The sequence below is a fragment of the Algibacter ulvanivorans genome, from assembly GCF_048381495.1.
GTDB classification, from domain to species: Bacteria; Bacteroidota; Bacteroidia; order Flavobacteriales; family Flavobacteriaceae; genus Algibacter_B; species Algibacter_B ulvanivorans.
On the sequence record NZ_JBLWGD010000006.1, the window covers coordinates 173,015 to 230,685 of the forward strand.

The following is a 57,671-nucleotide window of genomic DNA, read 5'->3' on the forward strand; positions in this document are numbered from 1 at the left end:
TTGATATTCCCTTGTGGGCAGATAGAAGCATGCTAGAAAAAATTATTTTTAATTTACTTTCAAATGCTATTAAAATTACACCAAACGGCGGTACAATAAATGTTGAAATACAATTAAAGGAGGACAAAGTAATTATGCCATTAGTAAGTGATTTTAAAACCATAAAGGTTGTTGAAATTATTATTTCAGATTCTGGACCCGGTATAGATGAAGAACAGGTAAATAAAATATTCGAAAGATTTTATCAAGTAGAAAACTTAAATAATACGTATTATGGAGGTACCGGTATAGGGCTAGAGGTAGTAAAAAGTTTCGTTCATTTACACAAAGGAGCTATAGAAGTGAATAGCGAATTAGGAAAAGGAACCAGCTTTAAAATATATCTGCCATTAGGTAATGATCATTTTAATAAAAATGAGTTAGCTATCGGGATTGAGGAGATAAAAGAAATCGAAGAAACTTTGGTTAAAAAAACTAATATTGAAGAAAACATACAAAAAACAACCCCAAATCAAAACAAAAAAACTACGCCAGCCCATACATTACTTATTGTAGAAGATAATTTAGAACTTCAAACATACCTAAAGCAAGAACTTAAAAATGACTATAATATTTATACAGCTACAAACGGATTTGATGGGTTTGATATAGCTACTAAAATTTTACCAGATGTTATTTTAACCGATGTTATTATGCCTAAAATGGATGGCTTCGAATTTTGTAAAAAAGTAAAAAGCGATTTAAAAACAAGCCATATCCCTTTACTTATGCTAACAGCCAAAACAAGAATAGATAACCGAATGGAAGGCATAGAATTGGGTGCAGATGCTTACATGGTAAAACCCTTTAACCTAAGACTTTTAAAATTAAGACTAGCCCAACTAATTACTAGCAGAAAACTCATTTTCGACAAATATTTTAGTGTAATTAGCGAACTTCCAGAAAACACTAAAACGACATCAATAGACAAAGAATTTATTGAAAAAGTTTTAAACTATATTAATGATAATATTAGCGACCCAAAACTTAATGTCGAGATGTTAGCAGCAAAAATGAATTTAAGTAAAAGTCAGTTTTATCGTAAAATAAAAGCATTAACAAATCAAACAGCCAATGAATTTTTAAGAAATATAAGGCTTCAAAAAGCAAAACAAATACTTGAACTTGGAAGCGCAACCGTTGGCGAGGTTTCCTATAAAGTTGGCTTTTCTTCACACTCCTATTTTACAAAATGCTTTAAAAACTATTATGGCATTTTACCCACTAGTATAGAAATTAACAATTAAATTGTGTTTAAAGCACCTTTTAATTTCACTATTAAAACCTATGTTTTGTAGTTACATTAACATTTATAATTCTCTAAACAAAACCGCATTTTCACTGGTAATTCTCATCATTTTGCTTTAAATCTACCAACGAATGCTTAACATTTACCAATAAACAAACACATCCTTATATAAATTTGTTTACATAAAACTTAAGTATTAAAAAAAGGAAGTTGCTTATACCATTTATGTTATAGCAAAACAATATAACATTCGGTTTGTTCTACTTCATTTTTTAGTTCAATCTTTCATTTAAAACCAACTTAAAAATTAAAAAACTAAAATGACCAAACTTAAAATTAGCAAAAAACATCTCTACCTTGTAATTGGTTTGCTATTTATTTTCTCATGTAAAAATCAAGAGGATAAATACGATTACCAATTTCAAAACCCCAAACTAGCAATAAAAGATAGAGTGTCTAATTTAATTGAACAGATGTCTCTAAAAGAAAAAGTCTCTCAAATGCGTTATGATGCTCCAGCTATAGAGCGTTTAGGCATCCCAGAATATAATTGGTGGAATGAGTGCTTACATGGTGTAGCCAGAGCAGGTGAAGCCACAGTATTTCCCCAAGGTATAGGAATGGGAGCAACTTGGAACCCCGATTTAATTTTTGAAATGGGAGAAGTAGTTTCTGACGAAGCTAGAGCTAAACACCATAAATTTAAATCAGAAGGTAAAAGAGGTATATATCAAGGATTAAATTTTTGGACACCTAATATTAATATTTTTAGAGATCCACGTTGGGGAAGAGGACAGGAAACCTATGGCGAAGACCCATATTTAACCAGTAGAATTGGCGTAAACTATATTAAAGGTCTTCAAGGTGATGATGATAAGTATTTTAAAGTTATAGCTACCGCAAAACACTTTGCAGTACACAGCGGCCCCGAAAAATCTAGACACCAAGATAATTATCAAACATCAAATAAAGATTTATACGAAACCTATTTACCAGCATTTGAAGCTGCTGTAAAAGAAGCAAAAGTACACTCTGTAATGTGTGCCTATAACAGATATAGAGATGAAGCATGCTGCGGAAGTAACTTATTATTAAACAAAATTTTAAGAGACGATTGGAACTTTGGAGGTTATATTGTGTCAGATTGTTGGGCGATAAACGATTTTTGGGAACCAGACAAACATAACATTGTAAATACACCAGAAGAAGCTGCAGCCTTAGCTGTTGATAGAGGCACCGATTTAAACTGTGGTAGTGTTTACGACCCTAGTTTAACCGAAGCTGTATTAAAGGAATTAATTGATGAAGAAAAAATTGATTTAGCCTTAACTCGACTATTCACAGCAAGATTTAAATTAGGCATGTTTAACCCAGACAACCAAGTTAAGTGGTCTAAAATACCATATAGCGTAGTTGCTAGTAAGCAGCACCATGAGTTATCCGAAAAGATATCTAAACAATCTATGGTTTTATTAAAAAACGAAAACCATACTTTACCTCTAGATAAAAATATTAAATCTATTGCAGTAATAGGGCCAAATGCCAACTCCAAACAATCACTATTAGGTAATTACCATGGCACCCCAAAAAACCATATTACCCCTTTATTAGCAATTAAAAATAAATTACCAAATGCTACTGTAAACTACGCTTTAGGAAGTGATATTGCAGTAGGTTGGCCTATGCTAAACACCATTCCTTCTAGTGTACTTAAAAATGGAAATGAAGAAGGGCTAAAAGGCGAATATTACAAAAACATGAATTGGGAAGGTGAACCTCAACTTACCAGAAACGATGCTGTTGTAGATTTTACATGGATAGGTAAGCGCCCAGTAGATGATATAGAAAAAGATGTTTTCTCTGTAAAATGGACAGGAGAGTTAATTCCAAATGAAAGTGGAACATATAGAATAGGATTGCGAGCAAGTAGTGGCGGAAAGCTGTATTTTAACGATACTTTGCAGTTTGAGTTTAGTGATGATCACGAACCCAAAACTAAATACTTTGATGTAAAATTAACCAAAGGCAAAACAAATAAAATAAAGATAGAATACTATAACTATCATGCAGACCCTCAAGCACAATTAGTTTGGGCAAAAACAGATCAAGACTTAATAACACCAGCACTAGAAGCAGCAAAAAAATCTGAGGTTGTGGTATTATGCTTAGGGCTTTCTCCATCCATTGAAGGCGAAGAAATGCCTGTTTTACTAGAAGGTTTTGATAAAGGAGATAGATCGGAAATTACACTACCAAAAACTCAAATTGAGTTAATGAAAAAAATACAAGCACTTGGCAAACCAACCATTTTAGTTTTAATGAATGGTAGTGCATTAGCTGTAAACTGGGCAGCAGATCATATTCCAGCTATTTTAGAAGCCTGGTATCCTGGAGAATTTGGCGGTAAAGCCATAGCAGATATTCTATTTGGAGACTACAATCCTGCAGGAAGATTACCTGTAACATTTTATAAATCTGTAAATGATTTACCAGACTTTAAAGATTATAATATGGAAAACAGAACCTATAAATATTTTAAAGGAGAACCACTATTCCCTTTTGGTCACGGATTAAGCTATACCAATTTCACATATTCCAATCTAGCTGTTTCAAGCAATGTTAATATAGGTGAAGATATTAAAGTAAAAGTAGAAGTAAAAAACACAGGAGCACTTAAAGGTGAAGAAGTTGTTCAGTTCTATCTGTCTCACGATAATAAAGATAAAACCACCCCAAACCGATCGTTAGTTGGTTTCGAACGCATCACATTAAGTCCTAATGAAACTAAAACAGTAACACTAAATATAAAACCTAAACAATATGCTTTAACATCACCAGAAGGAAAAGCAGTATTTAACCCAGGCTCTATAAATATATGCGTAGGAGGAAAACAACCAGGTTTTAAAGGAGTAGCAGATACTAATACAACTACAGTTGTAGAAACGAAAATATTATTAACTAAAAACTAAGTAATAACTAAACTAATTTAATATGATGATGAAATTCAAATTGGCAGTCATCACTTTTGTGATGATTTGCATACAAAATGTCTTTTCCCAAAACAACTCGGTAACGGGTGTAGTCTCGGATGAATCTGGGATGCCTTTACCAGGTGTTAATATTATAGTAAAAGGCACAAAATCAGGTAACATAACCGATTTTGATGGTAAGTATTCTTTAACTAAGCTAACTAAAAATAATATTCTGGTTTTTAGTTATCTAGGTTACGCGACAAAAGAGATTACTTACAATGGAGAGCGTAATTTAAACATAACTTTATTTGAAGACACCTCTAAATTAGAGGAAGTCGTAGTAATTGGCTACGGTACTTCCAAAAGAAAAGACTTAACAGGAGCAATATCTTCTGTTTCAGCTGAAGAATTAAAAGATCAGCCTTTTTCTTCTGTTGACCAAGCTTTAACAGGTAAAGCTGCTGGTGTAACGGTTTCTCAAAACTCAGGCGCACCTGGTGGAGGTGTATCCATTAAAATTAGAGGAATAACATCGCTTTATGGCAATGAGCCCCTTTATGTTATAGATGGCACGCCAGTATTTGCAGACAGAAACAACACCTCTTTAGATTTAGGAACAGCTACAGGTGGAGGTTCTGGGCAAAATGTAAATTCAGCCCTATCTGGTTTAAACATGGCAGATATTGAATCTATCGATATATTAAAGGATGCCTCGGCTACAGCTATCTATGGAGCCAACGGTTCCAATGGTGTTGTTTTAATAACAACAAAAAAAGGTAAAAAAGGTAAAACAACCATTTCTTTTGATAATTATACAGGTATTCAAAGCGTTGCTAAATACTACGATATGATGAATCTTAAGGAATATGCGCAATATACTAGCGATTTGTTAAAATCTGATAATAGAGACGTACCTTTCATATTTCAAAACCCAAGTCTACTAGGTGAAGGTACAGATTGGCAAAAGGAAATTTTTAGAAGTGCGATAGTTACAAATAACCAGCTTGCAGTATCAGGAGAAAAAGACGGAACACGTTATTATACATCTCTAGGTTATTTCAAGCAAGAAGGTGTTATAGTAAACACCAATTTCGAAAGAATTTCAATGCGTTTAAATATCGATACCAAAGTTAATGACTGGTTTAAAGTAGGAAACAATATATCCTTAAGTAGTGTTAAACAACGCATTGTTAAAAATGATGACAGGGGTGGTATTGTGTCTTCAGCCTTACGTTTAAGCCCACTAATTCCTGTAAGATTTCCAGATGGTAGCTTTGGAGCTCCTGGAGGCGGAGTTAATGGAGCATCGAATAATTATGAAGCTGTTAACCCAGTAGCATATTCAGAATATGTTAACAATCTAGATAAAAAATTCAAAATAAACGGTAATTTATTTGCAGAAATTTCGTTCTTAAAAAACTTAACTTTTAGAAGTGAATTAGGATACGATTTAAACGCTGGTGACGGAAGAGTATTTATCCCAACATATGAAAACATTGGTACCGCTGCAAATGAAGTAAACTCTTCACTTAAACAACAAGACCAAGGTTATTACTGGACAGTTAAGAACTTTCTAACCTATAACAAGTATACAGATAAACATAGCATAAACTTAGTTTTAGGCCAAGAAAGACAAAAAAGTAATTTTGAATATTTAAGAGGTTCTAGAAGAGATTTAGAAGGAAACAACGAATTTGACAATTTGGTATTAGGATTAAAATCGACCTCTGAAGTCGATAATCAAAGTTATGCTTGGGCTATGCAGTCGTACATTGCAAGAGCAAATTACAACTATGATAGTAAATATTATTTAACAGCCTCTATAAGAGCAGATGCATCGTCAAATTTTGGACCAAATAATAAATGGGGATATTTCCCTTCAGTATCTGGTGCTTGGACCATTTCAAATGAAGATTTTATGAAATCTTCAGGTACCATAAATTATTTAAAGTTACGCGCAGGTTACGGTGAAGTAGGAAACCAAAATATACCTAGCTTTTTATATCAAACACAATTTTCTGCCGTTCCATCATCTAGCGGGCTTTCATACGTTTATACAGTAGATGGTAACCCAGATATTAAATGGGAAACTTTAAAATCTACTAACCTTGGTTTAGAAATAGGCTTGTTAAATGATGCCATAAAACTAGATCTTGATTTGTATCAAAAGAAATCCTCAGACCTTTTAATACAAAGACCAGCTGATGATAGAACAGCAGGAAGAGTTCTACCTTATGAGAATGTAGGTGAAATGGTTAATAAAGGTTTGGATATAAAATTGAACACAAGAAATATCCTAACAGACAACTTTTCATGGAACTCTACATTTATATTTTCAACATACACCAACGAGTTAACCAAATTTTATGGAGGTACAAAACCATTAACGGCAAACATACCGCAATCGGACGGAGAATTATTATATAGTTATGTTGAAGAAGGACAATCTTTAGGTCAAATATATGGTTATGTTACAGACGGTATTTTCAGAACTCAACAAGAGGTAGATGATAGTGCTGTACAAGTTCCAGGTAAAACCAGCGTAGGAGATATTAAATTCAAAGATTTAAATAACGATGGTGAAATTACACTTGCCGACAGAACGTATATTGGGTCTGCACTTCCTAAATTCACCTTTAGTGTAAATAATAACATTTCGTATAAAGATTTTGATTTTAGCATTGTTCTAAATGGATCTTATGGTAATAAAATATACAATCAAAATAGGTTTTACACAGAAGCACTACGTTTCTTAGGTGAAAATCAATCAAAAGATGCTCTAAATCACTTTGTTGTAAACTATTTACCAGATGGTGTTACTCTAGATGATGCTGCAAATCTTGCTCAAAACACAAACATTCCAAGAATTGATTTAGCAAACGGTAATTCTAATACGCGAGTTTCAGATCGCTTTGTCGAAGATGGATCTTACTTAAGAATCCAAAACATTACCATGGGATATAATATTAACTCAGATGTTTTAAGTAAAACAAACTTCTTTACTAAAGCTAGAGTATATCTTTCAGGGCAAAATTTATTCACATTTACCAAATATTCTGGTTTAGACCCAGAAATTGGAAGCAGAAATTCAGACATAAGATATGCTGGTTTAGATGTGGGTAGATACCCTTTAGCAAAAACTATAACCCTAGGTGTTAATCTAACATTTTAAAAAAATTAAAATTGATTATTATGAAAAAACAAATAAAAAAGGTATTGATACTATTGACTGTCATACTTTCCATAGTATCATGTTCAGAAGATTTCACCGAGTTAAGATCGGAGAATTCATTGTGTGTAGACTGTTTACCTCCTGGAGCATCCCCATATGAAGGCATTCAAAATGGATTGTATACAAAAGGTTGGTTTGATTATAACTTTAAGGGTATGATAACCCAAGGAGATACTTATGCAGGTAATGTATGGGCTAACGATGGCGAATTTAGACCATTTGCAGAAGCATCTGTATTAAATGACAATGCGGTACTAAATAGTAATTGGACAGCCTTGTTTTCTGTAGTGAACCAATCTAACTCCTTAATGCAAGATTTAATTAGAGACAAAGATAATATTCCAGAGGACGCATTTAACCAAGGTATTGGCGTCTCAAAGTTTATGAGAGCAACTGCCTACTATTATTTAGTTAGAATATGGGGGCCTGTTCCTATTTTTGACGAAAATGCCGATGGAATAAACGCTTTTAGAAATTTAGAATCTGATGTTTATAAATTCATCGAAATGGATTTAACAGATGCCGCAGAAAAATTAACAACAGAACCAAAAACAGGGAGAATTGGTAAATACTCTGCCATGGGTATGTTGGCTAAAGTAAAATTAAATTTAAAAAAATATAATGAGGCCGCAGATTTGTGTAGAGAAGTCATAAATAGTGGTAAGTTCGATTTACTAGAAGAATATGGCAACTTATTTAACAATCCAAACTTTAACAATAGTATAGAAAGTTTATTCGCTTTACAATGGACAGTTAATTGTAATGAATGGGGCACTCAAAACACAGAACAAGCCTTTATCGTGCCATCTGGTTCAGGTATAACAGGAGGCGGAGACGGCTGGGGTTCTTATATGCCAACCATCGATTTGCCAGGGTTATACGAAGATGGTGACAAAAGAAGAAAACCATCCATTATGATTGATGGAGATTTTTACCCAGAGTTATTAAGCAAAAAAGATGGTTACACCTTTAATAAACTTCCTTCTCAAACTGCATTAAACTTCAGAAAATATATTGTTGGTTCGCCAGATGATGGATATAATGTTTGCTTCATGCGTACAGACCAAAACACAAATATGCTAAGATATGCAGATGTTTTATTAATGATGGCCGAAGCTAAATTAGCAGACAATGCTTCCACCTCTGATGGTGAAGCACTAACAGCCTTTAACAGAGTACGTTCTCGTGCAGGATTAAACTCTGTTAGTAGTATTACGCAATCCAGTTTATTTAAAGAAAGAAGAATAGAATTTTTATTAGAAGGGCAATATTATTTCGACCTTCAACGTAGAAATCGAGCTGATGCATTAGCAGAAATCGCTGCTCAAGAACGAGGTTTTTATGGTGATGATGCCAGAACAGAATTGAATTCCATTAAAGTAACGCCAACAGACGATTTCTTTTCTATGCCACTACCATCTGGTGCTATAAGCATTAATGAAAATTTAACAGCCGCTCCTGTTCCTTTTAATTTTTAAACTACAATTATGAAAAATTTAATAAAAATATATTTAGTTACGGCAATTTTTGCCATTACATTATTTTCATGCTCTGAAGATGAAGTAGAATTACCAACAATAACCTCTTTTTCATCACAAGCTAGCCCTAATGCCTCAGGCACACCTGGCGAGTTGCTAAAAATTGAAGGAACAAATTTGTCTGGTTTAGAAAAAATTATTCTAAATAATCAATTAGAAGTTAGCTTTAACCCTAATTTAAACTCTAATAATGCTATCTTTTTCAATATCCCTAATTATGATTTTGAAAACCCATATGATTTTGGGGTTCAGCCTATAAAATTCATAACAGAAAATGGAGAAATTGATTCTCAAATTAACATTATACAACCTGCTCCTGTATTTGATAAACTTAGTGTTCTTAATCCAAAACTAGGAGATAAAGTAACCATTAAAGGGAGCTGGTTTATAGGCATACAATCTGTCTACTTTGGTGAAGAACCACTAGAATACACTCTAGTTTCAGATCAAGAAATGTACTTTATAGTACCAACTGATGCTACCGAAGGACAGCATGTTATTATTACTACCGAAGCTGGAAGCACCGCAATTGTAGAGCCTGGCCCTGGTATTACAAACACAACATTTGTTAATATCAATTTTGGATTTGTTGATTATTTGTTTGAAGATTTTGATGGAAATGGTCTATATACTAGTACTTGGGGGTTTTATGGAGATGCAGGCGATTTATCTGTAACTGCTACTGGCGAAACAGGTAATTGTGCTCAATACGATTATAACGGAGGAACTGCATTTGGGTATAATGGATGCCAGAATAATGAAGCAGGTGCGTTTTTACCAAGTTCGGCCACAGAAGCCTCTAAGGTAACGTTTAAAATGATGGTAAATGCCAATGCAGGTTCATCTTTTGATGTTATTCTAGACACTTGGGCTTATAATTTTACAGTTACATCTAGTGGTTGGCAAGAAGTTTCTACTACTTTAGATCAATTTGGATCTAATTACAACCCAGGGAACGCAGCAACCGATACTGAAAAAGTTGATCCCTCTGGTGTATTACAAGTAAAAGTTTCTTTACCTAATAATGGTACTTCTTCAAGTGTACAATTTGATGACATTATATTTAGGGTAAAGGAGTAACGCTAAATATTTAAAGTAATATAATAAGGTTACTAGATTAAAAATAGTAACCTTTTTAAACATATAACAAATGAAAATAATGAAAATAAAAATGGGAATATTCTGTTTTTTAGTACTTACAATGCTAAGTTGTAGTACAGATAATGACAGTGGAAATTCCCCAGAACCCTCTGCTAAATTAAACATACCATTTGCGTCAATGGCTAGTAATATTACAGATAATTCCTTTCAAGCCAACTGGGTTTTGGTTTCCGAAGCAGAGAGTTATTTATTAGATGTTTCAACAAATAGTGATTTTTCTGTTATGCTTACTGGATATAATGCTCTTATTGTTCAAGATAATACGGTTACTGTAACAGGGCTTTCTACTGCAAGCAACTATTATTACAGGGTAAGAGCAAAAAAAGGCACAGAAATTACCAATAACTCAAATGTTATCACGGTTACAACAACAGGAGTTGCTGTTGAAGAACCCGAAGACCCAACTTTTCTTAAGGTTAAAGCCAATGCTTTAGCCAACCCTTTTTATGTAGGTGTTGCTGTTAAAGCTCATCAGCTAACAGAAGGAAGTGCTTATGATGTCGTGTTAAAAAATGAATTTAGCAGCATTACAGCTGAGTACGAAATGAAAATGAACCCAATTTCTACAGGAAGCGGTTCTTACAATTGGGAAGCTTCAGATAAAATAGTTAATTACGGAAATGATAATGGAATAAATGTTCATGGTCATGCCTTAGTTTGGCATAATGCCGTGCCAGATTGGCTATCGAATTATTCGGGAACGGACGCTGAGTTTGCATTAGAAGTAAAAAAATATATTACCGATGTAGTTACTCGTTATGCTGGAAAAATCAAATCGTGGGATGTTGTAAATGAAGCCGTTGATGATAATGGTAATATGAGAAACACCATTTTTCTTCAAAAAATGGGAGATAATTATATTAAAGATTGCTACCAATGGGCAAGAGATGCCGCTAATGCTGCAGGCGATACAAACTTATTATTATTTTATAATGATTACGCCACATCAACTAACATACCTAAGCAAAATAAAATGTTTACAATTGTTAATGATTTGAACGCAAGTAACCTTATTGATGGTGTTGGTTTTCAAATGCATAACACCTATTTAAGTCCTACTAAAGAACAAATAGAAACCGATATAAATAGAGCTGTTGCGTTAGGCTTGAAAATTCATGTTTCTGAGCTAGATATTCAAGTAAACCAAAATAACGACATTACTTACTTAACAGAAGAAAGAGCTTTAGCTCAAAAAGAAAAGTATAAGGAAATAGTTAAAATATATAACGCACTTCCTACAGCAAATAAATATGCTTTAACGGTATGGGGGTTTAAAGATAATGAATCTTGGATACCTTATAGTACAGATTTAAACCATCCTGGTAACGACTGGCCATTATTATATAATGATAAATTTGAATTAAAAAAGGCTCATACAGGATTTTTAGAAGGCTTAGATTAATTAATAGTGAAGTTGAAGTTGTTGTTTAAGATCGTCTAACAGTTTGGTTAGACGATTTTTTTTTGCTTAAGGTACCCGCTTTTTTTAGTATTTACTCATACTTTTCTCTAATCACTATTATTTAATAACATAGTAAACTTTTAATGTTTGAAATAAAAAGAAAAACTATTGTTCAATTTTACTCAAAATTAACCCTAATAAATTAAAATTATTTTCTTAACAAAAAGTCTATAGTTTAGTTTTAAGTTACCTAAATGTATATAAAAAACACCTATGTTATATAACATAGGTGTTAACTAATCGACTAACTAAATAATTATTTAATATTAATAGGGAGTGTTTTTGTTATGTTGTTAGACGCATTACCAACATAGATAATATAATCACCTTTTTCAATTTCCCAATCAGATTTATCCTCATCATAGTAAGCCAAAGTACTTACAGGAATATCAATACTAATTGTTTTACTTGAGCCAGACTGAATATTAGTTTTATTAAAACCTTTTAATTCTTTTAATGCTCTTTTTACTTTAGATTTTTTCTTGCCTACATATACTTGTACAACTTCTAATCCTTCTTCATTACCAATATTATTTACTTTACAAGAAACTGTAATGATATCTTCTTCGTTATACTTCTTTTTATTAGTTACGACATCTGAAATACTAAAATTTGTATAAGACAAACCATATCCAAAAGCAAATTGAGGCTCTACTTTTTTGGTATCGTGCCACCTATACCCTACTAAAATATCTTCTTTGTAGTGCTGATTAGTACCATCTCCAGGATAAGATAACTCGCCGTAAAAATGCGCACCATTATCTTTTAATTGTTTAGGGAATGAAAATGGAAGCTTTCCAGATGGGTTTACATCGCCACTAACCACATCTGCAATAGCATGGCCTGCCATACTACCTAAATACCAAGTTTGAATTAAACCATCAACTTTATCTAACCATGGTGTTTCAACAGCATTTCCAGTTACTAATAACATGCCTAAATTAGAATTAACAGTCTTTAATTGAGTAATAAATTCTTCTTGATTATACGGAAGTTCATAAGACTGCCTATCGTCACCTTCGCAATCCTGCAAGTGGCTTTTATTTAGTCCTCCAACATATAAAACTACATCGGCTTTTTTAGCTGTTTCAATAGCCTGAACTCTAAGAGAGTCTTGATTTAGTTTAGATGGAATAATGTTATCATAAATAGAAGGCCCAGTATGGTAACCCATAGCATGAATAATTTTTGCATTTTTATATCGTTGTTTCAAACCTTCAAGAGGCGAAATTTCAAATTGAGGTTTTAACTCAGATGATCCTCCACCAGCAGTCATAGAACGCGTAGCATTCTCACCAATAACTGCAATAGTTATACCTTTTTTATCTTCAATAGGGAAAAAGTTATTTTCGTTTTTTAATAATACTATACCTTCTTGCGCTACTTTTCTAGCTACCTCATGGTGCTCTTTATTATTTACTTTTCCAAAACCTCTATTAGGTTTTAAAGTAGTACGATACATTAATCTTAAGATACGTCTTACCTTATCATCAACCACAGATTCTTCAATTTCACCCTGCTTTATAGCTTTTAAAAATGGTGAAGCCAAATAATAATAATCATAATGGTTAGAGGTTGTGGTGCCTAAGCCATCGGTTCCTGTTCCCATTTCCATATCTAATCCATTTAACGCAGCTTCCATAGTATCATGAGTAGAGCTCCAATCACTAATTACTACACCATCAAAACCCCAATCATTTTTTAATATTTTATTAGTTAAAAGCTCATGGTGTGTGGTATGCTGTCCTCTAAATTTATTGTAGGCTCCCATAATAGACCAAACACCTGCTTCTTTTACCGCGGCTTTAAAGGCTGGCAGATAAATTTCATGTAATGCTCTATCGCTAGCTTCAACATTTATGGTACTTCTCCAATGTTCTTGATTGTTTAGTGCAAAATGTTTAACACATGCAGCCACATTATTCTTTTGAACACCTTTAATATATGGTACAACCAATTTGGAAGCCAAATAAGGATCTTCTCCTAAGTATTCAAAATTTCTACCATTTAGGGGTGTTCTATAAATATTAACACCTGGCCCTAGTAGAACATCTTTTTCTCTGTAAAGTGCTTCTTCTCCAATACTTTTACCAAATTGAGCAGATAACTCTGGATTGAATGATGCTGCCAAACATGTTAATGCAGGAAAAGCTGTAATGGAATCGTTTGTCCATCCTGCATAGTCCCAAGAATCCCAACTAATTTCTGCTCTCACTCCATGAGGTCCATCAGACATCCAAATCTCAGGGATACCTAACCGCTCAACACCCTTAGTACTAAATTTTGATTGTGCATGACACATCGCTACCTTTTCTTCTAATGTTAATAATGATAAAATACTGTCAATCTTTACAGTAATAATATCTTCTTTGCTTTTTTTTGTAGCTGTATTTTGAGAATAGGTTAAGCTAAAAGTTAAAAATGTAAAGAGGAATGAAATATAATACTTATTCATATTAAGTTTTTTAAAAAATTAAAGTGTTTATTACAATTGTAAAATTAACGCATCGACCTAAAGCTGTTTAAAACTAATCAAGCATTTATTAGAATAATTACACGATTATACTTGTTAGGAGGTACAATTAGGGTTTACTTAGGTAATTATTCTAAAATATTCAATTTATTTCTTACAATTCGGCAGAAAAAAATGTAAGTGTTATGCTTCAAGGTGCCTGTAGTGGTTGCCCATCATCTACTTACACATTAAAAAGTGGAATTGAAAACATGCTTAAAGAAATGCTACCCGGAAAAGTTGAAACTGTTGAAGCTATTAATGGTTAATTAACTGTGACTTTTTTAGTGTTATTAGGTCTAAAACACACAAAGTCTTCAATTTAGAAGACTAAACATCTAATTTAAACCTAAAAATTATGGCAGTATTAAAAGTTATTGAAGTATTAGCAAACTCAGAAAAAAGTTGGGAAGACGCCACTAAAAAAGCAGTAAAACACGCATCAAAAAGTGTTAAAAACATTCGTTCTGTATACATTCAAGACCAGAGTGCTAGTGTTAAAAATGGTGAAGTTGCAGATTTTAGAGTAAACCTAAAAATAACCTTCGAGGTAGAGTAAACCCTATCCCAAAACAAAACTTATAGCGTTCGAGTACCGAACGCTTTTTTTATGGTATAAATTCGCTAACTTTGGTAAATGAAGCATTTAATTCCTCTAATCTTTTTCACATTAATTATTGGTTGTAAAAAACAAAACCAAAAACCTGCAAAACACCAATATACCAACGCCCTTGTAAACGAGACTAGCCCATATTTACTACAACATGCGCACAACCCAGTAAACTGGAACCCATGGAACGAAACCACTTTACAACAAGCAAAAACCAAAAACAAACTAATACTTATTAGTGTTGGTTATGCAGCTTGCCATTGGTGCCATGTTATGGAGCACGAAAGCTTTCAAGACAGCATTGTGGCTCAGGTAATGAATAAAAATTTTATTAATATAAAAGTAGATAGAGAAGAACGCCCAGACGTAGACCAAGTATACATGAATGCTGTACAACTCATGACAGGTAGCGGCGGTTGGCCATTAAACGTTATTGCATTACCCGACGGCAGACCAGTTTGGGGTGGCACATATTTTAATAAAACCCAATGGACAGATGCTTTAAACCAGATTTCAACACTATACAATGAAAGTCCAGAAAAGCTCCATGAATACGCCAATAAACTTGAAGAAGGCATTAAATCGTTAGATATTGTTAAGTTAAACGCCAATGCACCTATTTTTGAAAAAACTTTTATAGAGCAAGCTGTTAAAAATTGGTCTAAACAATTTGATAATGTTCAAGGAGGCATGAATAAGGCACCAAAATTTATGATGCCAAACAACTACCATTTTCTGTTAAGATACGCTTATCAAAGCAACAATAAAAACATATTAGACTATGTTAACTTAACGCTTAAAAAAATGGCATATGGCGGTATTTTTGATCAAATAGGCGGCGGGTTTTCAAGATATGCTGTAGATACCAAATGGCATGTTCCTCATTTTGAAAAAATGTTATACGATAATGGGCAATTAGTTAGTCTATATGCCGATGCTTATCTTATTACCAAAAACCCACTTTACAAAAACGTGGTTAACGAAACATTGGCGTACGTAAAACAAAACATGACCAAAGAAAACGGCGCTTTTTATTCATCGCTCGATGCCGATAGTAATACAGCAAAAGGCAAACTAGAAGAAGGCGCTTTTTATGTTTGGACTAAAAACGAATTAAACACACTTCTAAAAGAAGATTTTAAACTATTTTCCGATTACTATAACGTTAATAATTACGGCTTTTGGGAACATGATAATTATATACTTATTAGAAAAGATGATGACAACACCATATTAAAAACACATAACTTAACGCCAACCAATTTAATCAATAAAAAAAACAAATGGAAAAACATACTTCTAGAAGCACGTAATAAAAGAGCAAAACCTAGATTGGACGACAAAACCTTAACCTCTTGGAATGCTTTAATGCTAAAAGGATATATAGATGCTTATCGTGTTTTTAAAAATCAAGATTATCTCGCTTCCGCGGAAAAAAACGCTAATTTTATAATAAATAATCAATTACGAAAAGACGGAGGTTTAAACCATAATTATAAAAACGGAAAAAGTAGTATAAATGGATATTTAGAAGATTATGCTACTACTATTGAAGCTTTTATTACTCTATACGAAAACACATTAAATGAAAAATGGTTAATTACTGCCAAAGATTTAACAAATTACACCTTTACTCATTTTTTTGATAAAAGCAGTAACATGTTCTTTTTTACATCCAACAATGATGCTTCATTAGTATCTAGAAGCATAGAATATAGAGATAACGTAATACCTGCTAGCAATTCTATCATGGCTAAAAATCTACTTAAATTATCGCACTACTTCGATAATGAAAAATTTAGTACAACAGCAACAACCATGCTTAATAATGTAAAACCAGAAATGCAAGATTACCCTTCAGGATATTCAAATTGGTTCGACTTAATGCTAAATTACACAAACCCATATTATGAAATTGCCATTGTTGGCAAAGATGCAATAAAGAAAATAACCGAATTAAATAAAAACTATATTCCTAATAAACTTATAGCCGGAAGCACTTCAGAAAACAATATGCCCTTATTAGAAAATAGATACACACCAAATAACACTTACATTTATGTTTGTGTAAATAAAGCCTGTAAACTACCAGTTACAAAAATAAACGAAGCTTTAAAATTTATAAAAAAATGACACTCGCAACAATTTTACTTATTGCATTTGTAGCTCTTGAGCATTTGTACTTTTTAATTTTAGAAATGTTTTTTTGGACTAAGCCCAAAGGCATTAAAACCTTTGGATTAAAATCTAAACAATTTGCAGAAAACACCAAAGTATTAGCAGCAAACCAAGGCCTTTACAATGGTTTTCTTGCAGCTGGTCTTGTTTACACAATAATTAAAAACGACTTACAAACAGCAATCTTCTTTCTAATTTGTGTGACCATAGCTGACCTATATGGGTCTTACTCTACAAAGCAAATAAAACTATTTTATGTACAGGCCATACCTGCCATTATTGCATTAATTTTTTGCTTAATTTAAAAAACATTTAACCATTTTAAAACTTAAAAACTTACTATAGTTTTTATTTTTACAATTACTAAAACTTTAAAAATTATGAATTTAGAAAACATCGACACAGAAAAATGGCTACAACTAGGATTGGATTACGGACTAAAAATTCTTGGTGCCATTGTCATTTGGATAGTTGGCTCTTGGGTCATTAAAAAATTACTAAAAGCTACTACAAAAATAATGTCTAAACAAAACTACGATGAAAGTTTGCAAAAATTTTTATTAAACCTATTAAGTTGGATATTAAAAATTGTATTAATTGTTGTAGTTCTTGGAACTGTTGGTGTAGAAACCACATCGTTTGCTGCCATATTAGCCGCAGCTGGTTTAGCCGTTGGTATGGCCTTACAAGGCTCGTTAGGAAATTTTGCTGGAGGTGTTTTAATAATGATATTCAAACCTTTTAAAATTGGAGATTTAATTGAGGCTCAAGGCGAAATTGGTGTTGTAAAAGAAATTGAAATATTTACTACTAAGCTAACAGGCTTATCTAATAGAGAAATTATAATTCCAAATGGTTCACTTTCTAACGGAAATATTATAAATTACACTACCGAAGGTACACGTCGTGTAGATTTAACCTTTGGAGTTGGTTACGATTCTGATATTAAAAAAACAAAAGAGGTATTAATGAATGTTTTAACCTCGCACCCAAAAGTATTAAAAGAACCTGCACCAACAGTTAATGTATCTGAATTAGCAGACAGCTCGATTAATTTTGCAGTAAGACCTTGGAGTACCGCAGACGATTATTGGGATGTTTACTTTGGTATAACCGAAGATGTAAAAGAAGCACTTGATAAAGCAGGAATTGAAATTCCTTACCCACACCAAGTTGAAATACAAAAACAAGGGTAATTAAACTTAAAAAAAATGAAAAAGGCACTTCTCGTATTTTGTATTATATTTTCATTCAACACCATGTTGGGACAAATATTTACAAAAGGAGATGGGCAAGTTATATCAAGTTCTAACTTTGGTTTTATAAAAGGAAACCACTTACCAGATGGTTTTTTAAGTTCGGATGGAAGCAACCTTAGGTACGAAAACATACAAGGTTCGCCTTATATAAATAATAACTCTGGCGCAGAAAACAACTTACCTATTGGTAAAGCGTATACAGAAAATTCAAAATATATTGGTACGGCATTTATTAGATACAATGCCTATACAGATAACATGGAAATATCATTAATGGATGATGGTGTTGATTATTATTTATTAAAAAAAGAAATAGGTTTTTTATATATAGTATTAAAAAAGAAAACATATAGAGCTTATGAATATTTAGACAATAACAAAAAAGCTTTAGGCTTTTTTGTTATTGAATCTGAAAAAGACACAAACATGTGTACCTTACTTAAAAAAGAGAAAGTCATTTTTAAAGAAGAAACAAAGCCTAAAAACAGTTTTTTAACCTCGAGTCCTGCTCGTTTTAATAGAATTAAAGACACCTATTATTTAATGTTTGAAAACAAAGCCAAACTTGTTCCTAAAAAAAGGAAAGATTTATGGGTGTTATTTCCTGAAAAACAAAAAGAAATAAAAGCTTTTATAGAGTCTGAAAAAATTAAACCGACTAATATAAACGATTTACAAAACGTTGTTAATTATTACAACTCGTTATTTTAATAAAACTTTTATTTAGCTTTTGGTTTTAAAGCCACAAAATCTTTTAAATAATAAGGTTCAAAATAAGCAACATCTTCGGTGTTGCTTATTTTATATTTATGGTATGCTATTAAGCTCATCTCGTTAGCCGATGGCAATTTATCTTCAATAAAACACGCATTAGGATGGTTTATTAATGCTTTAGTTTTCTCTACGCCATTACCAATAAAATAAACCTTGCCTTGTTGTAAATAATGGCTAAAAGAAGTGTTGTCTAGTATTTGAGCCTTGGTATCTCTAATTTGATTGTAATTTGCATCATAAACTGCAGAATACACCTCCATACGTCTGGCATCAAGCATAGAAACTATAACGCCCTCATTAATTTTAACTTGATGCGCCAAGGCATCTAAAGTAGGTATGGAAATTAATGGAATGTTTAATGCAAAGCATAATCCTTTTGCTGCCGATACACCAATACGTAAACCCGTATAAGAACCAGGGCCTTTACTAACGGCAATAGCATCTAAATTATTCGAAGTTATTTTTGCTTCCTTTAAAACATCATTAATATAAACGTGAAGCCGTTCGGCATGCGAATAACCTTTATCGTTATCTTCTTTTAAAACAATAGTTTCTCCGTTTTTTGAAAGAGATACCGAACAATTAGTTGTTGCTGTTTCTATATTTAATATGTAAGCCAATAGTTTTTATTTAAAAAAAGTAATTCCCGCAAAAAACGGGAACTACAAATTAAAGAAATATTTTTTACTCTAAAGTTATTGGAATACCATAATAGAACTCTAAAAGTTTAGTTTTAAAAACAAAATTGAACTTAGAGTTTGCTAATGTAGATTGCGCACTTATTAGCCTGTTTCTAACTTGTTCGAACTCGAAAGCCGTCATAGTACCATAATTATAACTTTCTTGAGCTGCTCTAAAAGCTTCTTCTTGAGCATTTAATGATGCTTCTGAAGCTCTAAATTGATTTAAGGCCGCTCTTGCATCAAAATAAGCATTTTCAATAGTCGATCTTAAATCTTGCTTTGCTTGCTCTAAACCAAGTGTAATACGCTCTTTATTTATAACGGCTCTATCAACACTAGACCTTGTTCTATTTCCGTTAAAAATTGGAATATTTAAACTTACACCAATATTATAACCAAGGTTATCATTAAATTGTTTACCAAAACCATTAGGAATAGAACTAACCATACCTGTATTAGGATCTATAATTGTACGTCTATCTTTTTCGCCTAATGTATGTTGGTACGAAGTTCCTAAACCTGCGCCCAAACTTATAGTTGGGTAAAATGCTGCCTTGGCTAACTCGATATCTAATTGCGAATTTTCTATACTTAATTCTGCCGCTTTAATTTCTGGTCTGTCTGTTACAGCTTTACTAAATATTTTTTCTGTATCTGTATAGGCTAGTTCGGCAGAATCTAAATTAAAGTTTACATCTTCAATATCAAATCCGGCTTGAGGTATTTGTAATAATTGAGATAAGTTTAATAATGCTAAATCAATTCCGTTTTGGGCTGTAATTAACTGCTCGTTATTACTTGCTAATTGAGCCTGTACATTAAATAAGTCTGATTTTGGGTTTACACCTTCTTCAACTAAAGTTTTTATATTTTCAATTTGTTGTTTAGTTACTCTTACCTGCTCTTCGGCTATTTTATAATTTTCTTTGCTTAACAATGCATTTAAATAACTGTTAACTACAAATAGAGAAATATCGTCTTTTAGTTTTTGTAATTGTAACTCGCTAGACTTTAAACCTAGTTTTGCTTGCTTATATAATGTTGTATTTCTATACCCATTAAATAAAGTAACACCTGCATTTAAGCCTAAATTAGTACCAAATGTGTTACTAGAAATTCTGCTACCATCTTGCCCTAAATAAGAACCAAAATTAAAATTTCCTGATGTTGAACCGCTTACATTAGGTAAAAAATTACCTTTTGCACTTGTTATGTTTTCTTGAGCAATTTCGGTATCTAAAGACGATTGCTTTACAGATATATTATTTTCTAAAGCATAGTCTACACATTCTTGTAAGGTCCACTTTTTGTCTTGAGCAAAAGAAGATGCTACAATTAAAAGTAAACAAGAAACCAAAGTACTTTTAAAGCGTAATGTTTTCATATTAATCATTGTCTTCATCTTCGTTATCTTTTGATGCCTTATTCCAAACTTTTATTTTATCGCCTTCTTTAACGCCTTCGGTAATTTCAACATTAATACCATCAGACAGGCCAAGTTCTACATTTTGTTTTTCAAATTTATTATCGCCTTTCATGATTTCAACAAAAGGCTTTTCTGTAATTCTGTTATACTGTAAAAGCGCTTCTCTTATAACTAAAACGCTGTCTTTACTTTCTATTTCTATTTCGGCATTTGCACTATAACCAGCTCTTATATTGGTTTGAGAATCTATGGTAACATCGGCTTTTATTGTAAATTGTACTGCTCCGTTTTCTTCAATACCTTTAGGTGCTACAAATGTTAATTTAGCCGGAAATTCTTTATCTCTTATTGCGCCTAAAATAACTTTAATTTCTTTTCCTTCTTGAACTTTACCAACTTCTGCTTCGTCTAACTTACCTTCAAAAATCATTAAACTCATATCTGCAATGGTTGCTATAGTTGTACCTGCATTAAAACTGTTACTTTCTATAACTTGATCGCCCTCTCTAACAGGAATTTCAAGAATAGTACCTGCTATTTGAGCAATAATATTTGTGTTTGCAGAGCTACCTCCTGAGATAGAACCTCGTTTAATAATTTGATAATCGTTTTGAGCTTGCCTTAAAGCTTCTTTGGCTTGATTGAAGGATAGCTCGCTATTTTCGAAAACTTGAAGCGCAATTACACCTTTTTCAAATAAAGATTTATTTCTTGTATAAAGTACATTAGCATTATCATAAGATAATTTAGCGGTACTAATTCTACTTTTTGCGCTTACTAAATTTTGCTCGTTTGGTACTACCCTAATAGTGGCTATTAAGTCGCCTTTTTTTACTTTATCGCCTTCTTCAACAAGTATTTTGTCTACTATACCAGCTATTTGAGGTTTTAGTTCTATTTCTTCTTCTGGATTTAGTTTTCCTGTTGCAACAGCTTTTGTATCTATTGAGCTATAAAAAGGCTCTTCAACTTTATAGTCTACAACATCTTTCGAGTTGGCATCTTTAAAATACTTTAACACGAATACTAATGCTATAATAGCAACTAATACTAAAATAATTTTTACTGTTTTATTCATTTTATTTGATTGTTTATTCTTCTCTTAATGCTTCAATTGGTTTTATACTGGTAGCTTTAAATGCTGGTATTAATCCTATTAATGTTCCTAAAACAACTAGAATTACTAATGCTATAAATACTACGGCTATAGATACAGAGGCGTTTACAATAGCGGCATCGTCTCCTTGCCCGAAAGCTGAGTCTAGGCCTATTAAAATCCATCCTCCTGTTATTATTCCAAATAGTCCAGCTACTATGGTTAAAAAAACAGCCTCGACAACTATTTGTCTTTTTATTTCAAAAGGTGTTGCTCCTAATGCTCTTCTTACTCCTATTTCTTTAGTGCGCTCTTTAACTGTTATTAATAATATGTTTCCTATGGCAAATACTCCTGCTATTAGAGTTGCTATACCAACAAACCATGTTAAAAATTGCATACCAATTAAAAACCCTGTTATTTTAGCAAACTCATTTCCTAAGTTAAAGCTTCCAAAGGCGCGTTTATCTTTAGGGTGAATTTTGTTAAGGTTTTTAAGTAATAATTTAGCGTCTTCTTCTATTTGAGAGATATCGTAATTTGGTTTTCCAGTAATCATCATCCAACCAATTTGATCGCCTTGATTATATATTTGCTGAAATGTAGTGAATGGTATATGCATATCTGAGGTTGGCCCCATATTTACATTACCGTTTTCAAACATACCTATAACCTTGAAATTTATTTTATTTATTTCAATGTATGCTCCTATTGGCATTTCGTCTTTTTCAAAAAGTTGTTTATAGGCATCTTCAGAAATAACAACTACTTTTTTATTATCATCGATATCATTTTGATTAATAAACCTACCGTGTACTAACTTTTTCTTTTGAACTTGGTCTAACAAAGGATAATCTCCGTTTAACCCAAACGTTCCTGACAAGAAATTTCTAACAACTACAGCTTGATTTTGATTTCTAGGTACTACAAACTCTATACCTTCAACATTTTCTTCTACCTTTTTAGCATCGGTTAATGATAAATTTACGCGTCTGCCTTCTTGAAAACCTTGAAAAGGTTTGCTAGTGCTTTGCCCCCAAACAAACACACTATTTGTCGCAAAGCTTCCAAATAGGCGGTTAAAAGAGTTTTCTAATCCGCGTGCAGATCCTAATAGCCCGATAAGCAATAATATGCCCCACCAAACGCCTACCATAGTAAGAATAGACCTTAGTTTGTTTTTACTAAAGCTATCGTAAACTTCTTGCCATGTATCTCTATCGAATAAAAATTTAAACATGCTTAATCATTTCTTAGTGCTACAATAGGTTTTATTTGCGATGCCTTTTTTGCCGGCAAATACCCTGCAATGGCGCCTGCTATAATTAATGTAAGTGTAGCGCCTATTACTAAACCATTACTTACGCCAGGGTCTTTTATAAAATAATCTTTTAAGCTAGGGCCTACCAACTCTAAAACACCTACACCTAATAATAAACCAACATAACCTGCTATGGCTGTAATAAGTATAGATTCTATTAATATAATTGAAACTATAGATTTTGGTGAAGCCCCTAAGGCTTTACGAATTCCTATTTCTTTGGTACGCTCTTTAACTATAAAAATCATGATATTACTAACGCCTACAATGCCTGCTATTAGAGTACCAAAGCCTATTACTAATATTATAAACGTTAATCCTACCGTCATTTGACTTACTGCTTTTGTACCTTCGGCCATGTTTCGAACACGAATGGCACGTTGGTCGCTTCTGGCTACAGAAAACCTGTTTTTTAGTTTTTTTGTTAATAGTGTACTAAAAGCTAAGGCTTGATCGTAATTTAATTTTGGGTTGTAGGTTAAATTTATTTGATCTATATAATCGTTATTACCATAAAGATATTGGGCTGTGGTAATTGGCATATAAATTAGTCGTTCTTCGTTATCGCCACCATCATCGGTAAAAACACCTACTACTTTGTATTGAATACCACCAAGGTTAATATACTTTCCTAAAGCTTTGGTTTTTAAAAATAAATCTTCTTCTACCAGTCTTCCAATTACTACTGTTTTGGTTTTATTTTTTAAGTCGTTTTGGTTTATATAACGACCTTCTTTTATCATCGTTTTTTCTAAATATTGATGATCTGGATGAACGGCTCTAATATTATATGAGTTTTGTTCTCCTTTGTAAGATGCTTGAAAATTTTTGTAAATTCTTGCTGTGATAAACTCTACTTTATCATCAAAATCTTCCTTTACATAATCTAAGTCTTCGTTTTTAAACTGAATTTGCCTGCCTGCCTGAAGTCCTTTATTTGCTTTAGTTGTTCTTCCTGAGTTAATAAAAATGGAGTTGTTAGCATCATCAACAAAAGCTTCGGCAAAGGTATTTTGTAATCCATTTGCAATTCCAAAAAGTATAGTAAATAATAAAATAGCAAATGCAACAGTAAAACCAGAAAGTAAGCTTCTAGTTCTGTTCATATTGATACTCTGAAATATTTCGCGCCAAAGATCTATATCAAACATACTGTTCTGCTCTTACTTGAGTTACCTTTACGTCTTCCATTATAACACCATCTTTAAGACGTACAATACGTTTACACATATTAGCAATATCTTCTTCGTGTGTTACCATTAATATGGTTTTTCCTTCATCATTTAACTGTTGGATAAAGGCCATAATATCGTAAGATGTTTTTGTGTCTAGAGCGCCTGTAGGCTCGTCGGCTAATAATAATTTTGGATTTGCAGCCAAGGCTCTAGCAATAGCTACACGTTGTTTTTGTCCTCCAGAAAGTTCTTTTGGCAAGTGATCTGCCCAATTTGCTAATCCTACTTTTTCTAAATGAAATAGGGCTTTTTCTTGACGTTCTTTTCGTTTTAACCCTTGATAATATAATGGTAGTGCTACATTTTCAAGCGCATTTTTGTAATTTATTAAATTGAAAGATTGAAAAATAAATCCTAAAAACTTATTTCTGTAAACTGCGGCTTTTTTTTCTGTAAGGTTTTTTATAGGAAGTTCATCTAAAATATATTCGCCAGAATCTGCTTCGTCTAACATTCCAATAATGTTTAACAATGTAGATTTTCCAGATCCTGAAGAACCCATGATAGCTACCATTTCTCCTTCTTCTACATTAATATCTATTCCTTTTAATACATGCAAACTTGAGTCTCCTATAGGATAGGATTTATGAAGCTGATGAATCTTTAACATGGTTTGATTGATTTAGTTATGCTAATCAGTTTTTAATTAGACTATCCATGCAAAGAAATGTTACAAAAAAAGTACAAAAAAGTTTTTATTACTTTTTTAACGTATTATATTTTTTGTAAATAAAGTAACCAATACCTGCTACAAGTATATATGGTATGGCCATTAAATAAACAATCCCGTCGTTAATACCCTCGGCTGCAGTTTGTCCTGCTTCGTTTTCTAGTACTGCACGACACATAGCACATTGTGCATTGCTTTTTATAAAAAAGAGCGTTGAAATAAGTGTGGATATTATTACTTTATATTTCATGTTATTAAGCATAATAAGGTGATATCATAATATAAACTACTACACCAGTAATAGCTACATATAGCCATAATGGAAATGTAATTTTAGCAATTTTTTTATGCTTTTCTATATTATTTGTTATAGCCTTAACATAAGTAATTAACACAAAAGGAATAACAGCTACAGACAATATAATATGTGTTATTAAAATAAAGTAATACAAATATTTAGCAAAGCCTTCACCTCCATATACTGTAGAATTACTTGTCATATGGTAAGCAATATACATTAATAAAAATAAGACCGATAGTATTATTGCAAACTTCATTAGCTTTTCGTGCAGTTTTACTTTTTTACTTTGAATGGCTATAAAAGCCAATACTAAAACAAAAGCAGTTACTGCGTTTACACCTGCGTATATTGGAGGCAAAAACACAGGTAATTCTGCATCAATTTTAATTCCAAAAAGTGCTGCAACAGCTACTGGAATTACTACAGATAGTATAATTATAAGTTTATTATACTTTTTATCGTTTAAGGTGTTTTGTGTATTATTCATTAAGTAATTTTTTAATGTCTTCTTTTAGGGCACTAATTTCTTCTAACTTACCGTCTTCGTCTGTTTTTTCAGATTCTGAGGTTATACCATTATAATAAATTATTGGGTTTCCGTTTACCTCTCTACATCTTATAAATCCATTTTTATCGATTAAGGCAAAATTCCCTGAATGTTCAAAACCACCTTCTACACTTGGGTTTGCTGCAGCATAAATATAAAACCCCTCGTTAGATAGTTTGTAAATTTCTTCTTTATTACCTGTTAGCAAATTCCAGTTTGGGTTTGTTATTCCGTAAAGTTCGGCATAAGATTTTAAAATTTCTGGTGTATCGTAATCTGGGTTAATGGTAAATGATGCGACTCCAAAATCTTCAAAATCTTTAAACTCGTTTTGAATTTGTATAAGGTTTCTATTCATTCTAGGGCATATGGTTGGGCAAGTTGTAAAAAAGAACTCTATGACATACACTTTACCCTCGTAGTCCTTATTGGTTATTGTTTTTCCATATTGGTTGGTGAATGAAAAATGGGGTACTTTTCGGTTTACTCCGTTGTTAGATATAAATACTAAATCGGACTTTTTGTTTTCTTTCTTTTTTTTCTGATTGCTTCTACTTTCTTGTCTTGATATATCGTTATTTGATATTCTATCTACTATTCTTGGAATAAAAATAATTCCAAAAACAAGAATAATAAAGGCAATGCCTATGTATGAATAGTTTGTTTTGTTACTCATTTGTTTCAGATTTTAAATCGCTTGCCCTTCGTGTATCAGAATTAAATTCGCCTTTTCGTTTTTGCCTGTATTCTGTAAATAAAACACGTAAATCGTCGCTCATTTTGTTTTTAATTTCTGCTACTTCTATACAGTTATAGGCTTGCAAACCGTAAATAGGTTTGTTTTTTTCTAGCTCTTTATCTGTTCTATCGTCTAGTCTGCCTCTTTGGTTTAGGTCTTTATCTATAATAAATACTTGGTTTGTAGCTAGATTAGACGATAATTCACTTTTCGATTTTAAACTAAAAAACACTCGTTTTATATCACTTGGTTCTCCAAAAACAAAATGCCAAAATCTTAAATCTTGATACGAGCTTATTTCTGCTTTAAGGTTTTTAACCGCTTCTTCGGTGCCTTTTGGCATAAGTATTACGATTTGAAATTTTTTAAAGCCTTTAAATTTATCGTAAACCAGTTCTTTTAGGTTTAAAGCTATAGTGCTACTTTCTGTTGGGTTATTACCAAAAAAACCTAAAACTGTTATATTATCTTTTAATAGAATTTTATTTTCTGTATTTGATGCAAAATTATCTAGATCTGAAACCGATTCGTTTACAATATCTAATGGCGAATAATTATGTGTTGCTGGATATAAAAACAATAAAAATGTAACAGGAAGAAAGAATAAAATCCCTAAAACTACATACCTACTTACCTTTTTGTAATTCATTTAATACGAGTGTTTTTATTGCTTATAATTATTTTGCAAAAATAAAAAAAGCGCATTTAATAACCGCTGTAATTTTATTATTTAACTATCTATAATACAATTTGTGCTGGTTATTTAATGGTTTAAAAAACTAAACTTAGCGGTAGTTTACTGGTGTATATTTTTTAATTGACTTTGGCTGGAATATGCGTTAGGGATTGAGGCTTTGTTGAAGCTCTTTTTGTGTTGTTGCACCTATGCAACACAAAAAAGCGACTGCCGAAAGCCCGACCCTTGGGTAACGCCATAATTTATTTTAAACAAAAAAAATCCTGCTATAAATAGCAGGATTTTTAATTTTTATTTCTATTTTTTTAAAAATCTCTTTTTATGTATCCGTTATCATAAACATTAAATACGTAACCTCCTTCTTGTAATAAAATGAATATTAGGTAAAGGATTAGAAAAATTGTAGTCCATACTACGGCGCGTCTTAATCCGCTTGTTTCGTCACGCATGTGCATGAAATCCCAAGTAATGTAATAGGCTTTTACTATGGTTAATATAATGAAAATCCAGTTTAATAGTTTCATTCCTAAAAAATAACCCATTAGCGATTCTGGTTTAAAAATACCTAATACAACCTCTATTATTGTTACTATGGTTAGGAAAATTAAAACACCCCAAATTTTTTGAGTATTAGACTTAAATTTTAAAAGCCCTCTAAATATTTCTAATTTATGTTCGTGTGCCATTTTTTTGTTTTTTAAAAGATTTCTGTCCTTACAGAATTTAAAAAATTATTTATTAAACCAGGTAAAAGAATGTAAATACAAATACCCAAACTAAATCTACAAAGTGCCAGTAAAGACCAACTTTTTCTACCATTTCGTAGCTTCCTCGTCTTTCGTATGTTCCTAATACCACATTAAAGAAAATGATAATATTTATGACCACACCAGAGAATACGTGAAACCCGTGAAACCCTGTTATAAAGAAGAAGAAATCTGCAAATAACGGAGAGCCGTATTCGTTTACATGAAGGTTAGCACCCTCTACGTATAGCTTTCCATTTTTCATCACTTGGTTTATAGACTCTTCTCTAGATAAAACTGTTTTTTCGCCATGCTCGTTTATAATTTGAGTACGTACTAATACATCTTTATTAGCTTGTAAGCCATGAATAACCTCATCCATAGTGTAAGCTGGTAAGGCGTTTTCGCTAACAAACCATAGTCCATTTTTTCTTTCGTGCTGTGTTCTGTCTTGATGCGCTGCATTTACAGCAAAATCTCTAACTGCAACACGCTTAAAAACTTGTTTTCCGTCTTTTTCAACGTAGTGTCCAAACTGTAAAATGTTACCTCCTTTTGTTTGTATTGCGCCATAATCGCCTTTTATAAATGTACCCCATTCCCATGCTTGAGATCCTACAAATATTAAACCACCTATAATGGTTAAAAACATGTAAATGGTTACTTTGGCTTTATTCATATGGTGCCCAGCATCTACCGCTAATACCATAGTTACCGACGACATGATTAATACAAACGTCATAAAAGCCACATAATACATTGGCGCATCTACACCGTGTAAAAACGGAAAGTGCGTAAACACTTCGTCTGCAATTGGCCATGCATCAATAAATTTAAATCTTGAAAATCCGTAGGCTGCTAAAAACCCAGAGAATGTTAAAGCATCCGATACGATGAAAAACCACATCATCATTTTACCGTAACTTGCTTTAAGTGGTTGGTTTCCACCTTCCCAAGTTTTGCCTTCTGCTACTGCTGTACTCATATATAATGGTTGTTATTTATAAAGTTGGACAAAAATAATCATTTTATTCATCTAATAAAACATACCGCTTAAAAATTAAGCTTCTAATTTAAAACTATGCAAAAAATAGTTTGGGCGTTCCCTTCGCTATAGAGTTTTAAGGTTTTAACAAGCATTTAATAATTGCTCGGGGCGGGCTTTTGGCAGTCGCTTCCTACTACGTCGGCGAGCTTCAACAATGCCTCAATCCCTAACGCAAATTTCTGCCAAAACCATTATAAAACAGCTATTTAAAACTTTATCTACCTAACAAAGTACAAAAACAAAAATAGGTAAACCCATAAAATATCTATAAAATGCCAAAATGTTGCAGCCAATTCAAACCCCAACATATTACTTGCTGTATACTTTTGTTTAAAATGATTATAAATTACAACCAACAAGCAAATTAAACCAACTACCACATGTAATATATGCACTATTGCAATTAAATAAATATAACTCATGGTTACATTACTTGTGGGCCCTGTAAAATTATATCCTAAATCTATTATTTGCTGAAAACCTACAAACTGATTGTAAATAAAAACAATACCCAATACTAGTGTTGCCACTAACCAAAGCATAGCAGCTTTATGGTTGCTACTTTTTAAACTTCGCTTTGCTAAAATAATTGTTATACTACTTATTATTATTACAACTGTACTAATTATAAATGCATTTGGTAATACAAAATCTTTTAGCCAATCTGGCCTAGAACTACTTACAACAAAAGCACTTGTCCACCCTGCAAACGACATTATTAGCGAAACAATTCCAAACCAAAGCATCATTTTTTTTGCTCTGCTATTTTTTTCTTCTTTAGTTCCTTGCGTTAAATCCATAATTTATCCAATAAATTTATCTACAACATAAATAATTTGCACTAGAGTAATGTAAGATACACTTACTAACATTAATTGTTTAGCGGCTTTTTCGGTCATCATTTTAAATAATCGAATAGCATAGTACAGCATCCATAATCCCGAAAGAAAAACAAGAACTGCTGCTACAATTGAGAGTTGTAGTTTTCCTGTAAATCCAAACACAGGAATTACAGATACTATTATAGTCCAAATAGTATACATAATGGTTTGTACGGCAGTACCTTTATCTTGTTTACCTGTAGGCAGCATATAAAAACCACCTTTTTTATAATCTTCAAATAAAAACCAACCAATAGCCCAAAAATGTGGGAATTGCCAAAAAAACTGTAATGCAAATAAGGTTCCTGGCTCGACACCAAAATCGTTAGTTGCCGCCACCCAACCTAGCATAAATGGTATAGCTCCTGGAATAGCTCCAACAAATACAGCTATGGGTGTTTTAGTTTTTAATGGCGTATAAACGCAGGTATATAGAAAAATGGATATCGCGCCAAACATGGCTGTTTGCTTGTTAATGGTATATAAAATAATAATACCTAAAACAGTAAATAAAGTGGCAATAATAAAAGCTGTATTTACAGACATACGCCCTGCTGGAATGGGTCTATCCTTAGTTCTATCCATTAACGCATCTAAATCTTTTTCTATAATTTGATTAAATGCATTCGAGGCTCCAACCATAAAATACCCTCCAAAAGCTAATAAAACTAATGTTTTAAAATTAACAGTATCAACACCCAATAAATATCCTGCTAACGACGAAAACACAACGCTTAATGCTAATCGCATTTTTGTAATTTCTTTAAAATCTGAAATTACTGAATGGGGTTTTATTGAAGGTTTTGATTTACTCAATGTTGTATTTACTTGATGGCTTTATTATTGCGAGTGCAAAGATACTCTATAAAACCCAAATTATACAACCCTTTAATTTTAAATTTAACTTTCTCGATAAGTTTAAAATTGTATTTTTAGTTTGTATTTATTCTTAAATGCCTTGAATTATGAAAATTATCGCAATAATACTTACTTTTTGTTTTATAAATGTAAATAATGCTCAAACCAGAGACATTACAATTAAAACTCGCAAACTTACTGATAATATATTCATGCTAGAAGGGCAAGGTGGAAATATTGGGGTTTCTGTTGGAAACGATGGCGTATTTATGATAGATAGCCAATTTGCCTCATTAACACCTAAAATATTAGCAGCAATAAATACCCTAAGCAATAAACCTATTAAATATTTAGCGAACACACACCATCATGGCGACCATACTGGAGGAAACGAAAACATTACCAAGTTAAACACCGCTATTATTGCCCACAACAATGTTTACAAACGCATTAAAGACAACCAAAACCAAAACGATGCTTATTTACCTATAATTACATTTAACGATAAGTTGAGTTTATATATTAACAATGAGGAAGTTCTTGTTTTCCATGTAAATAATGCCCATACTGATGGTGATGCTATGCTTTACTTTACAAAAAGTAACATTTTACATACTGGCGATACGTTTTTTAATGGGCGTTACCCTTATATAGATTTAAATTCTGGCGGCTCTATTAATGGATATATTCAAGCTGTAAAACGCGCCTTAATTTTAATTGATGATGAAACAATAATTATTCCTGGGCACGGCAACCTATCAAACAAAAAAGAATACGCTACATTTTTAAATATGTTACAAAACATAAAAACAAAAGTTGAAACCGAAATTGCTAATGGAAAAACGGAAGATCAAGTTGCCTTAAACTCAAGCTTAACCAAAACTTATGATGACTTAAATTATGGGTGTTGTTTTATTTCATCAGAAAAAATTAGAAGAACCTTTTATAAAGGATTAAAATAAAAGCATTTTAATTATCAAAATACCAATTAAACAAATCGGTTCTAACTCCTAAATTAAACCAAACTGTATTATTTTTAAACGTACTTGCTGTTGTTGCCTCTGGGTTAAAATTTCTAACCGTAATATCGGTAAATACTTTTAGGTTTGTTGCTGGATTTATTAAATATCCTGCTTGCAAATTCCCATTAAATGTTTTTGTTTTTAAACCTTGGCCAACTTTAACACCTGTATCAAAAGGTCTATCATTGTAATCTCTATAAATATCACCTCCGTAGCTAAAATTATCTGTTTCGTTGTTAAAGTCTAGTCCTCGTGTTCCAAAAATTAATTTAGCATCGGCAAACCAACGTTTGTAACGATAACGCCCAATTACAATTGCTTCGCTAAAATTAGCTCCCCACAAATGTGCCATAGACTGGTTATTATGTGCATAGTTTAACACGATGGTATTATGCGAGTATGTGTATGGTCGTATACGATTATATTCAAATTGTAATAATAAATTATCAACTTTAAAGGCATTATAGTATTTAACTCCTAACTGAAAACCAAACTTATTTTTCCAACTTTTTTCTCCTGCTTTTACATCGCCTAAAGAAAACTCATCTAAAATAAACTGACTATATAAATTTACATTATCGTTCCATTTATATTTTGCCGAAGCGCCTAACAAAGCATTACCTGCTCCTTGCCCAGTTTCAAACTCGATAGCTCTATAAAAAATAATAGGGTTTAAATAATTGACATCGAACCCACGGTTGTTGGAATTGGTCCATAATACCGATTCAAACAAACCAATGTTTAGTTTTTTAGACACATTCCAGCTTAAATAATGATTAGCAATAAACTTGGTTAAAAAGGCTTTATCTTCTTCAACCTCATCTCTAACATCTTTAAGCCACATCCAGGTGTTGGTATATTTAATTTTCCAGAATTTAGTATTTAATTTTAAAAATGGGTACGGACTTGCTGCATCTCCCAATAATAAAGAGCGATAACCATCTCCAATAAAATTTTTACCATGCCCAAATTGAAGGTTAATAAATTTAGCTGGCGCGTAAGATAAATACGCCTCGGCTACCGGATAATCATAAGAATCTGTTTTAAACCGTTTAGCTATACCACGACCAGGAATTATTGCAGGATCTGGCCCAAAAGCCTTTAAACTTTCGGCATATCTGTTTACATAATCTGCAAACCGCCCTTGACTTTCAAATACCGAAGCATAAAAATTTAGTTTACTCCCTAAACCTCCTTGCACTAAAAAACCTCTCGTGTTATTATAAGTAGAACCACCATTTGAGTCTGAGCCTAACTGTAAATCTAAAATAGGATCTACTGTAAACCAATAATCTTTACTTTGAAGCTGTACTAAATATTCATTCCATAGTTTTTTACCTGCCCAAGTTTCTGCTTCTTTTTTTAAGTTTTTTTGCTCTTCATCAAAATCAAAATATTTTGAAACCTCTTCGTAAACAAAAGGTTTTGATGCTGTATGACTGTTTGTTCCAACAAGATTCATTTGCCTATCAAACCTAGCATAATCGCTGTGCGTAAATTGAATATTTAACTGGCTTTTAAAGGCTTTATTTTGAAATGCTTTAAGCTCATCGTTAACAGCATCAAATTCTGTTTTAGCTGCTAATTCTAACTTATTGATTTTTTTTTGAGAAGCTAAATCTTTAGTAACAACAGATTGACTCACTAAAGGTATTTTTATTGGTATAGAATATTGCTTATAGGTATTTTTACCATTATAAATTGCGGGTTGTATTTTTGGGAATTCTGAAAACACACGTTTTGCTTCTTCTTTTAACTCTTTATATAAAGCATCGGTATAAAGTACTCTAAAACGACCTGTCGCATCTACCTCAAAAAGCACAACAACCTCACCACTATAAGCATCTTTAGTTATTTGCTGTGGCACTTTAAAAGTCTTATAAATTCTACTAAATACCTGCTTATCGAAACAAGCTTGCAAAGAATCTATAGCTATACTCTCGCACGATGGAAAAACTGGAGGCTTTTCTTGTAAAAATGTGTTTTGAGAATACAAATTATATTGAACTAAAAATAGAAATAGTACAATGAATTGCTTCATGTTTTTATTACGTATAGAATTAAAGTTGAAAGATACTATAATTTTAATAATGGCCTATTAAAAAACCGCTACCACTTTAGTAATAACGGTTTTAAAGACACTAAATTATAATTTATCTTTATTGTACTTGAAATACAATGGGTAAATTGTAAATAACACCAACATTGGTATCTCTTTGCTTGCCAGGTGTCATTTCTGGTATGAAATTAACAACCCGTATGGCTTCTTCTTCTAATTTTGGGTGTGGCGCTCTCGTTTTTATATTTGTTACTCGGCCAGTTTTATCAATAGTAAATTGCACATCTATTTTTTGTTTTCCAGTTAAACCATAATTTGCAGCAATATCGCTACCATCAAACTTACGTTGTATAAGTTTCGTGATTTTTTGCGACATGCATTTTTTTCTTTCACTATTATCCTTAGCGTTTTCGCAACCAGGATAGATAGGAGCGTTTTGAATTGCAAAAAACGGGACGTTTTCTGGATCTTCTGGTTTTTTTTCTAATGTTGGAATTGCATCAGGATTAAAAATAGGAACATCAATTGTTGGCTCTATAAATGTTTCTTTAAAAATTTCTTCTGGAGTATCGTCTGGGACCTCTTCATAACTTAATGGTTGCTTTACTGCTTTTCGTTTTATTGGCTCATTATAAACAGGAGTTTCAGGCTTAATTATTGGCACATTAATATAAGTTATACCAGGTTCTTCAATTAATGTTCCGTAAACCTTAGGTACCGTTTTTTCAAACTTCATTTCCAGCAGTCCAAATGCTGCTAGTAAGCATACAATTAACCCAATTTGAAAATAAAGGGTTGAGTTTTTTTGTAAATTTGCTTCATGCTTTTGCGATTTTTTCACGATTTGCTCATTTTGCCGAATGAGTTCGTGAGCATTGTTTTGATTACTCATAATAATTATAGATTAAAATGTTAATATTATGATAAAGTCACAATAAGCATACCAAAAAAAATCCCGTTATTCTTTATAACGGGATTTTATATTAAACAAAAAACCTCGAAGCTAACTTCGAGGTTTTTATTTATATTAAGATAAAATAATATTTTAGTCTTGAACTTGGAAAATTATAGGTAAAGAATATGGAACGTTTACCGGCTTACCACGTTGTTTTCCTGGTTTCATTTTTGGTAATAGACCAATTACTCTTTTCGCTTCTTTTTCTAATCCAGGATGTGGTGCTCTGGCACGAATTCCTGTTACTGTTCCTGTTTTATCGATTTTAAATATCACGTTTATACGTTGTCTTCCTGATAAACCTAAATCACTAGCCAACTCTGTATTAAACTTTTTGTTTACAAACTGAGATATTTTTTTTGACATACAATCTCTTTTTGCTGTGTTGCTACCTTTTTCGCAACCAGGGAAAATTGGCACATTTTCAATTACAGAAAAAGGAACATCAATATCTTCTTCAACCTCTTCTACTTCAACCTCTTCTACCTCCATGATTTCGGTTTCTTGGTCTACCTCTGTAGATTCAATTACTGTTTCTTCAACTTCTTCTTCGTCTTCTACAACCTCAATAACTTCTGGTGCAGCAGGTGGTGGTGGTGGTGGTGGTGGTGTTTGAATTTGTTCTGTGATTGGAATTTCTTCATCATCCAATTCTTCCATATCTAATTGACCTATATCAATATCAGATTTGTCGTAAGTTTTGTAATTAATAGCGTAATTAGTTAAAAATAACATTAACGCTAATCCAATGGCGAAGTAAAGTGAACTGTTACGTCCAACATTTGCTTTGGGATTTTTTTTAAGTTCCATAATTTAATTCGTTTATCAAGATTGCTAAAATAACTATTTATTTATCAAAAAAGCAAGCGTTTAAGAGTTTTTAACGTGCAAACTATTTTTAAACCAAATTAAAGCTGAAGCAATTAAAGCCCCTAGTGTATTGGCTATAGCATCGTAAACATCTAACGCTCTTGAAACTGTCATTGTATCTTGTAATATTTCAATAATTATGCCAAATAGCACAGCTAAGGTAAACGCATAAATTATGGCTTTATGTTTTTTAAAATTAAAAGTAAAATTAAAAGCAAAATACCATAAAATTGCAAAAAGGCTATATGCAAAAAAGTGAAATATTTTATCTGCAAAAGATATATTTACATCGGGCAAATCGTTTAATGTTATTAAACTTACAGCTCCTAATGTTATGGCATACCCTAAAGCAGCTACAAAACAGGTTTTTTTAAGCACCTATAAGTGTTTTATAATCGTTGGCCGACATTAATGTGTCTAACTGAGATAAATCAGAACATTTAACTTTAATCATCCAGCCCCCTTCATAAGGATCGGAATTAACTATTTCTGGTTCGTCTTCTAGACCTTCGTTAAATTCTATAATCTCTCCAGATAATGGCAAAAATAAATCCGAAACGGTTTTTACAGCTTCTACGGTTCCAAAAACCTCATCGGCTTCTAAGGTTTCATCTAAAGTTTCAACTTCTACGTAAACTATATCTCCTAATTCGCTTTGAGCAAAATCGGTTATTCCAATGGTTGCTATATCGCCATCAATTTTTACCCATTCGTGGTCTTTAGTGTATTTTAATTCTGAAGGAATATTCATTTTTATAATTTTAAATAAATTTATTCAACAAATGTATTTATTCAAAATCACTTTTCAAATATTAATTTTGTTAATTGAAGTTTTATTGTAATAAGTTAAAATTTACGTTTTAAAGTCTATTATTAATTTCCAAAATTATATCGTAATGTAAAGCCTGAGCGAATTGTTGTTTGTGGAAATGCTGTTGAAATGGCATAGTCTGAAAATGTATAATCGAAATAAAATATTCCGGTTAGGTTTTTACTAAACGCATAATCGGCCGAGTATTTTAACCCCCAAATGGTTTGCCCAGATGTTATTTGGTTATTCTCTAAATCTAAATATCTAATAATTGTTTTATTATCTCTTACAGATATATCGGCTTTCATATTTAAATCGCTAACAATACGTTTTTTTGGTCCGGCTAATTTTGAACGAATACGTAAATCTTTAATTCTGTATCCTAATCCTATAATATATTCATTGCCCTGAACTTCGGTTAACAAGTTATTATCAAAACTTAAAGATAGCATTCTGTCCTTTTTTATTTCGGCAAGAATTCTAACTGAATTTTTCATTTCAAGATCTACTCTAACTAGAGGGCTAAACAATTCGGTTAAATTTACATTACTAAATAATCTTTCGTTTTTAAAGTTTCCTGATTGATCTTTTCCTGCTTCAGGCTGATTTGGGTCTGAATATGGAATACCTGGCACAGGTGCTTCGTTATCGTCTGGGTTTAAGTTTAAATTTAGGTTGGTATTAAATTGATTGATGGTATAAGACGAGCGATAACCATGGGTTACAGAAAAACGTTTAAAGCGTTTTTTAAACCAATTAAACTTCATGAAACCGGTATATTTTAAATCCCAGTTTGGAATTGGGATGTCTCTAAAAGCACTTGTTTTTACCTTACTAGCATCTTGCCCCGAATAGGCTGCCAAAAAGGCTGGTAATAATACTTTTTGATTGTTTTTACCAAACCCTAACGGGAAGTTGGTTTCTGGGTCTCTTTCGTAAGCTGTTGTTCCGTAAAACTTTTCGGCTAGTCTTTCTGCTATTTTTAATCTGTTAGACCTAAATTCATTAAAGGCTTCAGAATTTACTTCGTCGCTTTTGCTAAAGGCTGTTTTTATTAAAACCGTTGAAATGTTAAAATTACCAAATGTATTAGGTGTTAATGGGTTATAAATTCCATTTTCTACTCTATAATTTTCGGTGAAATTTTCATAGTAAGCTCTATTTCCTACAATATCTATTTTTAAATCTCTTACCGGCTGTAAACTTGCAGAAACATCTAATTGTTTTGTATTCGTTGCTGTGTATTGCTGATTAAACTCATCGAAGGTTGTTAACCAGCCTCGTCGTGCAGCTAAATACCTTACATCGGATTGGCTACCAAATGTAAAGCCTACTGTTGGTTTTAATGTTCCTATAAAACCTGGTGTATTTAAATAACCTGGTAAAAACATACCATTGTTTTCTGAGTAATTAACTTGAATTCGTTTTATACTGGTTAAAATGTCTACGCCTGCATTTAAAAGCTTGGTAACACTTTGGTTTTTGGGTCTTGATGTTTTCTTTTTGCTATCTTCTTTCTTTATTCCTGGAGGTCCTCCTCCTGGTGTTGTTCTGGTTCTGGTTCTTACACGTCTAATTGGTTTTTTAACTAACCCTATGTATTTATAAAAACGTGTCATATCTAACGAAGTATTGATATTATGAACGTTTGAGTTTTGAACTGTATTTCCTAAATCGTAGGTTTGCCCATCAACTTCTAAACTTCCATACAAATCAGAGCCTTTTTGCCATTGGAAACTACCTGTGTATTGGTAAGTAGCATCAATAAAACTAAAGGTTGGTATTTTATTAAGAGGCAATTGGTATGTAACACCTAGGTTTTGTGTTTGTCTATTTGGGTCGCCAACATCTAATAAACCATCCCATACGTCTAAATTTTCATCTTGCTCGCCAGCAATTAAATCGTTATCTTTAAAGTAGTTTCTAACAATATTATTGTTGGCAGCTGTAAAGTTAAATTGTAACGAATTGGTTAAATTGTAGTTTATAGCGTACTGAAAATCGAATGTATAATTTCTTCTGTATAATTCTTCTATACCAATATTACCACTATCTGCAGTTAAATCTATTTCTCTAAATTTTTGTCTGTTATACTGCCTATTAATATCGGTATTTATAGTAAAGCTAGATGGCAATAAATTAAAATTAAAGTCTTTTAAAATTTTCCAGTACTTACCTGTAAAAAGCGAATCTTTATTTTTGAAAGGCTCGATGGTTATTGGGTTAAAGTTATGTGCATAATTAGCACCTACTCGAAGGGTTTTATTTACTGAGTTTTCTATTTCGAAATCTCTGTGCTCTACTTTATTATAGGAGTAATTTAATGTTACGTTTTCAACATCATAAAAACGTGGTTTTTTATCGGTTGTTCTTGTTTTTCTAACACCTATAAAATTTATGCTTTGCCGTTTTGTATAATCTTCAGACTGTTGTTTTATTTTTTCTTTTTCGGCATTACTATTGGCAGCATCTAACCTAGACTCTAAAGTTAAATCTTTATAAAACTGATCGTATTTAGGTGTAATTAGCTCCTCACTTTGTGCGTAATTAAATGGCACTTGAATTCCCCATTTTTTGGGTAATAATTGTCCAACATTAATATTGGTTACTACATCATACTGCTTAACATCTTCTAGGCTACGTTGGCTTGGACCTTGCTCTAAAGAACCAAATCCGGAGGTGCTTTGCCTACCTGTTGCACTAATGTTTGCAAAATCGGCAATGTTGGTATCCATGCTTACAACTGCTGCCCAGCCACCTTCGTTATTTAGATCAGATAGTCTTAATTCGTTAAACCAAACCTCGGCACAAACATCGTTACTTGGTGTGGCATTTTTAACACCTACCATTAAGGTTCTAATATCTCCAAAATTAGGGTTTCCTTTAATTGCAACACGGTGTTGCCCTGAGGTATAACCTACAAAAGTATTACCATCTGCTACTCTTACAATATCGTTTCCTATAACATCATAAAATCTAGCATCGCCTGTTGGTGGAGCTGCATCTGTAAATGCTTCGGCTTTAATTTTTCCTAAAATTTCTACTGGTAAATTTATTTCGTTAGCCGTTGGCCACAAACCTTCTCGTGTTGTAGAGGTTGAAACTTCTAAAGGTATTTCTATTTGGTAATAGTTTTCGGTTAAATCGTTACCCATTCTAATAAAGCCAACCAAATCATTATCGGCTAAATCACCTATACCAGATTCGCCATCTTCTGCATGCATAAACATTCGCATGCGTTTGTATTGGCGCATATCTATATTAATGTTTTTATAAACAGCCTTAGAATCTTCGGTTTCAAGATTACAAACTTTAACGACTAATGATTGCTCATTTTGGCGCACCACCGTATTGTTATTAAACAATTCTTCTGGCTCGATTCCTGGAGGTCTTTGGTAGCTTCCTTCATTTTCAAGCGTCCCAATTACACCAACCGAAAAGCTGGTTTGATCGTCTTCTGGTGTTGGGTCATCTTTATCTAAAGCTTGGGTATAACGTCTCCAATCGCTTCTTACTAAATCTAAGGTTCCAAAACGAAATACGGTTGCTTCTTGAAAATCTTTAAGATATATTCTTGTAAATCTTACCGAACGTAAATCGTTAATACCACCAACGGCTTTAACGTGGCTTCCTTGAACTGGGATTCTAAATTGATACCATCTTACATTACGTGTATCGCCATTTGGAAAGGCTCTTGGTCTGTCTTTAAAATCTCTTAAAAACTCTTTTAGCGGATTTGCATCAGACATATTATCGAAATCTGCTTGAGATTGCGGTAAATTTGCTCTAGTAAGATCTAATTCGTATTCAAAATAACTATCAATCGTGTTCATGGTATTATCACGATTAATATCTTCTACATCGGGCTGTGTATTTGCTGCTCTATCTGTATTTGTAAATGTATCTGGTGTATTACCTTGAACTCCGTTATATTTTTTATAACGTTCAAATATATTCCCTTCGGTATTTAAAAAATAGGCGTAGTTATCTTTTGCTGGATCTTCTTTCCCGTTAAATGGGGCGAATCTTGTATCGTCGGCCGGAGCTTCTTCAGAATCATCGTACCCATCATAACCAACATCTTGATTGTTTCTTTCGTCGCCTGTACTATCAAACGTATAAATTAACGATTGGTTTTGTGGCACAACGGTACCCCAACTTGTTTCTGTTAATAAACTAACATCGCCATCTTTTGGTAAACCATTTTCGTATAATTTTTTGCCATCTTTTATAATATCTTCAGAAATATTTCCTAAGTTAAAAACTAATTTACCTCCGGGGTTTGATGGGTTATCTTGAAAAGGATCTTGCAACCAAAAATCGATATACTCTACATTTTGCTGTTCGAAATCTGTAGATGTTATTTGTCTTGTTATTCCGGCCCAAGAATTTTCTGGGCTTGTAAGTACATCGTTAGCTATATCGATATTATTGGTTTGATAGTTGTATGGCCCACGTTCTTCGGGGTAATATGCTAAATCTAATGTGAAAATTACTGAGTTTTGCCCTTGAACTAAGTCGCGCTCTGGAAATAATTCGTTTATAAATACACGACTAGTGTATAGGCCAGAAACATCTTCGTCTGATATTTCTCCTGGTCGTTGATTGCTATAAAATATCGGGTCGATAGTATACCAGTTTAGTAAAGCTCTATCGTATCCGTTTTGTACACCTGCTTGATCTTCTAGCTCATCAAAATCGCCATCGCCATCAATATCTAAAGGTCTACTGGATAAAAACCAAGATTGTTGTGATTTTAAATCGATACCATTTTGCGAGCCTTCAAAATCATCAATATAAGACGTAGCCTCGCCATTTAAATCGGTTCCTTTAGGTGCTCCTGGCGCTAGATAAGCAAATTCGCCACGAAGCGATAAATTAGATTCTACATCGGTATCTATATTAGGTAATTTATTGGCTAATCTGGTTAAAAATGGCACTTTGGTAGAATAGTTTCCGTTTAAACCAAAAATTGTATTGTTGATGGACTCTGAACCGTAATTTGCTTTTTGAGTTATTGGGCGTTCGTTAAGGTTTAATAAGGTTGCTCCTAAAACAAAATTTTCGTTAAACTTATGCTCGACATTTAAACCTGTAAATCGTCTGGTTTGCTGGCCAAAAACAGCATTATTTTCGGTTGAAACCTGTATTGGTGTGTTTGATGCTTTTAAAGACTCATCTAATATTTGAACGCGGCCTAACTGGTAATTTACCGTATAGTCAATGCCTTCTACTAACACACGCCCACCAGCTGTTACACGAACAGAACCTCTTGGTACATTAAACGCTCCTATTGGAATACCATCGCCTCCTCCAGAAGACTTATAGCGGCCTTTTAATTTAAATTTATTTTTTTCAACCTCTTCTAAAGCTGCTGTTTTTGTGCTTTTATATAGTATATCGTATACATATTTTTTTTGGTCGTCGTTAAACAACGCATTATCTGCATCATCGTAATTATTTCCGCCCCCTAAAACATTGTATAAATATTCACCAAAAGGCTCGGCGCTTGTAAATACAATTTTTCCATTTTGAGGAATAACGGTAATGCCTGGCACAAAATCGAAAAAACCATCACCTCTAGACTGCGGGTCGTTATTAAAGTTTAATTTATCTAGATTAAAAACTCTTAGTAATGGTGAGTTTTCTATAAGATCATCGCTTGGCGTACTTCCTGTTACAGGGTTTCCATTAATATCTAGCTCGAAACTAGCTCCAACTGGAGAAATGAAGTTTAAAGGAGAGGCTTCGTTATAAAAAATATTTAATGTAAAATCGTCTTGACTTAAATTATAAGCTCCTGTGTCATAAATATTTTTCATCATTAAATCCCACACAGGTTGGTTTACATTTGTAATACTACTTTTTAACATTTTTAAAACAAGTGCTGTATTTACTACCGATACAACTTCGTTATCATCATTTAATTCAACATCGGTAGCGTCTAAACCATCATTAGCAAATTCTCCTACTTGGTATACTTTTCCGCCTACTGTATATTGAAATGCTACTGCTAAAACCTCGTCGTTATTTAAACGTTGGTTAAGCGATATGTATCCTAACTCTGTATTTAATGTGTATTCTTGACCATTAATTAATTTTCTTGCGTTTTCAAGCTTAGCATAATCGCCTCCTTCATTTACCTGAGCACTTAATGCTCCAAAACCTTGATCTGCTGTTGAGATATCTCTAATTTGATTATTTAAAACCGATGTGCTTCCTATAGCTGTAGGATCGAAATCATTATTTGCATTATCTGGAAATGCATTGGTTGTATTTATGAAACCTCCTGGTATTGGATCTAACAATAAATTATCGTTATCTGGTTGTGCTGCACTATAAAAAGATTCTCCCAAATCTTGAAGTGCAACAATATTTCTAACATTTTCGGTTCTGTTACTTCTATTAGTAACCCAAGCTTCTAACCTTGTTATTTGTAAACCTTTATTATTAATAAACGGGTAGTTTGCTAAAGCATTATCGTACTCGTCTCTAAAATATTGTGCTAAAAAGAAGTGTCTATTTTCATCATACTCTCTAATAAAAATCTCGAATTCTTCAAGTGTACCACCACCTTGAGCAATTACGGTATTGGCTTGCGATTTTTGTTCTGAAAAAACTCCAGTAACGGTTGTTTTCCCAAATTGTAGTTGTGCTTTTACACCAAATAAACTTTGTGCTCCTGTAATTAAAGAACTATTTAAAGGCATGCTTACATTACCAACTTCTATTTTTTGAATAATATCGTCTTCTGTTGGTGTGTATTCTAATTTTATAAGTTGCTGAAAATCGAAAGTAGACTGCGTATCATAATTAGCATTTACTTGTAATCTTGTACCAACTTTACCTAATAAACTTAAACTAATTCGTTGATCAAAATCAAAAGTAAAATTACTTCTATTTCTTGGTGAAAATGACGGATTGTCTTGTTTTGAAAACAGAACACCCAAATCCATTTCTACAGATCCTTGCGGAATAACTTCGATGGTATTGCTTCCAAAAATGGTTTCAAAAAAATCTGATTTTACATAAAATTCTGGCAATAAATTTTTCCTGTCGTCTTCTGCGCCTTCTTTTTTCCCATCAAAAGCATCAATTTTTTCTTTATAATAACTACGTAAATTTTCTTTAGCAACTAATGCATAATACTCTTTAGGCGTTAAAATAACAGGATAATTTATATTAAAACTACCTATTTTTTCGGTATAAATATATCTATCTGTTATGGGGTCGTAAGTATATTTAGACTCAACACTATTAGGGTTTGGTACTTTAATTTTACCTAAACTAAATCCTGTTTTTGTAGTGTCTTGCGTTGGCTGCTGAGACCAAGCTACAAAAGAAAAACATAGCAAAAATGCTATAAGGGAAATTTGTTTAGTTAAGTAGTATCGTTTACAGTTAGTTTGGTTCAAAATATTATTATAAATTTTTTAAGGCCAGTTTTATAATGGTTTCAACATCTGCTTCAGGTTGCCCTATCATAATCTTATCAACAACACGTTCGGCCTGTTTTTTCACAAAACCAAGCACTTCTAAAGCAGATAACGCTTCATCTTTGTTGGTATTGCCTTTTGAAACAGAAACTTCGTCTATATCGTAAATCTTTAAAATTTTATCTTTTAGATCTAAAATAACACGTTGTGCTGTTTTTGCTCCAATACCTTTTATAGATTGAATTAATGGTACATCGCCACCAGCAATTCCTTCGCGTATTTGTTTTGGTGTTAATGATGACAGCATAGTTCTTGCAATACTAGCGCCAATACCGCTTACAGATATTAATAGCCGGAAAATTTCGCGTTCGGCTAACGATGAAAAACCGTAAAGTGTATGCGAATCTTCTTTAACCTGTAAATGCGTATATAATTTTAAAAACTCGTTATCTGGTATTTGCGAATAAGTATGTAACGATATATTTAGCATATAGCCTACACCATTACAATCTATAACCACATGTGTTGGATTTTTCTCGGTAAGTTTTCCTTGAATATGCGTTATCATGAATTGTTATTCGTTAAACACCCAAATGTAATAAAATTATTCGCATTACTTTTATTACTTGTTTGCATTTTCTAATTCCCATTTTTCTTTATGCTGAGCATCGATAACAGCAATGGCAGTCATATTAACAATTTCGTCTACACTTGCTCCTAATTGAAGAATATGTACTGGTTTTCGCATTCCCAACATTATTGGGCCAATTGAGTCGGCTTCATGTAATTCTTTTAACAACTTATAAGTAATGTTTGCAGAATCTAAATTTGGAAAAATTAATGCGTTTACTTTTTTACCTGCTAATTTTGAAAACGGAAATCGTTCTTGAAGCATGTCGTTATTTAAAGCAAAATCTGTTTGCAACTCGCCATCAACTATCATATCAGGATAGTTTCTGTGTAATAACGATACTGCTTCTCTTACTTTTGAAGCTCTTGCGTTAGTTGAAGAGCCAAAATTAGAATAAGATACCATAGCTAATACAGGGTTTAAACCAAACATTTTAATAACTCTTGATGTCATTTGAGTTATTTTAGCTAGTGTTTTTGCATCGGGGTCTATATTTATGGAAGTGTCGCTTAAAAATAGTGGCCCTCTTTTAGTCATCATAATATTTGTTGTGGCAGCCCTGCTTATACCCGGCATTAAACCTATAAGCTCTAGCATTGGTTTTACAACCGATGGGTAATTTCTAGAATACCCTGATATTAATGCATCGGCATCGCCTTGATTAACCATCATAGCTGCAAAATAATTACGTTCTCGCATTAAACGTTGAGCGGCATAATACGTTACACCACGACGCTTGCGTTGTTCCCAATATACTTTAGCGTATTTATTTTTTCGGTCGTTTTCTTCTTCTGTTTTTGGATCAATAATAGCAATATCTGCATCAAACTCGATCTCCTCCATTAACGTTTCAATGGTTTCCTTTCTTCCTAGCAAAATAGGTATTGCTACACCTTCTTCATAAACAATTTGCGCTGCTTTTAACACATCTAGCTGATCTGCCTCTGCAAAAACAACACGTTTTGGGTTTAACTTAGCTCGATTTAACAACAACCTAACCAACTTATTATCAGACCCTAAACGTTCAAGCAGCGTATCTTCATACTTAGCCCAATCTGTTATAGGGTGTTTGGCTACTCCGCTTTCCATAGCTGCTTTTGCTACTGCTGGTGGTACTTCGGCTATTAAACGCGGATCAAAAGGTTTTGGAATAATATAATTTTTACCAAAAGTTAACCGTGTTTCACCGTAAGCAATATTTACTTGTTCTGGAACTGGCTCTTTTGCTAACCTTGCTAAAGATTTTACGGCTGCCATTTTCATGGCTTCATTTATTTTTGTGGCTCTAACATCTAGTGCACCTCTAAAAATAAAAGGAAACCCTAATACATTGTTTACTTGGTTAGGATGATCTGAACGGCCGGTAGCCATAATTATATCTTTGCGCGTAGCTATAGCCAAATCGTATTTAATTTCTGGGTCTGGATTTGCCATTGCAAAAACAATTGGGTTTTGAGCCATTGCTAAAAGCATATCTGGAGTAACAAGATCGGCCATAGATAACCCTATAAACACATCGGCATCTTTCATAGCTTCCTCAAGCGTATCTATTTTTCTATGCGTAGCAAACTCGGCTTTTTCAGGACTTAGATTATCTCTATCGTTTCTTATAACACCTTTACTGTCTAGCATTACCATATTTTCGCGTTTGGCACCACAGGCTTGGTATAAACGCGAACAAGAAATAGCAGCTGCACCAGCGCCACTAATTACAATTTTAACGTCTTCTATTTTCTTTTTAGCTAATTCTACAGCATTTATTAATGCTGCAGCCGAGATAATTGCGGTACCATGTTGGTCGTCATGCATTACTGGTATATCCAGTTCTTCTTTTAAACGTCTTTCTATTTCGAAAGCCTCGGGTGCTTTAATATCTTCAAGATTGATACCTCCAAACGTAGGAGCTATTTTTTTAACGGTTTGAATAAATTCTTCAATATTTTCTGTATCTACCTCAATATCAAAAACATCAATATCTGCAAAAATTTTAAACAATAAGCCTTTTCCTTCCATTACAGGCTTTGATGCTTCTGGACCTATATTACCCAATCCTAAAACCGCTGTTCCGTTAGATATTACTGCTACCAAATTTCCTTTAGAGGTATAACGGTAAGCGTTTTCTTTATCTTTTTCGATTTCTAAACAAGGGGCTGCCACTCCTGGAGAATAGGCTAACGACAAATCGCGTTGTGTTGCATACTTTTTGGTTGGAACCACTTTAATTTTACCTGGAGTTGGTTTAGCGTGGTATATAAGGGCCTCTCTTCGTTTGCTTTCTTCGCTCATAACTATGGTTAATTAAGTGAGCAAAGATAGTAATCCTATTGATTGAAAGCTTTAATCTTTTAAGTTTTTACTTGTACTTTATTTACTTTTAAAAGGTTAATGTAAAATACTTAATAACAAATAAAATTAATTACCAATACTTTATAGTTTAAAGACTTGCTTTAATTAAGAAAACAACAAACTATTTTATTACAATTGGGTTTACTTTTTAATTGTAAAAATAAATTCGGCACCATTACCTAACTCTGAATTTACCGATATTTCGCCTCCAGATTTTTCAACTATTTTTTTTACTGTTGCTAGTCCTATACCGTTTCCTGTACGACCAAACTTATCGTAATTATCCAGTTTTTCGAAAATTTTAAATATTCGTTCCTGATTAGCCTTTGCTATTCCTGGACCATTATCTTTTACAAAAAACTTATAGTGGGTTTTAGTTTCTTTTACATTAAAATTAATTACTACATGCTCTTTATCGTTATACTTAATGGCATTAGACATTAAATTTATAAATATTTGATTAATGGCTGTTTTATTTGCATTTATAGTTTCTAGTGTAGAATTTAAAGTCATTTTAATTTTATGATCAAAATTAAAAAGGCCTTCTATCTCTAAAATTAAACTTTCTAAATTAATTGTAGTTTTCTTTTCTTTTAAAATAGCATCACTCTTACTATAATCTAGCAAACCATCGACTAATTCTTTTAGGCTTTCTGAAGAGCTTACTATAAGTTTTAAGGTTTCTAAATTTTCTTCATCAATGTCACCTTTATTTTCTTCTATAAATAATTCTGCTAAACTTGATATATTAATTAAAGGCGATTTTAAATCGTGAGCTGCTACATAAGCAAAACGTTCTAACTCTTGGTTTTTCTCTTCTAAATCTACTAAAGCTTCTTCAAGCAAAAATTTACTTTTACGAAGTTCTAATAAATTCATTACTTGATTTGAGAGTGCCGATAAAGATTCTATTTGACTTTGACTTAATAAATTTGGTTTATTATCAATAACACACAATGTGCCTAACGCAAGACCATCATTACTTTTAAGAGGCACACCTGCATAAAAAATTACATTTGGAGCTTCTACAACTAATGGGTTATCATGAAAACGCACATCTTTTCGAGCATCTTGCACTATAAATGGGGCATCTAAATTATTTATGGCATGGGCACAAAAGGCATATTCTTTAGGGGTTTCTGTTGCATTTAAACCATGATGCGATTTAAACCATTGCCTTTTATCGTCTACAAGACTAATTAAGGCTATTGGTACACCACATATTTGCGCAGCAATGCTTGTGATATTGTCATAATCCTTTTCGGGGAGTGTATCAAGAATATTATAAGATTTTAATTTCTCTATTCTTTCAGACTCATTTTCAGGTTCAAGGGGAGTAACCATATTTTTATATTATATATGCAAAATACTAAATTTTGAAAGATTTTTCCCTAAAAATTCAAATTTTGATATAATATTCAATCAAATCGAAATATTCTTAATAACAAAATAATTACAACTTTCTGATTTATAGATTATTTCACAAAATTAATATTTCTTTTTAAACCTAAAAATTTAGTGCGTTTTACTGCAGATTTCTGAAATACCTTCTTAAAAACATCTTCAGTAATTTCTAACCAGTCTTTTTTTGTCATTGATAACAGTTCTGGGTGCGGATTAAAAAGAGGTTGATTATGAGGTTTAGAAAACCTATTCCATGGGCATACATCTTGGCATACATCGCAACCAAACATCCAATTGTCCATTTTACCTTTAAATGCTGGTGGTATATTTTCTTTTAGTTCTATAGTTAAATAAGAAATACATTTGCTTCCATCTACCACATAGGGTTCTGTTATGGCTTCTGTAGGGCAAGCATCTATACATGCAGTACAGGTGCCGCAATGATCTGTTGTTATTGTATCGTACTCTAATTCTAAATCTATAATTAATTCGGCTATAAAATAAAAAGAGCCAACTTGTTGTGTTAATAAGTTACTGTGTTTTCCTATCCAGCCTAGTCCAGATTTTGCAGCCCAAGCTTTATCTAGAACTGGAGCAGAATCTACAAAGGCCCGTCCATGTACATCGCCTATTTTATCTTGAATAAAATGTGTAAGTTCTTTTAATTTAGATTTAATTACATGATGATAATCGTTACCATAAGCATATTTTGAAATTTTAAAACTATCTTGACTTTGCTTTTCTGAAGGAAAATAATTTAACAACAAAGACACAACACTTTTAGAGCCTTCTACTAGTTTTGTAGGGTCTAAACGTTTATCAAAATGGTTTTCCATGTAACGCATTTCTCCGTTCATGTTTTTATTTAACCATTTTTCTAGTCGTGGTGCTTCGGTTTCTAAAAACTCTGCTTTGCTAATGCCACACGACAAAAAACCTAGCCGTTTTGCTTCGGCTTTTATAAGTTTAGTGTATTTTGATTTGTTTTCTATCACGCTTTACTTTAAAGTAAATTTAAGTTTAACATCAACTGGCTTTAATGTAATTAAAGGATTTATTTTTATTTTATCGTTGTTTGATGTTATATTAAATTTTTTAACAATAGATTTTATTACTAAAATCATCTCGTACATGGCAAAATTATTTCCTATACATAATCTTGGTCCTGCTCCAAAAGGCATATAATAGGGCAGTATTTGTTTTCTATTTTCTTCAAAAAAACGTTCGGGGTTAAAAACTTCGGGGTTTTTCCAATATTTTTTATTGCGGTGTAACTCATATATTGAAGCTCCTAGAATGGTTCCCTTTTTTATATGGTAGTTACCTATTTTATCATCTTCTGTATTAACTCTATCTGTAATCCAGGCTGGCGGATACAGCCTAAGGCTTTCTTCAATACAGCATTTAGTATAATTTAATAATGTTATTTCTTTTAATGGAGATACATTTTGTGCATTTACATAAGCGACTTCTTCTTCAACCTTTTTTAAAGCGTCCTTATTTTGTGCTAAAAGCTTTAAGGTAAACGTTAGTGCATTGGCTGTTGTTTCATGACCAGCTACAAATAAAATTAAAATTTCGTCAATTAATTGTTTGTTTGTCATGGTAGAGCCATCTTCATATTTAGCATGAATTAACATGTCTAACAAATCGTCGTGCTGCGTTTTTGATGCTCGTCGTTGCTGTAAAATTGTATTAATAATATTTTGGCTTTCCTTTACTAGCTTCATATGATAGCTAATGTCTCCATTTATTATATACCAAAGTTTTTTGTAAGGTAAGCGTAACTCTTTAACAATAAATAATTGTAACTTTTCTATTATAAATTGAAGTCGTTTTAAGGTTTGCTTTTCTGCCGAAAAATTAAATAATGATTTTGCAACAACCTCAAAAGCTAATTCATTCATTATTGGATATAAGTCGATTGGGGTTGTTGGTGTTTTAATATTATTAACTTGATTTTCTATAGCATTATTAATGATTGAAACCAAATTGTTAATTTTTTCTTTATGAAAAGCGGGCTGTATTAACCGGCGTTGTTTTAACCAATAATCTCCGCTTGAGGTTAAAAGCCCGTAACCAACATATTTAGATAAGTAGGTAGTTTGTATTTTAGATTTGCTATATGCTTTATGGTTTTTTTGAAGCATATGTTTTGTTATAGTGGCATTTCGAGTTAAAACAACATATCCGTAAAATGGTGATTTAATTGAAAATGTATCGCCAACTTCGTTAAACCATTTATTATGAAACGGTATTGGGTTTCTGGCAACACCTCTAACTTGAGATAAGAACTTAAAAAATGGTATTTTATTTGGGTAGTTATATTTTCCCATTAAAATAGCCCGCCTTGAGTTGGTCCTTTAGTTTTTCCTAAGTGCTTGTATGCTTGCTCTGTAACTTCGCGCCCGCGAGGTGTTCGCATAATAAAGCCTTGTTGTATTAAAAAGGGCTCGTAAACTTCCTCAATAGTTTCTGGACTTTCGCTTACAGCTGTTGCTATTGTAGAAATTCCAACAGGTCCGCCTTTAAACTTATCGATAATAGTTGTTAAAATTTTATTATCCATTTCGTCTAAGCCATGAGCATCAACATTTAGGGCTTCTAAAGCATATTTTGCAATTTTAATATCTATACTGCCATTGCCTTTTATTTGAGCAAAATCTCTTACTCGACGTAACAAGGCATTTGCTATTCTAGGTGTACCTCGGCTTCGGCCAGCAATTTCTATAGCTGCTTCCATAGAAATTGGAACATTTAAAATAGTGGCACTTCGTTGTACTATAGTTGTAAGTAAATCTGTTTTATAATATTGTAACCTACTTTGTATACCAAAACGGGCACGCATAGGCGAAGTTAATAAGCCAGAACGTGTTGTTGCTCCAATTAATGTAAAAGGGTTAAGATTAATTTGAACGGTTCTTGCATTGGGCCCTGTTTCAATCATAATATCAATTTTATAATCTTCCATTGCAGAGTATAAATATTCTTCTACAATAGGGCTTAATCGATGAATTTCATCAATAAATAGTACATCGCGATCTTCAAGATTGGTTAACAAACCTGCTAAATCGCCTGGTTTATCTAAAACGGGACCCGAGGTTACCTTAATACCTACATCTAACTCGTTAGCTAAAATATGTGCCAAGGTTGTTTTTCCTAAACCTGGAGGCCCATGAAATAATGTATGGTCTAAAGCTTCGGTTCTTAAATTTGCTGCTTGAACGAATATTTGAAGGTTTTCTAATACTTGATCCTGACCCGTAAAATCATCGAATGATAAGGGTCTTAGTTTTTTTTCTACATCAAATTCTTCAGGTGAAAAATTGTTGTTTGTTGGATCTAGGTTTTCGTTCATTAAATATTTTATCTTGATTGATATAGATACTGAAACAAGTTCTGTACAAGCAAATATAAACAAAAAGCCTTTCCAAAGTGGAAAGGCTTTTTAAATAATTGGTTGATTATTATTGGTTGATTAATTTAAAATTGTAAACTCGCAACGTCTGTTAACATCATATTCTCTATCGTCACAGATGCCTTCTTTAACACACTCGTTAAGTGGTTGCATTTCGCCGTAGCCTATACTCTTTAATCGGTTTCTTTCAATACCTTGGCTCACTAAGTATTCTAGTGTTGAGGCGGCTCGTTTTTTAGATAAGTTTAGGTTATATTCGTCTGGACCTCGAGCATCTGTATGTGCAGATACTTCAACCTCCATAGATGGATATTTCTTCATTAAATCTACCAATACATTTAATGTGATTGCTGCATCTTCTCTAATAATAGCTTCATCAAAATCAAAGAATATTTTATCTAATTTAACTTGAACATCGCCTTTATCGTTTTCTTTAACACGCTCTTCAGCATCAGCAAAAGATTCTAAATTTAAATAAATGTTGTGTTGTACTAATCCTTTACTATCTGTCGAAAACTCTACATCTTGCGGAATATATGCTTTTCGTGTACCGCGTACTTTATATTTTTTATTTGGTTCTATCTTAAATTTATAATATGCATCATTGCCAACAATGGTGTCTTGAATTACGGTATTAGACTCATCGAACAATGTTACTAAAGAACCCGTAAGCAATGCTTTACTGTTTAAATCTTGTACAATACCTTCTACTTGGTACATGGTTAAAGGGTTTTGCTCTCTGGAAAAACCAAATAATCTATCATAACCTGTACGGTTTGATGATACATAACCTTTATTATTTTTTTCTCTAATTACATATGCAAAATCGTCTAGATTACTATTTATAGAGCTTCCTAAATTGACTGGTGTATCGAAAATATTATTTACCATATTACTTCTAAACACATCTAACCCGCCATAACCTTGATGTCCTATTGAAGAAAAATACAACACGTTAAACTCGCTTATAAACGGAAATTGCTCTCTGTGTTTTGTGTTTATAGTTTCTCCTAAATTTTCTGGTTCGCCATAAGTACCATCGTCATTAATGGCTACTTTATAAATATCGAAACTACCATAAGTTCCAGGCATATCGCTTGCAAAATATAGCGTTTTTTCATCTTTACTTAAGGCAGGGTGTTCGGTACTATATGTGTTTGATGTAAATGGTAAGGCGGTTACATTTGTCCACGCTCCATTTACTAATTCGGCTTTGTATATTTTAATATGGGCAATACGTGTGTTGTCTGTTTTTTTTCGAGTTTCGTTTGTTCTATTAAAATACATGGTTTTACCATCTTTAGAAATAACAGCATTACTTTCGTGCGAACTTGTATTTATGGCTTCAGAAAAAGGTTGAATATCTTCTAAAACATTTTGATTTGTTAATGTGGCGCTATACAAATCTAAATACGGCAAATTATTCCATGCGTAATCTGGGTTTTCTGAGTTTCTAGCAGAAGCAAAAGCTACTTTATTATCGCCGTAAAATGATAAACCAAAATCGCCACTTGAATTTTTATTTTCAATTTGCTTTAAATTAAAGGTATGTGGTGTGGTTTTGTCGGTTTGTTCTATAAAAGCTAATGTATTAAACGGTTTATTATAATAAAGCTTTAAATGTTTATCGGCTTCTTTATATTGCTTTACCCCTTTTAATGCTTGCGCAAACCTAAAATGATAATCGACATCAATAGAATCGCCATATTCTACAAAAAGTTCTCTATACGTTTTTATTGCTTTTTGAAGGCTTGAATTATAGTAATAACTATCTGCTAAATTTTGAAGCACTTCTTGGTTACGCTCCTTGGTTTCATAAATTTCGGCAGCGTCTTTATAAGCTCGCATTTCAAAAAGCTTATTTACGCGTTTTAAATTTTTCTTTTGTGCATGTGCCAATCCGCTAACTAATAAAAGGCCTGCAAGTATGTATGTATATTTTTTCATGTTTTCCTAGTATTAAAATGTTAGAAGAATCTTGGTGAACGATCGTATCCGTTTTTAAACCCAAATAAATCGACATCAAACAAAATAAATATCTCGTGAGATCCTGAGTTAAAATTACCTAGGTTAGTTGTTGTATAATCGTAAGCGTAACCTATTTTTAAATCTGGTGCTATTCTGAAACTCACCAAAGCACTAATGGCATCGTCTAATCGGTAACCTAACCCTGCTTCTAATTTATCGTTAATTAAAACATTGGCAGTAACATCTATAGCTAATGGCGCTCCTTTTACCCCTCTAGCCATAAATGCAGGTTTTAGTTTTAGGTTGCTATCAATATCAAAAACATATCCTCCTGTAAAAAAGTAATGTACATTTTGTACGCCTGTTGCCTTAATTCCGTTTTCGTTTTCTAAATGTTTTGTAGAAAGCATATTTGGTGCAGATAATCCTAAATAATAGTTATCGGTAAAAAAGAAAGCACCAATACCCAAATTAGGAAACGCTTTACTTATGTTTTCATCAAAAGCATTATCTGTACTTGATCCACCAGATTGTAGTTGAAAACCATTAAAATTAGTATCAAAAAGAGTAACACCTGCTTTTACACCAAAAGATATTTTGCTTTCTATACCTACTGGTAAAACATATGCAAAATCTGCATAAATATTGTTTTCATTAACAACATCGCCAATATTATCGTTGGTAAACGAAATTCCCATTTCAATTTTATCGTTAATAGGTGTATGTGCAAAAAAGCTTCCTGTTTTTGGTGCTCCATCAATGCCTACCCATTGGGTTCTGTATAAACCTCCTAAGTTTAATATACCTTCTTCTGCGGTTGCATAAGCAGGATTAATAACACTCATATTATACATGTATTGAGTGAATTGTGGGTCTTGTTGAGCGTTACTTTGAAAAGACAGTATGATTATACTTAACAAAGCAACTATTTTATGATATATATTTAAATTTTTCATGTTTCTTAAATTTTGCTTTATCTATAAATTATCTGCTTAAGTATAAGCGTCCTTGTTCTGGTTTGTTTTCGCCATCGTTATAATTAAAAATGTAGAAGTAAACGCCTACTGGTAAATCTCCATTAGAAACAATTCTACCTTGATTTGAAGTTCCGTCGAATCGTGGTGTATTGGCATTTCCTTTGTAAACAATATTTCCATTTCTATTATAAATTTCAATTTCGAAGTTTGGATACAAAATAGCTAGGTTATCTATATCGAACGTATCATTTATACCATCGCCGTTTGGAGAAAACCCATCGGGTATTATTAATTTACCACAAGCTGTTAAATCTGGAATAACCTCTAAACGCACACTACTTTCGCAGCCTGTAGCTTGATTTATTAATGCCACATAATATGTTGTATTGGTTATTAACGAACTATTTGAAATGGCAGAACCTCCTGTTGCTGCATCATACCACCTTAAGTTATCTAAACTATTATCGTATTCTACAATATTATCAGACAAAACACTTATGGTTGGGTTATCATTAATACAATACTCTAAAGTTGGGTCGGCTAATGTTGGTGTTGGTGCATCGTTAACCGTTACATTAATTTGTACTGCTTCTGAAGATTCGCAACTTCCGCTTGTTTGTGTAGCATAATAAATTTCACCATCTATTAAATTGTCTGTTAGTAATACTGGTGTTGTTAATGCAGCATCGGCATACCAATTTACTGTTCCTGTTGGACGTATACTTGCCGATAAACTTGCTACCGTAGGATTGTTTACTAAACAAAACTCTGGATCTGGATCTAGAACAATTATTGCTGGTGTATCATTAACTGTTACTATTATCTCTGCTGTTGCATCTGGCGAACATGGAGCTACTGCAGCTACAGTATAAGTATACGTATTTGAGGTATCGACAGCAGGATCAAAAAGACCCGTTCCACTTGTTAGTGCAGGCGACCATACGCCTCCGCTTTGGGCTGCAGTTCCTAATAGAGTAAACAAATCTACTGGATCATGGCCTGCACAAATATTTAAAGTATTATCTGTTCCAGCATTTGGCGCTAATGTTACAGTTACTTCTACTTGATTTGTAAATGTTCCGCAACTATTTGTTAATGTATAAGTATATGTTCCATCTGCATCTTCTAATGGATCGAAAACACCTGTGGCACTTGTTAAAGCTGGCGACCATGTTCCGCCTGTATCTGCGCCACCTAATAATGTAAATAAATCTGTTGTGCCTTCGTTGCTACAAATATCTAATGTAGGATTTACATTAGCCCCTGCGTTTAAAGGTTCTTCTATAGTTACCATTATTGTTTCACTATCATCAATACAAGGAGCCGAAGCTGTTACTAAATAAGTAAAACTATATGTTCCTGCTGAAACACCTGTAGCATCAAAAATATTTCCTGATAAACTACCCACAGCATCATTATTTTGCCATGTTCCTCCTGTATCTTGAGTACCGTCTAAACCTGTAAATAAATCTATACTACTATTATCGTTACAAGATACAATGGCTGTAGCATTTATATTTCCTGCATTTGGCGATTGGTATATGGTTGCTGTTACTGCTGTTCTTAAAGAAGATTCGCATCCTGTTGTTGCATCTGTTTGAGTTGCATAATAAATTTGAGAATCAACTAACGCTATAGTATTTGCCAAAGGAGTTCCTCCTGCTGCAACATCATACCATTGAATTGATGTTCCTGTTGCCGTTAAATCTGCTACTGTTGCAGCATCACAAAATTCCTGTGTTGATGGAGCTGAAGGCGATGAAGTATCATTAATTATAATACTTACAGTTACGTTAACATCATCACAAGTATTTATTGCATCAACATTAAAAGTGAAATTATATGTTCCTGCCGAAAGACCATCAAGTGTTACAATATTATCGGTTAAAGCTCCTGAAGCACTATCGTCGCTCCAAACACCTGTTTGATCTTCATCAGTTAATAAATCGAATAAATTATAGGTTTGACCTGTAGTAATTTCTGCTATACAAAACGCTTCTGGTGTATTTACAGTTCCAGATTCTGGAGCATCAGCAACAATTATTGATACTGTCGAGCTATTTGTACATGAGTTAGCATCTGTTATTGTATAGGTGAAATTGTAAGTTCCTATAGTTAATTGTGTTAAATCTAGATTACTCCCAGTTAAGGCACCAGATGTATTATCGTCACTCCAACTTCCTCCTGCATCTTCTCCTGTTAATTGATCAAATAAATCTAATGGCGAATTTGCTGCTAAGTCGTTTTCGCAATATGTTTCTGGTTGTGGTGTTCCGGTATTTGGTAAAGCATTTATGGCTACTTGTACGGTAACAAGCTCGTCATCGCAACTATCAATTGCATCAACATCAAACGTAAAACTATACGTACCAGGTGTTAAACTCGATAAATCTGTTGGATTTGTAATTACTGCTCCAGTATTATCTGTTCCTGAAAACCATGTTCCTGATTGGTCTTCTCCGGTTAATAAATCGAATAATTCATAACTAGATGGTGCAGAACCCTCACAAAATTCTGGAAAAGTAGATACTGGTACTCCC

Annotated in this window: 42 protein-coding genes and 1 pseudogene (2 of these 43 running past the window's edge); 13 read left to right on the forward strand and 30 right to left on the reverse strand. The window is 32.7% G+C overall.

Translation table 11 applies throughout. The features are described from left to right. The 6 genes from ACNG5D_RS14345 to ACNG5D_RS14370 all read left to right on the forward strand — a co-directional run. Positions 1-1,286, forward strand: the final stretch of a protein-coding gene (locus ACNG5D_RS14345) for a hybrid sensor histidine kinase/response regulator transcription factor (protein ID WP_418184220.1). Its footprint begins 2,878 nt before the window's first position; the window shows 1,286 of its 4,164 coding nt (coding positions 2,879-4,164); the start codon falls outside the window, past its left edge; its stop codon occupies positions 1,284-1,286. Positions 1,287-1,608: 322 nt separating this feature from the next. Further along, positions 1,609-4,257 (forward strand): glycoside hydrolase family 3 C-terminal domain-containing protein, encoded by a 2,649-nt coding sequence (locus ACNG5D_RS14350; protein ID WP_418184221.1) that lies wholly within the window; start codon positions 1,609-1,611, stop codon positions 4,255-4,257. 22 nt (positions 4,258-4,279) lie between these two features. Beyond that, a complete protein-coding gene (locus ACNG5D_RS14355) occupies positions 4,280-7,432 on the forward strand; it encodes a SusC/RagA family TonB-linked outer membrane protein (RefSeq protein WP_418184222.1) in 3,153 nt (1,050 codons plus the stop codon). A 20-nt stretch (positions 7,433-7,452) separates the two neighbouring features. Then, positions 7,453-8,970 carry a RagB/SusD family nutrient uptake outer membrane protein gene (locus ACNG5D_RS14360; protein WP_418184223.1) on the forward strand — a complete coding sequence of 506 codons (1,518 nt, stop codon included), beginning with the start codon at positions 7,453-7,455 and terminating at the stop codon, positions 8,968-8,970. 9 nt (positions 8,971-8,979) lie between these two features. Continuing rightward, positions 8,980-10,110 carry an IPT/TIG domain-containing protein gene (locus ACNG5D_RS14365; protein WP_418184224.1) on the forward strand — a complete coding sequence of 377 codons (1,131 nt, stop codon included), beginning with the start codon at positions 8,980-8,982 and terminating at the stop codon, positions 10,108-10,110. Between the two features lie 70 nt (positions 10,111-10,180). Next, on the forward strand, positions 10,181-11,593 hold the full coding sequence (locus ACNG5D_RS14370; RefSeq protein WP_418184225.1) for an endo-1,4-beta-xylanase: 1,413 nt from the start codon (positions 10,181-10,183) through the stop codon (positions 11,591-11,593). 316 nt (positions 11,594-11,909) lie between these two features. Here the strand turns inward: ACNG5D_RS14370 and ACNG5D_RS14375 are convergent, their stop codons facing one another. Further along, on the reverse strand, positions 11,910-14,108 hold the full coding sequence (locus ACNG5D_RS14375; protein ID WP_418184226.1) for a beta-glucosidase family protein: 2,199 nt from the start codon (positions 14,106-14,108) through the stop codon (positions 11,910-11,912). Between the two features lie 155 nt (positions 14,109-14,263). Between ACNG5D_RS14375 and ACNG5D_RS14380 the strand changes: the two are divergent. From ACNG5D_RS14380 to ACNG5D_RS14405, 6 genes and pseudogenes are all read left to right on the forward strand, one after another. Continuing rightward, a pseudogene (locus tag ACNG5D_RS14380) lies at positions 14,264-14,434 on the forward strand (NifU family protein); the annotation flags it as partial. A gap of 89 nt (positions 14,435-14,523) precedes the next feature. Then, positions 14,524-14,724 carry a dodecin family protein gene (locus ACNG5D_RS14385; RefSeq protein WP_418184227.1) on the forward strand — a complete coding sequence of 67 codons (201 nt, stop codon included), beginning with the start codon at positions 14,524-14,526 and terminating at the stop codon, positions 14,722-14,724. A 78-nt stretch (positions 14,725-14,802) separates the two neighbouring features. Then, on the forward strand, positions 14,803-16,908 hold the full coding sequence (locus ACNG5D_RS14390; RefSeq protein ID WP_418184228.1) for a thioredoxin domain-containing protein: 2,106 nt from the start codon (positions 14,803-14,805) through the stop codon (positions 16,906-16,908). Then, positions 16,905-17,258, forward strand: coding sequence for a DUF1304 domain-containing protein (locus ACNG5D_RS14395; RefSeq protein ID WP_418184229.1), 354 nt, complete (start codon positions 16,905-16,907; stop codon positions 17,256-17,258). The genes ACNG5D_RS14390 and ACNG5D_RS14395 overlap by 4 nt, the downstream gene beginning before the upstream one ends. A 75-nt stretch (positions 17,259-17,333) precedes the next feature. Then, a complete protein-coding gene (locus ACNG5D_RS14400; RefSeq protein WP_418184230.1) occupies positions 17,334-18,149 on the forward strand; it encodes a mechanosensitive ion channel family protein in 816 nt (271 codons plus the stop codon). Positions 18,150-18,164: 15 nt separating this feature from the next. Next, entirely contained in the window at positions 18,165-18,923 is a 759-nt protein-coding gene (locus ACNG5D_RS14405) for a hypothetical protein (RefSeq protein WP_418184231.1), read from the forward strand. Between the two features lie 8 nt (positions 18,924-18,931). Here the strand turns inward: ACNG5D_RS14405 and tsaB are convergent, their stop codons facing one another. The 14 genes from tsaB to cyoE all read right to left on the reverse strand — a co-directional run bounded on the left by tsaB (position 18,932) and on the right by cyoE (position 31,192). Next, positions 18,932-19,606 (reverse strand): tRNA (adenosine(37)-N6)-threonylcarbamoyltransferase complex dimerization subunit type 1 TsaB, encoded by a 675-nt coding sequence (tsaB, locus tag ACNG5D_RS14410; protein WP_418184232.1) that lies wholly within the window; start codon positions 19,604-19,606, stop codon positions 18,932-18,934. A 64-nt stretch (positions 19,607-19,670) separates the two neighbouring features. Further along, positions 19,671-21,071 (reverse strand): TolC family protein, encoded by a 1,401-nt coding sequence (locus ACNG5D_RS14415; protein WP_418184233.1) that lies wholly within the window; start codon positions 21,069-21,071, stop codon positions 19,671-19,673. Next, on the reverse strand, positions 21,055-22,173 hold the full coding sequence (locus tag ACNG5D_RS14420; RefSeq protein ID WP_418184234.1) for an efflux RND transporter periplasmic adaptor subunit: 1,119 nt from the start codon (positions 22,171-22,173) through the stop codon (positions 21,055-21,057). Before ACNG5D_RS14420 ends, ACNG5D_RS14415 begins: the two co-directional genes overlap by 17 nt. A gap of 13 nt (positions 22,174-22,186) precedes the next feature. Further along, positions 22,187-23,431 carry an ABC transporter permease gene (locus ACNG5D_RS14425; RefSeq protein WP_418184235.1) on the reverse strand — a complete coding sequence of 415 codons (1,245 nt, stop codon included), beginning with the start codon at positions 23,429-23,431 and terminating at the stop codon, positions 22,187-22,189. Positions 23,432-23,433: 2 nt separating this feature from the next. Continuing rightward, the gene (locus ACNG5D_RS14430) at positions 23,434-24,663 is read right to left on the reverse strand and encodes an ABC transporter permease (protein WP_418184236.1); all 1,230 of its coding nucleotides are present in this window, start codon (positions 24,661-24,663) and stop codon (positions 23,434-23,436) included. Beyond that, the gene (locus tag ACNG5D_RS14435; protein WP_418184237.1) at positions 24,656-25,357 is read right to left on the reverse strand and encodes an ABC transporter ATP-binding protein; all 702 of its coding nucleotides are present in this window, start codon (positions 25,355-25,357) and stop codon (positions 24,656-24,658) included. The genes ACNG5D_RS14430 and ACNG5D_RS14435 overlap by 8 nt, the downstream gene beginning before the upstream one ends. A gap of 88 nt (positions 25,358-25,445) precedes the next feature. Beyond that, positions 25,446-25,667, reverse strand: coding sequence for a hypothetical protein (locus tag ACNG5D_RS14440; protein WP_418184238.1), 222 nt, complete (start codon positions 25,665-25,667; stop codon positions 25,446-25,448). Positions 25,668-25,671: 4 nt separating this feature from the next. After that, a complete protein-coding gene (locus ACNG5D_RS14445) occupies positions 25,672-26,205 on the reverse strand; it encodes a DUF420 domain-containing protein (protein ID WP_418184239.1) in 534 nt (177 codons plus the stop codon). After that, complete coding sequence (locus ACNG5D_RS14450) at positions 26,198-26,941, reverse strand: SCO family protein (RefSeq protein ID WP_418184240.1); 744 nt, start codon at positions 26,939-26,941, stop codon at positions 26,198-26,200. Before ACNG5D_RS14450 ends, ACNG5D_RS14445 begins: the two co-directional genes overlap by 8 nt. Further along, positions 26,934-27,653: a hypothetical protein gene (locus ACNG5D_RS14455; protein ID WP_418184241.1), complete on the reverse strand. Its 720-nt coding sequence runs from the start codon at positions 27,651-27,653 to the stop codon at positions 26,934-26,936. The genes ACNG5D_RS14450 and ACNG5D_RS14455 overlap by 8 nt, the downstream gene beginning before the upstream one ends. A gap of 353 nt (positions 27,654-28,006) precedes the next feature. Next, entirely contained in the window at positions 28,007-28,387 is a 381-nt protein-coding gene (locus ACNG5D_RS14460; RefSeq protein WP_418184242.1) for a cytochrome C oxidase subunit IV family protein, read from the reverse strand. Positions 28,388-28,439: 52 nt separating this feature from the next. Then, positions 28,440-29,432 (reverse strand): cytochrome c oxidase subunit 3, encoded by a 993-nt coding sequence (locus tag ACNG5D_RS14465; RefSeq protein ID WP_418184243.1) that lies wholly within the window; start codon positions 29,430-29,432, stop codon positions 28,440-28,442. 281 nt (positions 29,433-29,713) lie between these two features. Further along, positions 29,714-30,295 (reverse strand): cytochrome c oxidase subunit 3, encoded by a 582-nt coding sequence (locus ACNG5D_RS14470; RefSeq protein ID WP_418184244.1) that lies wholly within the window; start codon positions 30,293-30,295, stop codon positions 29,714-29,716. 3 nt (positions 30,296-30,298) lie between these two features. Further along, positions 30,299-31,192, reverse strand: coding sequence for a heme o synthase (gene cyoE / locus ACNG5D_RS14475; protein ID WP_418184245.1), 894 nt, complete (start codon positions 31,190-31,192; stop codon positions 30,299-30,301). Positions 31,193-31,341: 149 nt separating this feature from the next. Here cyoE and ACNG5D_RS14480 point away from each other — a divergent pair, with 149 nt between their 5' ends. Then, positions 31,342-32,196: an MBL fold metallo-hydrolase gene (locus ACNG5D_RS14480; RefSeq protein ID WP_418184246.1), complete on the forward strand. Its 855-nt coding sequence runs from the start codon at positions 31,342-31,344 to the stop codon at positions 32,194-32,196. A gap of 7 nt (positions 32,197-32,203) precedes the next feature. On the opposite strand, the gene ACNG5D_RS14485 is transcribed toward ACNG5D_RS14480, so the two are convergent. From ACNG5D_RS14485 to ACNG5D_RS14555, 15 genes are all read right to left on the reverse strand, one after another. Further along, positions 32,204-34,297 carry a gliding motility protein RemB gene (locus ACNG5D_RS14485; RefSeq protein ID WP_418184247.1) on the reverse strand — a complete coding sequence of 698 codons (2,094 nt, stop codon included), beginning with the start codon at positions 34,295-34,297 and terminating at the stop codon, positions 32,204-32,206. Positions 34,298-34,415: 118 nt separating this feature from the next. Beyond that, the gene (locus tag ACNG5D_RS14490; protein WP_418184248.1) at positions 34,416-35,207 is read right to left on the reverse strand and encodes an energy transducer TonB; all 792 of its coding nucleotides are present in this window, start codon (positions 35,205-35,207) and stop codon (positions 34,416-34,418) included. Between the two features lie 153 nt (positions 35,208-35,360). Then, positions 35,361-36,080, reverse strand: a complete 720-nt coding sequence (locus tag ACNG5D_RS14495) for an energy transducer TonB (protein WP_418184249.1) — start codon at positions 36,078-36,080, stop codon at positions 35,361-35,363. A gap of 60 nt (positions 36,081-36,140) precedes the next feature. Continuing rightward, on the reverse strand, positions 36,141-36,518 hold the full coding sequence (locus ACNG5D_RS14500; RefSeq protein ID WP_418184250.1) for a VanZ family protein: 378 nt from the start codon (positions 36,516-36,518) through the stop codon (positions 36,141-36,143). Then, a complete protein-coding gene (gene gcvH, locus ACNG5D_RS14505; protein WP_418184251.1) occupies positions 36,511-36,891 on the reverse strand; it encodes a glycine cleavage system protein GcvH in 381 nt (126 codons plus the stop codon). Before gcvH ends, ACNG5D_RS14500 begins: the two co-directional genes overlap by 8 nt. Positions 36,892-37,013: 122 nt before the next feature. Next, positions 37,014-44,366, reverse strand: a complete 7,353-nt coding sequence (gene sov, locus ACNG5D_RS14510) for a T9SS outer membrane translocon Sov/SprA (protein WP_418184252.1) — start codon at positions 44,364-44,366, stop codon at positions 37,014-37,016. Positions 44,367-44,373: 7 nt separating this feature from the next. Continuing rightward, entirely contained in the window at positions 44,374-44,955 is a 582-nt protein-coding gene (gene ruvA, locus ACNG5D_RS14515; protein WP_418184253.1) for a Holliday junction branch migration protein RuvA, read from the reverse strand. A 54-nt stretch (positions 44,956-45,009) separates the two neighbouring features. Next, positions 45,010-47,304 carry an NADP-dependent malic enzyme gene (locus ACNG5D_RS14520; RefSeq protein WP_418184254.1) on the reverse strand — a complete coding sequence of 765 codons (2,295 nt, stop codon included), beginning with the start codon at positions 47,302-47,304 and terminating at the stop codon, positions 45,010-45,012. 201 nt (positions 47,305-47,505) lie between these two features. Beyond that, positions 47,506-48,708, reverse strand: coding sequence for a sensor histidine kinase (locus ACNG5D_RS14525; RefSeq protein WP_418184255.1), 1,203 nt, complete (start codon positions 48,706-48,708; stop codon positions 47,506-47,508). 131 nt (positions 48,709-48,839) lie between these two features. Next, positions 48,840-49,763: a tRNA epoxyqueuosine(34) reductase QueG gene (gene queG / locus ACNG5D_RS14530; protein ID WP_418184256.1), complete on the reverse strand. Its 924-nt coding sequence runs from the start codon at positions 49,761-49,763 to the stop codon at positions 48,840-48,842. Between the two features lie 3 nt (positions 49,764-49,766). Beyond that, entirely contained in the window at positions 49,767-51,104 is a 1,338-nt protein-coding gene (locus tag ACNG5D_RS14535) for a cytochrome P450 (protein WP_418184257.1), read from the reverse strand. Beyond that, positions 51,104-52,126, reverse strand: coding sequence for a Holliday junction branch migration DNA helicase RuvB (ruvB, locus tag ACNG5D_RS14540; protein ID WP_418184258.1), 1,023 nt, complete (start codon positions 52,124-52,126; stop codon positions 51,104-51,106). Before ruvB ends, ACNG5D_RS14535 begins: the two co-directional genes overlap by 1 nt. A 120-nt stretch (positions 52,127-52,246) precedes the next feature. Then, positions 52,247-54,133, reverse strand: a complete 1,887-nt coding sequence (locus ACNG5D_RS14545; RefSeq protein ID WP_418184259.1) for an OmpA family protein — start codon at positions 54,131-54,133, stop codon at positions 52,247-52,249. 20 nt (positions 54,134-54,153) lie between these two features. Beyond that, positions 54,154-55,110, reverse strand: coding sequence for a PorP/SprF family type IX secretion system membrane protein (locus ACNG5D_RS14550; RefSeq protein ID WP_418184260.1), 957 nt, complete (start codon positions 55,108-55,110; stop codon positions 54,154-54,156). A 28-nt stretch (positions 55,111-55,138) separates the two neighbouring features. Further along, positions 55,139-57,671: the 3' portion of an Ig-like domain-containing protein gene (locus ACNG5D_RS14555; protein ID WP_418184261.1), read on the reverse strand. It continues 2,135 nt past the right edge of the window; 2,533 of the gene's 4,668 nt are visible here — the last part of the coding sequence; the start codon falls outside the window, past its right edge; its stop codon occupies positions 55,139-55,141.

Coding starts and splice junctions, on each gene's coding strand:
- ACNG5D_RS14365 (WP_418184224.1), top strand. CDS start 8,980: ATGAAAAATTTAATAAAAATATATTTAGTTACGGCAATTTTTGCCATT.
- ACNG5D_RS14440 (WP_418184238.1), bottom strand. CDS start 25,667: ATGAAATATAAAGTAATAATATCCACACTTATTTCAACGCTCTTTTTT.
- ruvA (WP_418184253.1), bottom strand. CDS start 44,955: ATGATAACGCATATTCAAGGAAAACTTACCGAGAAAAATCCAACACAT.
- ACNG5D_RS14480 (WP_418184246.1), top strand. CDS start 31,342: ATGAAAATTATCGCAATAATACTTACTTTTTGTTTTATAAATGTAAAT.
- ACNG5D_RS14435 (WP_418184237.1), bottom strand. CDS start 25,357: ATGTTAAAGATTCATCAGCTTCATAAATCCTATCCTATAGGAGACTCA.
- ACNG5D_RS14415 (WP_418184233.1), bottom strand. CDS start 21,071: ATGAAGACAATGATTAATATGAAAACATTACGCTTTAAAAGTACTTTG.
- ACNG5D_RS14385 (WP_418184227.1), top strand. CDS start 14,524: ATGGCAGTATTAAAAGTTATTGAAGTATTAGCAAACTCAGAAAAAAGT.
- ACNG5D_RS14495 (WP_418184249.1), bottom strand. CDS start 36,080: ATGGAACTTAAAAAAAATCCCAAAGCAAATGTTGGACGTAACAGTTCA.
- ACNG5D_RS14350 (WP_418184221.1), top strand. CDS start 1,609: ATGACCAAACTTAAAATTAGCAAAAAACATCTCTACCTTGTAATTGGT.
- ACNG5D_RS14490 (WP_418184248.1), bottom strand. CDS start 35,207: ATGAGTAATCAAAACAATGCTCACGAACTCATTCGGCAAAATGAGCAA.
- ACNG5D_RS14450 (WP_418184240.1), bottom strand. CDS start 26,941: ATGAGTAACAAAACAAACTATTCATACATAGGCATTGCCTTTATTATT.
- ACNG5D_RS14420 (WP_418184234.1), bottom strand. CDS start 22,173: ATGAATAAAACAGTAAAAATTATTTTAGTATTAGTTGCTATTATAGCA.
- ACNG5D_RS14455 (WP_418184241.1), bottom strand. CDS start 27,653: ATGAATTACAAAAAGGTAAGTAGGTATGTAGTTTTAGGGATTTTATTC.
- ACNG5D_RS14520 (WP_418184254.1), bottom strand. CDS start 47,304: ATGAGCGAAGAAAGCAAACGAAGAGAGGCCCTTATATACCACGCTAAA.
- ACNG5D_RS14550 (WP_418184260.1), bottom strand. CDS start 55,110: ATGAAAAATTTAAATATATATCATAAAATAGTTGCTTTGTTAAGTATA.
- ACNG5D_RS14470 (WP_418184244.1), bottom strand. CDS start 30,295: ATGGATTTAACGCAAGGAACTAAAGAAGAAAAAAATAGCAGAGCAAAA.
- gcvH (WP_418184251.1), bottom strand. CDS start 36,891: ATGAATATTCCTTCAGAATTAAAATACACTAAAGACCACGAATGGGTA.
- ACNG5D_RS14405 (WP_418184231.1), top strand. CDS start 18,165: ATGAAAAAGGCACTTCTCGTATTTTGTATTATATTTTCATTCAACACC.
- ACNG5D_RS14445 (WP_418184239.1), bottom strand. CDS start 26,205: ATGAATAATACACAAAACACCTTAAACGATAAAAAGTATAATAAACTT.
- ACNG5D_RS14400 (WP_418184230.1), top strand. CDS start 17,334: ATGAATTTAGAAAACATCGACACAGAAAAATGGCTACAACTAGGATTG.
- ACNG5D_RS14370 (WP_418184225.1), top strand. CDS start 10,181: ATGAAAATAATGAAAATAAAAATGGGAATATTCTGTTTTTTAGTACTT.
- ACNG5D_RS14545 (WP_418184259.1), bottom strand. CDS start 54,133: ATGAAAAAATATACATACATACTTGCAGGCCTTTTATTAGTTAGCGGA.
- ACNG5D_RS14360 (WP_418184223.1), top strand. CDS start 7,453: ATGAAAAAACAAATAAAAAAGGTATTGATACTATTGACTGTCATACTT.
- ACNG5D_RS14430 (WP_418184236.1), bottom strand. CDS start 24,663: ATGTTTGATATAGATCTTTGGCGCGAAATATTTCAGAGTATCAATATG.
- ACNG5D_RS14535 (WP_418184257.1), bottom strand. CDS start 51,104: ATGGGAAAATATAACTACCCAAATAAAATACCATTTTTTAAGTTCTTA.
- ACNG5D_RS14465 (WP_418184243.1), bottom strand. CDS start 29,432: ATGAGTACAGCAGTAGCAGAAGGCAAAACTTGGGAAGGTGGAAACCAA.
- ACNG5D_RS14485 (WP_418184247.1), bottom strand. CDS start 34,297: ATGAAGCAATTCATTGTACTATTTCTATTTTTAGTTCAATATAATTTG.
- ACNG5D_RS14525 (WP_418184255.1), bottom strand. CDS start 48,708: ATGGTTACTCCCCTTGAACCTGAAAATGAGTCTGAAAGAATAGAGAAA.
- ACNG5D_RS14355 (WP_418184222.1), top strand. CDS start 4,280: ATGATGATGAAATTCAAATTGGCAGTCATCACTTTTGTGATGATTTGC.
- ACNG5D_RS14460 (WP_418184242.1), bottom strand. CDS start 28,387: ATGGCACACGAACATAAATTAGAAATATTTAGAGGGCTTTTAAAATTT.
- ACNG5D_RS14425 (WP_418184235.1), bottom strand. CDS start 23,431: ATGTTTAAATTTTTATTCGATAGAGATACATGGCAAGAAGTTTACGAT.
- ACNG5D_RS14395 (WP_418184229.1), top strand. CDS start 16,905: ATGACACTCGCAACAATTTTACTTATTGCATTTGTAGCTCTTGAGCAT.
- ruvB (WP_418184258.1), bottom strand. CDS start 52,126: ATGAACGAAAACCTAGATCCAACAAACAACAATTTTTCACCTGAAGAA.
- ACNG5D_RS14375 (WP_418184226.1), bottom strand. CDS start 14,108: ATGAATAAGTATTATATTTCATTCCTCTTTACATTTTTAACTTTTAGC.
- ACNG5D_RS14390 (WP_418184228.1), top strand. CDS start 14,803: ATGAAGCATTTAATTCCTCTAATCTTTTTCACATTAATTATTGGTTGT.